The 49,824-nt window shown below is 58.7% G+C and carries 55 protein-coding genes, 1 tRNA gene and 2 pseudogenes (1 of these 58 cut by a window edge); 28 read left to right on the forward strand and 30 right to left on the reverse strand.

Annotated features, from left to right (window positions below; translation table 11 throughout):
- Both AK821_RS04600 and AK821_RS04605 read left to right on the forward strand, forming a co-directional pair.
- Positions 1-331: the end of a hypothetical protein gene (locus AK821_RS04600; protein WP_064388468.1), read on the forward strand. The gene continues 917 nt to the left of window position 1, outside the view; 331 of the gene's 1,248 nt are visible here — the last part of the coding sequence; its start codon lies beyond the left edge, outside the window; its stop codon occupies positions 329-331.
- 17 nt (positions 332-348) lie between these two features.
- Positions 349-774, forward strand: a complete 426-nt coding sequence (locus tag AK821_RS04605) for a hypothetical protein (RefSeq protein WP_064388470.1) — start codon at positions 349-351, stop codon at positions 772-774.
- A 42-nt stretch (positions 775-816) separates the two neighbouring features.
- Here AK821_RS04605 and AK821_RS04610 read toward each other — a convergent pair whose 3' ends face one another.
- Entirely contained in the window at positions 817-1,194 is a 378-nt protein-coding gene (locus tag AK821_RS04610; RefSeq protein WP_064388472.1) for a hypothetical protein, read from the reverse strand.
- A 93-nt stretch (positions 1,195-1,287) separates the two neighbouring features.
- The gene (locus AK821_RS04615) at positions 1,288-2,760 is read right to left on the reverse strand and encodes a tyrosine-type recombinase/integrase (protein WP_064388473.1); all 1,473 of its coding nucleotides are present in this window, start codon (positions 2,758-2,760) and stop codon (positions 1,288-1,290) included.
- A gap of 40 nt (positions 2,761-2,800) precedes the next feature.
- On the opposite strand from AK821_RS04615, the pseudogene AK821_RS29310 reads away from it, so the two are divergent.
- Positions 2,801-2,995: pseudogene (locus AK821_RS29310) on the forward strand (L-aspartate oxidase); the annotation flags it as partial.
- Here AK821_RS29310 and AK821_RS04620 read toward each other — a convergent pair.
- On the reverse strand, positions 2,964-3,416 hold the full coding sequence (locus AK821_RS04620; protein WP_064388474.1) for a protein YgfX: 453 nt from the start codon (positions 3,414-3,416) through the stop codon (positions 2,964-2,966). The pseudogene AK821_RS29310 and the gene AK821_RS04620 sit on opposite strands and share 32 nt — an antisense overlap.
- On the reverse strand, positions 3,400-3,654 hold the full coding sequence (locus tag AK821_RS04625; RefSeq protein ID WP_007911418.1) for an FAD assembly factor SdhE: 255 nt from the start codon (positions 3,652-3,654) through the stop codon (positions 3,400-3,402). The genes AK821_RS04620 and AK821_RS04625 overlap by 17 nt, the downstream gene beginning before the upstream one ends.
- 150 nt (positions 3,655-3,804) lie before the next feature.
- Between AK821_RS04625 and ygfZ the strand changes: the two genes are divergently transcribed.
- Positions 3,805-4,746: a CAF17-like 4Fe-4S cluster assembly/insertion protein YgfZ gene (gene ygfZ, locus AK821_RS04630; protein WP_064388476.1), complete on the forward strand. Its 942-nt coding sequence runs from the start codon at positions 3,805-3,807 to the stop codon at positions 4,744-4,746.
- Positions 4,747-4,781: 35 nt separating this feature from the next.
- Entirely contained in the window at positions 4,782-5,603 is an 822-nt protein-coding gene (locus tag AK821_RS04635; protein ID WP_064388478.1) for an HDOD domain-containing protein, read from the forward strand.
- Between the two features lie 107 nt (positions 5,604-5,710).
- Here the strand turns inward: AK821_RS04635 and AK821_RS04640 are convergent, their stop codons facing one another.
- A complete protein-coding gene (locus tag AK821_RS04640) occupies positions 5,711-7,096 on the reverse strand; it encodes a sensor histidine kinase (protein WP_064388479.1) in 1,386 nt (461 codons plus the stop codon).
- Positions 7,089-7,760, reverse strand: coding sequence for a response regulator (locus AK821_RS04645; protein ID WP_007898613.1), 672 nt, complete (start codon positions 7,758-7,760; stop codon positions 7,089-7,091). Before AK821_RS04645 ends, AK821_RS04640 begins: the two co-directional genes overlap by 8 nt.
- Positions 7,761-7,996: 236 nt before the next feature.
- Between AK821_RS04645 and AK821_RS04650 the strand changes: the two genes are divergently transcribed.
- From AK821_RS04650 to AK821_RS04670, 5 genes are read left to right on the forward strand one after another with little or no spacing between them, the layout of a single operon-like run.
- Positions 7,997-9,289, forward strand: coding sequence for an OprD family porin (locus AK821_RS04650; RefSeq protein ID WP_064388481.1), 1,293 nt, complete (start codon positions 7,997-7,999; stop codon positions 9,287-9,289).
- A gap of 53 nt (positions 9,290-9,342) precedes the next feature.
- A complete protein-coding gene (locus AK821_RS04655) occupies positions 9,343-10,320 on the forward strand; it encodes a Bug family tripartite tricarboxylate transporter substrate binding protein (protein WP_034153137.1) in 978 nt (325 codons plus the stop codon).
- Positions 10,321-10,376: 56 nt separating this feature from the next.
- A complete protein-coding gene (locus AK821_RS04660) occupies positions 10,377-10,835 on the forward strand; it encodes a tripartite tricarboxylate transporter TctB family protein (RefSeq protein WP_064388483.1) in 459 nt (152 codons plus the stop codon).
- A gap of 1 nt (position 10,836) precedes the next feature.
- Positions 10,837-12,351, forward strand: coding sequence for a tripartite tricarboxylate transporter permease (locus AK821_RS04665; protein ID WP_064388484.1), 1,515 nt, complete (start codon positions 10,837-10,839; stop codon positions 12,349-12,351).
- Positions 12,344-13,378 carry an AbrB family transcriptional regulator gene (locus tag AK821_RS04670; protein ID WP_064388486.1) on the forward strand — a complete coding sequence of 345 codons (1,035 nt, stop codon included), beginning with the start codon at positions 12,344-12,346 and terminating at the stop codon, positions 13,376-13,378. The genes AK821_RS04665 and AK821_RS04670 overlap by 8 nt, the downstream gene beginning before the upstream one ends.
- An 85-nt stretch (positions 13,379-13,463) precedes the next feature.
- Here the strand turns inward: AK821_RS04670 and ung are convergent, their stop codons facing one another.
- A complete protein-coding gene (ung, locus tag AK821_RS04675) occupies positions 13,464-14,156 on the reverse strand; it encodes a uracil-DNA glycosylase (protein WP_064119805.1) in 693 nt (230 codons plus the stop codon).
- Between the two features lie 132 nt (positions 14,157-14,288).
- Between ung and AK821_RS04680 the strand changes: the two genes are divergently transcribed.
- Complete coding sequence (locus AK821_RS04680) at positions 14,289-15,401, forward strand: enoyl-CoA hydratase/isomerase family protein (protein WP_064388488.1); 1,113 nt, start codon at positions 14,289-14,291, stop codon at positions 15,399-15,401.
- Positions 15,402-15,455: 54 nt separating this feature from the next.
- Here AK821_RS04680 and AK821_RS04685 read toward each other — a convergent pair whose 3' ends face one another.
- Positions 15,456-15,863 carry a hypothetical protein gene (locus AK821_RS04685; RefSeq protein WP_064388490.1) on the reverse strand — a complete coding sequence of 136 codons (408 nt, stop codon included), beginning with the start codon at positions 15,861-15,863 and terminating at the stop codon, positions 15,456-15,458.
- A 181-nt stretch (positions 15,864-16,044) separates the two neighbouring features.
- Positions 16,045-16,296 carry a hypothetical protein gene (locus tag AK821_RS04690; protein WP_064388492.1) on the reverse strand — a complete coding sequence of 84 codons (252 nt, stop codon included), beginning with the start codon at positions 16,294-16,296 and terminating at the stop codon, positions 16,045-16,047.
- A 326-nt stretch (positions 16,297-16,622) separates the two neighbouring features.
- Here AK821_RS04690 and AK821_RS04695 point away from each other — a divergent pair, with 326 nt between their 5' ends.
- From AK821_RS04695 to AK821_RS04720, 6 genes and pseudogenes are all read left to right on the forward strand, one after another.
- Entirely contained in the window at positions 16,623-18,110 is a 1,488-nt protein-coding gene (locus AK821_RS04695; protein ID WP_064388493.1) for a sensor domain-containing diguanylate cyclase, read from the forward strand.
- Positions 18,103-18,333, forward strand: coding sequence for a cysteine-rich CWC family protein (locus AK821_RS04700; protein ID WP_064388494.1), 231 nt, complete (start codon positions 18,103-18,105; stop codon positions 18,331-18,333). Before AK821_RS04695 ends, AK821_RS04700 begins: the two co-directional genes overlap by 8 nt.
- Before the next feature lie 33 nt (positions 18,334-18,366).
- Positions 18,367-19,059, forward strand: a complete 693-nt coding sequence (locus tag AK821_RS04705) for a pseudouridine synthase (protein WP_064388495.1) — start codon at positions 18,367-18,369, stop codon at positions 19,057-19,059.
- A 316-nt stretch (positions 19,060-19,375) separates the two neighbouring features.
- Positions 19,376-20,259: pseudogene (locus tag AK821_RS04710) on the forward strand (alpha/beta fold hydrolase).
- A 158-nt stretch (positions 20,260-20,417) separates the two neighbouring features.
- A tRNA-Gly gene (locus tag AK821_RS04715) sits at positions 20,418-20,491 on the forward strand.
- 214 nt (positions 20,492-20,705) lie between these two features.
- On the forward strand, positions 20,706-21,110 hold the full coding sequence (locus tag AK821_RS04720; RefSeq protein WP_064388546.1) for a type II toxin-antitoxin system HicB family antitoxin: 405 nt from the start codon (positions 20,706-20,708) through the stop codon (positions 21,108-21,110).
- An 86-nt stretch (positions 21,111-21,196) separates the two neighbouring features.
- On the opposite strand, the gene AK821_RS04725 is transcribed toward AK821_RS04720, so the two are convergent.
- Positions 21,197-21,559: a DUF6124 family protein gene (locus AK821_RS04725; RefSeq protein ID WP_064388498.1), complete on the reverse strand. Its 363-nt coding sequence runs from the start codon at positions 21,557-21,559 to the stop codon at positions 21,197-21,199.
- Between the two features lie 572 nt (positions 21,560-22,131).
- Here AK821_RS04725 and AK821_RS04730 point away from each other — a divergent pair.
- Positions 22,132-22,860 carry a class I SAM-dependent methyltransferase gene (locus AK821_RS04730; protein WP_064388499.1) on the forward strand — a complete coding sequence of 243 codons (729 nt, stop codon included), beginning with the start codon at positions 22,132-22,134 and terminating at the stop codon, positions 22,858-22,860.
- Positions 22,861-23,083: 223 nt separating this feature from the next.
- On the opposite strand, the gene tam is transcribed toward AK821_RS04730, so the two are convergent.
- Positions 23,084-23,854, reverse strand: coding sequence for a trans-aconitate 2-methyltransferase (tam, locus tag AK821_RS04735; protein ID WP_064388501.1), 771 nt, complete (start codon positions 23,852-23,854; stop codon positions 23,084-23,086).
- 376 nt (positions 23,855-24,230) lie between these two features.
- Between tam and AK821_RS04740 the strand changes: the two genes are divergently transcribed.
- The 3 genes from AK821_RS04740 (at position 24,231) to AK821_RS04750 (ending at position 25,932) form a co-directional block, all read left to right on the forward strand.
- Positions 24,231-24,734: an inclusion body family protein gene (locus tag AK821_RS04740; RefSeq protein WP_016982769.1), complete on the forward strand. Its 504-nt coding sequence runs from the start codon at positions 24,231-24,233 to the stop codon at positions 24,732-24,734.
- 125 nt (positions 24,735-24,859) lie between these two features.
- Positions 24,860-25,399, forward strand: coding sequence for an AidA/PixA family protein (locus tag AK821_RS04745; RefSeq protein WP_064388503.1), 540 nt, complete (start codon positions 24,860-24,862; stop codon positions 25,397-25,399).
- 122 nt (positions 25,400-25,521) lie between these two features.
- Positions 25,522-25,932, forward strand: a complete 411-nt coding sequence (locus tag AK821_RS04750) for a low affinity iron permease family protein (protein WP_064388505.1) — start codon at positions 25,522-25,524, stop codon at positions 25,930-25,932.
- Between the two features lie 93 nt (positions 25,933-26,025).
- On the opposite strand, the gene AK821_RS04755 is transcribed toward AK821_RS04750, so the two are convergent.
- The 8 genes from AK821_RS04755 to AK821_RS04785 all read right to left on the reverse strand — a co-directional run bounded on the left by AK821_RS04755 (position 26,026) and on the right by AK821_RS04785 (position 31,853).
- The gene (locus AK821_RS04755) at positions 26,026-26,529 is read right to left on the reverse strand and encodes a DUF4142 domain-containing protein (RefSeq protein WP_064388507.1); all 504 of its coding nucleotides are present in this window, start codon (positions 26,527-26,529) and stop codon (positions 26,026-26,028) included.
- A 76-nt stretch (positions 26,530-26,605) separates the two neighbouring features.
- On the reverse strand, positions 26,606-26,761 hold the full coding sequence (locus AK821_RS29315; RefSeq protein WP_007911485.1) for a KGG domain-containing protein: 156 nt from the start codon (positions 26,759-26,761) through the stop codon (positions 26,606-26,608).
- Positions 26,762-26,877: 116 nt separating this feature from the next.
- On the reverse strand, positions 26,878-28,227 hold the full coding sequence (locus AK821_RS04760) for a sensor domain-containing protein (protein WP_064388508.1): 1,350 nt from the start codon (positions 28,225-28,227) through the stop codon (positions 26,878-26,880).
- 79 nt (positions 28,228-28,306) lie between these two features.
- Complete coding sequence (locus AK821_RS04765; RefSeq protein ID WP_064388510.1) at positions 28,307-28,945, reverse strand: LysE family translocator; 639 nt, start codon at positions 28,943-28,945, stop codon at positions 28,307-28,309.
- Positions 28,946-29,005: 60 nt separating this feature from the next.
- Positions 29,006-29,422 carry a fosfomycin resistance glutathione transferase gene (gene fos / locus AK821_RS04770; RefSeq protein WP_064388513.1) on the reverse strand — a complete coding sequence of 139 codons (417 nt, stop codon included), beginning with the start codon at positions 29,420-29,422 and terminating at the stop codon, positions 29,006-29,008.
- 4 nt (positions 29,423-29,426) lie between these two features.
- Complete coding sequence (locus AK821_RS04775; protein WP_064388515.1) at positions 29,427-30,155, reverse strand: hypothetical protein; 729 nt, start codon at positions 30,153-30,155, stop codon at positions 29,427-29,429.
- Between the two features lie 29 nt (positions 30,156-30,184).
- Positions 30,185-30,913, reverse strand: a complete 729-nt coding sequence (locus AK821_RS04780) for a hypothetical protein (protein ID WP_064388516.1) — start codon at positions 30,911-30,913, stop codon at positions 30,185-30,187.
- A 28-nt stretch (positions 30,914-30,941) separates the two neighbouring features.
- Positions 30,942-31,853, reverse strand: coding sequence for a LysR substrate-binding domain-containing protein (locus tag AK821_RS04785; RefSeq protein WP_177330938.1), 912 nt, complete (start codon positions 31,851-31,853; stop codon positions 30,942-30,944).
- A 77-nt stretch (positions 31,854-31,930) separates the two neighbouring features.
- Between AK821_RS04785 and AK821_RS04790 the strand changes: the two genes are divergently transcribed.
- Positions 31,931-32,419, forward strand: a complete 489-nt coding sequence (locus AK821_RS04790; protein WP_064388520.1) for a DMT family transporter — start codon at positions 31,931-31,933, stop codon at positions 32,417-32,419.
- 146 nt (positions 32,420-32,565) lie between these two features.
- On the opposite strand, the gene AK821_RS04795 is transcribed toward AK821_RS04790, so the two are convergent.
- From AK821_RS04795 to AK821_RS04810, 4 genes are all read right to left on the reverse strand, one after another.
- On the reverse strand, positions 32,566-33,897 hold the full coding sequence (locus AK821_RS04795; protein WP_064388522.1) for an MFS transporter: 1,332 nt from the start codon (positions 33,895-33,897) through the stop codon (positions 32,566-32,568).
- A 171-nt stretch (positions 33,898-34,068) separates the two neighbouring features.
- Entirely contained in the window at positions 34,069-34,995 is a 927-nt protein-coding gene (locus AK821_RS04800) for a hydroxymethylglutaryl-CoA lyase (RefSeq protein WP_064388524.1), read from the reverse strand.
- Positions 34,992-36,185 carry a CaiB/BaiF CoA transferase family protein gene (locus AK821_RS04805; protein WP_064388525.1) on the reverse strand — a complete coding sequence of 398 codons (1,194 nt, stop codon included), beginning with the start codon at positions 36,183-36,185 and terminating at the stop codon, positions 34,992-34,994. The genes AK821_RS04800 and AK821_RS04805 overlap by 4 nt, the downstream gene beginning before the upstream one ends.
- Positions 36,186-36,431: 246 nt before the next feature.
- Complete coding sequence (locus AK821_RS04810; protein WP_064388527.1) at positions 36,432-37,340, reverse strand: LysR family transcriptional regulator; 909 nt, start codon at positions 37,338-37,340, stop codon at positions 36,432-36,434.
- Between the two features lie 224 nt (positions 37,341-37,564).
- Between AK821_RS04810 and AK821_RS04815 the strand changes: the two genes are divergently transcribed.
- Positions 37,565-38,809: an aminotransferase class I/II-fold pyridoxal phosphate-dependent enzyme gene (locus AK821_RS04815; protein ID WP_064388529.1), complete on the forward strand. Its 1,245-nt coding sequence runs from the start codon at positions 37,565-37,567 to the stop codon at positions 38,807-38,809.
- A gap of 15 nt (positions 38,810-38,824) precedes the next feature.
- Positions 38,825-39,991 (forward strand): MFS transporter, encoded by a 1,167-nt coding sequence (locus tag AK821_RS04820; RefSeq protein WP_064388530.1) that lies wholly within the window; start codon positions 38,825-38,827, stop codon positions 39,989-39,991.
- On the opposite strand, the gene yiaY is transcribed toward AK821_RS04820, so the two are convergent.
- A complete protein-coding gene (gene yiaY, locus AK821_RS04825; RefSeq protein ID WP_064388532.1) occupies positions 39,988-41,136 on the reverse strand; it encodes an L-threonine dehydrogenase in 1,149 nt (382 codons plus the stop codon). The genes AK821_RS04820 and yiaY overlap by 4 nt on opposite strands.
- A 156-nt stretch (positions 41,137-41,292) precedes the next feature.
- On the opposite strand from yiaY, the gene AK821_RS04830 reads away from it, so the two are divergent.
- Positions 41,293-42,312 (forward strand): DUF4917 family protein, encoded by a 1,020-nt coding sequence (locus tag AK821_RS04830; protein ID WP_064388533.1) that lies wholly within the window; start codon positions 41,293-41,295, stop codon positions 42,310-42,312.
- 102 nt (positions 42,313-42,414) lie between these two features.
- Here AK821_RS04830 and AK821_RS04835 read toward each other — a convergent pair whose 3' ends face one another.
- Positions 42,415-42,957: a helix-turn-helix domain-containing protein gene (locus AK821_RS04835; RefSeq protein ID WP_008076856.1), complete on the reverse strand. Its 543-nt coding sequence runs from the start codon at positions 42,955-42,957 to the stop codon at positions 42,415-42,417.
- A gap of 106 nt (positions 42,958-43,063) precedes the next feature.
- On the opposite strand from AK821_RS04835, the gene AK821_RS04840 reads away from it, so the two are divergent.
- Together AK821_RS04840 and AK821_RS04845 are read left to right on the forward strand one after the other, a co-directional pair.
- Positions 43,064-43,846: an aldolase gene (locus tag AK821_RS04840; RefSeq protein WP_064388534.1), complete on the forward strand. Its 783-nt coding sequence runs from the start codon at positions 43,064-43,066 to the stop codon at positions 43,844-43,846.
- Between the two features lie 23 nt (positions 43,847-43,869).
- Positions 43,870-44,751: a dihydrodipicolinate synthase family protein gene (locus AK821_RS04845; protein ID WP_064388536.1), complete on the forward strand. Its 882-nt coding sequence runs from the start codon at positions 43,870-43,872 to the stop codon at positions 44,749-44,751.
- A gap of 129 nt (positions 44,752-44,880) precedes the next feature.
- Here the strand turns inward: AK821_RS04845 and AK821_RS04850 are convergent, their stop codons facing one another.
- From AK821_RS04850 to AK821_RS04860, 3 genes are all read right to left on the reverse strand, one after another.
- A complete protein-coding gene (locus AK821_RS04850) occupies positions 44,881-45,225 on the reverse strand; it encodes a YegP family protein (RefSeq protein ID WP_064388537.1) in 345 nt (114 codons plus the stop codon).
- A gap of 192 nt (positions 45,226-45,417) precedes the next feature.
- On the reverse strand, positions 45,418-45,723 hold the full coding sequence (locus tag AK821_RS04855; protein WP_007916314.1) for a ribbon-helix-helix domain-containing protein: 306 nt from the start codon (positions 45,721-45,723) through the stop codon (positions 45,418-45,420).
- 13 nt (positions 45,724-45,736) lie between these two features.
- Positions 45,737-46,318 (reverse strand): DJ-1/PfpI family protein, encoded by a 582-nt coding sequence (locus AK821_RS04860; RefSeq protein WP_064388539.1) that lies wholly within the window; start codon positions 46,316-46,318, stop codon positions 45,737-45,739.
- A gap of 271 nt (positions 46,319-46,589) precedes the next feature.
- Between AK821_RS04860 and AK821_RS04865 the strand changes: the two genes are divergently transcribed.
- Entirely contained in the window at positions 46,590-47,480 is an 891-nt protein-coding gene (locus AK821_RS04865) for a DMT family transporter (protein WP_064388541.1), read from the forward strand.
- 95 nt (positions 47,481-47,575) lie between these two features.
- Here the strand turns inward: AK821_RS04865 and AK821_RS04870 are convergent, their stop codons facing one another.
- Positions 47,576-48,793: a class I SAM-dependent methyltransferase gene (locus AK821_RS04870; protein WP_064388542.1), complete on the reverse strand. Its 1,218-nt coding sequence runs from the start codon at positions 48,791-48,793 to the stop codon at positions 47,576-47,578.
- A 323-nt stretch (positions 48,794-49,116) separates the two neighbouring features.
- Complete coding sequence (locus AK821_RS04875) at positions 49,117-49,734, reverse strand: TPM domain-containing protein (RefSeq protein ID WP_064388544.1); 618 nt, start codon at positions 49,732-49,734, stop codon at positions 49,117-49,119.
- Positions 49,735-49,824: the final 90 nt, after the last annotated feature.

Consider the following 49,824-nt stretch of genomic DNA (forward strand, 5'->3'; position numbering starts at 1 on the left):
GCACACTCACACAATCACAAGACTACTCCCCGATAGATTCGGAGAATATCTAAACAAGCACTATTTTAAAGATTTCAACGCTACTGAAGAAACTGACTTCATAAGTAGAAACACAGTCAGCCATGGCAAAAACCTGACCTCTTCATTTACAAGAAAAGCGTCACTAATAGGCTTTCTGATTCTGGATCAAATCCATCAGTACACTCACCTATCCAATACCTTCGAACTCAGAATTCAAGAAAATGAGGAAGCAGCAAAAAAAATCTCGAGTGACTCTGGACAGGACTCCCGAGGCAAATCTTCGCAGACAAATCGCCCGGACAAATTTTAGTATACAGGACGCTTTAAATGTTTGGCTTCTTAAAGAAAAAACCCACCCCCCAAAATCAGCAAATCAGGGAAACACTTTCACGCACAGCTACTATTCTTGAATTTAATCTCATGCTGTGCAGATCCGTATCAAGTTATAAAGCCAAACTCAGCAGCGACTTTGTAAGAGGCTATTTTATAGGTTTTCTTGACGCTTCCTTACAGTATTCGAATGCACCATTAAGAGACGATGAGGAGTTTTTCATTTGCATGCTGTACGGACATGAAGCCTTGCTAAGAAAAGACATAGGCTCCACCGATGAGTACACTCGCGCCTCAATGCAACTACAAGGAGTAGAAGGATTCGATAAAGGACAAGCGGCAGGCGGACGAGATTATTTTGATTTTATGAACAATCAAATCAAATCACCCACCACTCTACTTCAAATATTTCGAGACCAATAAAGACTTGCGACCTCGACCCACTCAAGGTCTTGGTCGCAGGCATCAGAAAAATATCTTGTATAGCCCAAACAGGCCTAAAGCCACAAACACGTAAAACACCAATTGAACTCCCTTCTTAGTGACACTCTTATTTATCACCCACAACTCATCGAGAAAACAATCTCTGAATTTACGCTCATCAATATCCATCGACAGGCCATATTGAGGAAGTAAGTCAACGGCATGAAAATATTTGATCTGTGCGAGCCGTGATAAATTACTATTGCTGTCGTCTATTTTTAGCTCATCATCGCAAAACATTTTCCAAGCCATAGTTCTTGCGGCTTTTTCACCATTTGAATCTATCGAAAGCAGCTGTAGCTCACGTTTTCTAAGCTCTTGAGCTACCTTTTCACCGCCATAAAGTTCGAGATTTCTCATTCCATTAAGACCTAATTGTATAATTTCTATTTGCCCATAAGATCAGTCATAACCGACCGACCATGAAGCGTGCCCCGGTGCCCCAAGATCGGCTCAGTAATTAACACAAGGAATGTTAAAAATTTCACCCCTGAAACGCAAAGCTACTTTCAAAGCCTCAGCTAATCGAGTCACTTCGACCGTACTTCCAGCGCCATACAGGTCATAACTGATAGATCCCGAAGCATGCCCCAAGATTGACTCAGCGGTCCCCACAGGGATCTCAGCAGCCTTCAATGCACCGGCCAGAGAGTGACGCAAAGAATGGAAGGTCTGGGTCCGATCAGCGTTCAAACTTAGGACATCCCTAAGGGCCCCATTAAGCACGTTCGAGAACTGACCAGCCCCTAACGTGAACAGTCGGGAATCAGCTTTATCGACAAACGCACGGAACGCTTGAAGGTCGAACCCATAGGCACAGTCAGTCAGCGGTATGACACGCAAAGCGTTCCTGGTCTTGGCTGTCTTGCCGTCGTTCCTATTGATGTCGATGACCCACACTCCCCCAACCGGCTTTACGTCATCCTTGGTCAACTGTCTGAGTTCCTCGATACGGGTCCCGGTGATGACCCCAAGGGACAACGCCCAACGCTGCCATGCGTCCACTGGTAGTGAGTTAGCGTGAGTCATCAGGGCCTTTACCTGATCTTGAGAGAGCGCCTCACGGGAGCTGTCAGCGCCTTTAGTTGGCTTCAGGCCCTTATCGAAACTCTTGTCGAGATAGCCATTGTTCACAGCCCAAGCCATGACCGTTGATAGCCGGGTCAGCAGCTTCTTAACTGTCGAAGGCTTACGGTCCTCAAGAAGCTTGTCCCTGAGGCTCTTCATGTCCTCCCGTGTGTGGTTCTTCATGTCCAGCTCGCCAAGGACCGCGCCGATAGCTTCACACGATGACTTCACGTCGCGCATGGTGCTGGCCTGAATGCTGTCTTTGCGTTCCTCCATGTAGAGCGCAGAGAGAGACTTAAAGGTCAGCCCCGGAGAAGCGTTTACAGATGAAGGCAAGGAGAAGGCCAAAGACTTGCCACAAGGTTCTTCGTTGAGGTCCTTTACGATTTCGACCAGCTTCCCTGACTTCCCCCGCATACGCTCCTGAGAGGCCTCAAGAATCTCAAGCGCCTTACTCACTGCTCGTTGCTGGTTGACGCTCAGGGGCAGCTTTGCGGAGGCCTTGCGAAGCGCCAAGTGATGCTCATCGTTGATCATCTCGTAAGCGACCAGCGAGCTATCACCGTGTGCCATCGTCAGGTTGTACTCAGCGAACTCAATCAAGCGCTCACGGAGTTCGTCCCATGACGCCTCAGGGTTGTCCAAGTGGTAAGCCTTGAGAGTCGAGAGGATGTCGTCGGAGATGGTCATTGCGGTGGCCTTGTCGGTAGTCCTGAGTGACAGCGTGAAGAAGCCCTTGACGGTTCCTTGAGGGCGAAGGCGAAGGTAATAGCGACCAGACCGGCGATAGTGGTACGGCTTGGCGAGCGCAGTTTGTAACAGGTTTGTCCCACTTTGGGAGCGGTGGTTGACGGTCATCGGCTGAACCCCCTGTATCCATTGGGTTTAGCCTCATAGGGACGAGTTCTACAGCAACTATAAAGTCAGCCGCGACCTGATCGAGTTGCGCAACCTCGCTCAGGTCGCCGAACTGATGATCTGCTCAGCCATGGAACGCAAGGAAAGTCGCGGCCTGCATTACACCCTCGACTACCCGGACATGTTGCCCGAGGCGCTCGACACTATTCTGGTGCCGCCCACCTACGTCGGCTGAACTTGAGCCGCACGCGCAGGCGTCGATGCACATCGGCGACCTGCGAATCTCGCGGTACGCAGATCGACCTGACCCGCCATTCCCCGCGCAAACGAAAGCGCAACACCACAATCAACGGCAGCGCCAGGCTGTCCGGCCTCAATTGCACGGTTTGCCAGCCATTGGCTTGATTCCACAGTTGCCAGCCATCGGCATCGCGGCGCAATCCGCAAAAAGCCATTCGGTGAGTCAGCAAAATCTGCCGTGGCAACGTCCAAAACCCATGAAGCAGACAGGCAAAAGCCCCGAGCAGGCTGGCCCAGAGTGGAATCGAAAGCAGAAACAAAGCACCCAGTGCGAACGCCTGGGCCAGCAGATACGCCGCCAGCAACTGCCCAGAGGCATGCCAGCGGCATTCGAACGTATTACTTGGGCTGGACACGGTCCAGAATCATGCGAACCATGCGCTGCAACTCCGGGTCTTCAGACTCGCTGCGCTCCATGAACCAGCCGAACATGTCCTGATCCTCGCACGTCAGCAGACGGACATACAGATCGCGATCCACCTGGTTCAACGTCGCGTAAACCTCCTGCACGAACGGCACCAGCAACACGTCAAGTTCAAGCATGCCGCGACGGCTGTGCCAAAACAGGCGATTCAGTTCAACTTGTTCGACCATGGAGCCCTCCTCAAATTTGCCGGCAAGTATACAGCCCCGGCGCAGGTCGCACAGTCGGCTTTGGTCGGGCACCACCGATCCTTTATCAACTACCCATTTCAACCATGCACCCTTATGATGTGCCCCAGTCTATTTACCCTGCGATGACCCATGGCCGATTCTGCTTTTTTCTGCACCCTGTCTCATGAAGGCGTTCTTGCGGTTCGCGGCTCGGATGCCGGGAAATTCCTGCAAGGCCAGTTGACCTGCAACCTCAATTATCTGAGTGACACAAAGGCCAGCCTTGGCGCGCGCTGCACGCAGAAAGGCCGGATGCAGTCGAGTTTCCGCATTCTGCTCGAAGGTGACGGCGTGGTGCTGGCGATGGCCAGCGAGTTGCTGGAACCACAATTGGCGGACCTGAAAAAATACGCAGTCTTCTCCAAATCGAAACTGACCGACGAAAGTGCTGCCTGGATGCGCTTTGGTCTGGTGCAAGGCGATGCCGCCCTGAGCTGCCTCGGCCTGGATTTGCCGGTCGATACCGACAGCGTCGTGCGCCATGAAGGTCTGATCGCCATTCGTGTCTCGCCAGATCGCGCCGAACTCTGGGTGCCTGCCGATCAGGCAGACGCCATCAAATCCAGACTCGCCGTAACACTGCCGGAAGGCGAACTGAACCAATGGCTGCTGGGCCAGATCCGCGCCGGTATCGGTCAGGTCATGCCGAGCACCCGCGAACTGTTCATCCCACAGATGCTCAACCTGCAAGCCGTTGGCGGCGTGAGCTTCAAGAAAGGCTGCTACACCGGCCAGGAAATCGTCGCGCGCATGCAGTACCTGGGCAAACTCAAGCGTCGTTTGTATCGCTTGAGCCTCGACACGGCTGATTTGCCGGAGCCCGGCACACCATTGTTCGCGCCGAGCCACAACAGCTCGATCGGCGAAGTGGTCCTGGCCGCCAACGCCGGTCAAAACATTGAACTCCTGGCGGTGCTGCAGGCCGAAGCTGCCGAATCGGGCGATCTGCACGTGGGTTCCCTCGAAGGCCCGGCGCTGCACTTGCTCGACCTGCCTTACGCACTGGATCGCGACCGCGAAATCCAGCGCTGATCGCAGCATTTGTTGCAACACCCTAGAGAGTCCAAATGAGCGAACTGGCGGAAAAAGTCCAACAGGATTTGGTTGAGGCCATCGATAACGATGACCTGGTTCTGCCCACGTTGCCGGAAGTGGCCCTGCAGATTCGCAAGGCCGCTGAAGACCCGGAAATCAGCGTCAGCGACCTGAGCAAAGTGATCGGCCGGGACACGGCGTTATCGGCGCGCCTGATCAAAGTGGTCAACAGCCCGCTGCTGCGCGCCGCCCAGGAAGTTACCGACCTGCACACGGCCATCACCCGGCTGGGCATCAACTACAGCAGCAACCTGGCGATCGGTCTGGTGATGGAGCAGATTTTCCACGCCCGCTCCGAAGTGGTCGAACAGAAGATGCGCGAAGTCTGGCGCAAGAGCCTGGAAATTGCCGGGGTCAGTTATGCGCTGTGCCGCCGCTACACGCAGCTCAAACCCGATCAGGCAGCACTCGGCGGGCTGGTGCACCAGATCGGCGTGTTGCCGATTCTGACCTACGCAGAAGATCACTATGAGCTGCTGTCAGACCCGGTCAGCCTCAACCATGTGATCGATCACATTCATCCGTTGCTGGGCGACAAGCTCCTGCGCGTCTGGGAGTTTCCGGAACGTCTGGTGGAATTGCCGGGGCGCTATCAGGACTTCAAGCGCGACTCGACGGCCATTGATTACGTCGATCTGGTGCAGGTGGCGAGCCTGTATTGCCACAAGGACACTGATCATCCGTTTGCGCGGATCGATCCAATGACAGTTCCGGCGTTCCGCAAGCTTGGGATCGATCAGGAGAACAAAGCGCTGTGTGAAGATCTGGAAGAGTCGCGGACGATGTTTTACTGATTCGAGACCTTATTGTGGCCATCGCGAGCAGGCTCACTCCTACAGGAGAACGTGTTCCAGTGTAGGAGTGAGCCTGCTCGCGATGAGGCCAACAAAAACACTGCAAGTCACCCGGCAATAAAACTGACCCGCACCTTCAACCCCGCCTGCTCGCCATCATGCAGACTGATCTGCGCCAGATGCGCCCGGCAAATCTCACCGACAATCGCCAATCCCAGCCCCGAACCCGCGACCTGCTGATTACGCCGGTAGAACCGTTCGAACACCCGATCGCGCTCTTCCAGCGGAATCCCCGGCCCGTCATCTTCGACCTCAAGCACCGCCGGCGCCGTCACGCGTAAAATCACATTGCCGCCCGGTGGCGTGTGCGCCAGCGCGTTGTCCACCAGATTGCTCAGCAACTCGTTCAGCAACGTCGGCTCACCGCGCAGCCAGACGGGTTCGTCCGCCTCCAGCGCCAGCGCCACCCCGCGCTTGTGCGCCAACGGCGCCATGGCCATGCCCAATTCTCGGGCCAACTGACTCAGATCGAGCAACTGCGCGCCACCCTCGGCGATCGCCCGGGCGCCGTTTTCGACTCGCGCCAGCGACAGCAACTGATTGGCCAGATGGGTCAGGCGATCAGTGCTTTGTGCCGAAGACTCCAGCGTCGAGCGCCAGACTTCGGCATCGTTGGAGCGCAGGCCCAACTCAAGCCGCGCCTTCAGCGCTGCCAAAGGCGTACGCAACTCATGGGCCGCATCGGCAATGAACTGCGCCTGCCGTTCGAACTGCCCGCGCAAGCGCTCGGTGAAATGATTGAGTCCACGGACCAACGGCCACAGCTCATGCTGCACTTCAACCAATGGCAGCGGCCGCAAGTCGTCGGGCTGACGCTCTTCCACCGCTGTACGCAAGCGCTCCAACGGGCGCAAAGCCGCACTGACCGCGAACCACACCAACAGCAACGCACCGATCGCCAACATACCCAATCGCAGCAAGGTATCGGCCGCCAGACTGCGCGCCATGCTTACCCGAGCCTCATCGGTTTCGGCGACGCGGATTTCCGCCATGCCGTTCATGTTCGGTTCGGTCACCGCCTTGAGCAGGCTGACCACACGCACGTTTTGCCCTTTGTAGGTGGCGTTGTAGAAGCGCGCCAACGCGGGATAACTGTCCGTGCGCGGCGTCCCCGGCGGCGGGCCGGGCAGGTTTTCGTAGCCGGAAATCAGCTTCTGATGGATGTCATTGACCTGATAGTAAATCCGCCCGGCGCTGTCGTAAGCGAAGGTGTCGAGTGCGACGTAAGGCACATCGGCACTCAATGTGCCGTCACGTTGCGACAGACCTGCAGCGATGGTCCGCGCCGAGGCCAGCAACGTGCGGTCATACGCAGTGTCGGCGGCTTCGCGACCATTCCAGTAAGCACTCAAACCACTGGCGAGCATCAACACCACCAGCAATAACGCGAGGTTCCACAGCAAGCGCCAGCGCAGGCTGCTGGGCTTATGCATCGCGGCTTTCCAGCAGGTAACCGAGGCCGCGGAAGGTCACGATCGCCACTGGTTGACCGTCGAGTTTCTTGCGCAAGCGATGCACGTAGATTTCGATGGCGTCGGGACTGGCCTCTTCGTCGAGGCCAAACACCTGCGCGGCCAATTGTTCCTTGCTCATCACCCGTCCTGGCCGGGCGATCAGCGCTTCCAGCACCGCTTGCTCGCGTGAGGTCAACGTCAGTAATTCTTCGCCGAGGGTGAAGCGTCGGGTATCGAGGTCATAGGCGAGTACGCCACAGCGCTGCTGACGCTCGCCGCCGAGCACGCTGCGACGCAACAGGGCTTTGACCCGCGCTTCCAGTTCCGTCAGTTCGAATGGTTTGGCGAGGTAATCATCGGCACCGAGATTGAGACCATGGACGCGATCCTTCACATCACTGCGCGCGGTGAGCATCAGCACCGGCAGATTTTTTCCTCGAGCGCGCAACCGCGCCAGCACTTCAAAACCGTCCATGCGCGGCAGGCCGACATCGAGAATCGCCACGGCGTATTCCTCGCTGCTCAAGGCCAGGTCGGCGGCTACGCCATCGTGCAACACATCCACGGTCAGACCGGTGCTCTTGAGCGCCTGGGCGACGCTTTCGGCCAGTTGCAGATGGTCTTCGACGAGCAGAACACGCATGGATTTTTACCTCGTTCAGGGATGGCCGACGCCACGCTTTGCCGCGGAGTTTACAGCCGCAACCGCCGCTGTGAAGCCCGAAAACCGTGAAAGTCAGCTGAAAGGTTAGTGAAAGGTTAGCCGGTTAGAGTCGGCCCACGGACAGTCCCGACTGCCGTCGCTGCTGCCACACAGCGCTACGAAAAACGCCACGAAGCGTTTTCGACCAATAAGAACAATAAACGGAGTACACCCGCATGCTGTCCATGCAGCCTCAGGCTTCCACGCCTGTCCGCCCTTCCCGTTTCAGCCACACCGCCCTCGCCAGTGCCGCCGCCCTTGCCGGTTTTTCACCGCTGAGTTTTGCCGACTTCATTGAAGACAGCAGCGCCACCTTCGAAACCCGCAACATGTATTTCAACCGCGACTTTCGCGATGGCACCAGCGCGCAGCAATCCAAGCGTGACGAATGGGCCCAGGGTTTCATGCTCAATCTGCAATCGGGTTACACCGACGGCACCGTGGGGTTCGGTGTCGATGCGTTGGGCATGCTCGGCGTCAAGCTTGATTCGAGTCCGGACCGCACCGGCACCGGCCTGCTGCCAACCCACGACGACGGGCGCGCGGCGGATGAGTACTCCAAAGTCGGCCTGACCGGCAAAGTGAAAATATCTGCCACAGAACTTAAAATAGGCAGCCTGATTCCTGAACTGCCGATCCTCAAACCCAACGACGGGCGCATCCTGCCGCGGACCTTTGAAGGCGGTTTGCTGACCTCCAAAGAGATCAAGAACCTGACCTTCACCGGTGGTCGACTGGAGAAAGCCAAGGATCGCGACAGCACCGATTTCGAGGACATCGCCCTCAACAACAAGAACAGCCGTTTCGCTGGCACCGCCGCCGGCAAGCACTTCGATTTTGGCGGCGTCGACTACAAGTTCACCGACAAGATCACCGGCAGTTACCACTTCGCCCAACTCGACGAAGTCTACAACCAGCACTTCTTCGGCCTGGTCGCCTCGCGGCCGATGGGCCCGGGCACGTTTGCCACCGATCTGCGTTTTGCCGTCAGCGATGACCAAGGCGCAGCCCGTGGCGGCGAGATCGACAACCGCTCGCTCAACGGTCTGGTCAGCTACGCGCTGAGCGGGCACAAGTTCAGCGCCGGTTATCAGCACATGTCTGGCGACAGCGCTTTCCCTTACGTCGATGGCAGCGACCCGTATCTGGTCAACTTCGTGCAGATTAACGACTTCGCCGGCGCCGAAGAACGCTCCTGGCAGGCTCGCTACGACTTCGACTTCGCCAAACTCGGCATTCCAGGCCTGAGCTTCATGAGTCGTTACCTGAGCGGTGACAACATCAAGCTCAAGAACGGTGAAGAAGGCAAAGAGTGGGAACGCAACACCGAGATCAAATATGTAGTACAAAGCGGCGCCTTGAAGGATGTCGCCGTGCGTTTGCGTAATGCCACTTACCGCTCCAATTACTCGGCTCGCGATGCAGACGAAGTGCGTTTGCTGGTGAGCTACAGCGTTGCCCTTTGGTAAATGCCCGTAAGTGAAAAACACGTCGAATAACAACAATGCCCGTGGAGAATCGAATGAACCTGTCACTGCGTAAAGTTGCACTGGCCGCCAGTTGCATCCTGTTTGCCGGCCAACTGATGGCTGAACCGAAACGTCCGGAATGTATCGCCCCGGCGTCCCCCGGCGGTGGTTTCGACCTGACCTGCAAACTGGTGCAGAGCGCACTGGTCAACCAGAAGCTGCTGAGCAAACCGATGCGCGTCACCTACATGCCCGGCGGTGTCGGCGCGGTAGCCTACAACGCCGTGGTCGCGCAGCGCCCTGCCGATGCCGGCACGCTGGTCGCATGGTCGAGCGGTTCGTTGCTGAACCTGGCCCAAGGCAAGTTCGGTCGCTTCGATGAAACCAACGTGCGCTGGCTGGCGGCGGTCGGCACCAGCTACGGCGCCATCGCGGTGAAAAGCGATTCGCCCTACAAGACCCTCGACGATCTCGTTCAAGCGCTGAAGAAAGATCCAAGCTCGGTGGTGATCGGTTCCGGCGGCACCGTCGGCAGCCAGGACTGGATGCAAACCGCACTGATCGCCAAGGCTGCCGGGATCAACCCGCGTGACCTGCGTTACGTCGCCCTCGAAGGCGGCGGCGAAATCGCCACCGCCCTGCTCGGTGGCCACATCCAGGTCGGCAGTACCGACATCTCCGACTCCATGCCGCACATCCAGAGCGGTGACATGCGTCTGCTCGCGGTGTTCGCCGACAAGCGTCTCGACGAGCCGGAAATGAAAGACATTCCGACCGCTCGCGAGCAAGGCTACGACATCGTCTGGCCGGTGGTTCGCGGTTTCTACCTCGGGCCAAAAGTCAGCGATGAAGACTACGCCTGGTGGAAAGACTCGTTCGACAAACTGCTGGCCTCCGATGAGTTCGCCAAGCTGCGCGATCAGCGTGAACTGTTCCCGTTCGCCATGACCGGCCCGGAACTGGACACCTACGTGAAGAAGCAGGTCGCGGACTACAAAGTGCTGGCCAAAGAGTTCGGCCTGATCCAGTGATCGTCTCTGTCTAGCGGCTGCGTTCCCGGTTACGGGGACGCGGCACAGGAGCTCCCATGCTTATTCAACGCATTTTCGCCTCCGTGCTGTTGCTGGTTTGCGCCGGTCTGGCACTGATGGCGTGGCCGTACCAAGCGGCTTTTTCCTACGAACCGGTGGGCCCGCGCGCCTTCCCTCTGCTGATGCTCGGCCTGATGGGCGCGGCGCTGCTGTACATGGTGTTCCGCCCGGCGCCGATCAAACACAGTGAAGACGAGCCGCCACTGGATCGCGAAACCCTGACCAAGATTGCTATCTGCGTCGCACTGCTGCTGGTGTTCGCCGGCCTCTTCGAACCGCTGGGTTTCATCCTCAGCAGCATCCTCATCGGCATTCCGATGGCGCGTCTGTATGGCGGTCGCTGGATGCCGAGCATCGTGGTGACCACGCTGATGGCCATTGGTCTGTACCTGCTGTTCGACCGCGTGATGGAAGTCCCGCTGCCCCTTGGCCTGCTCGACGTGCTGGAGAACTGATATGGATACCCTCGGTTATTTGGGTCAAGGCTTCGGCGTCGCGCTGAGCCCGTACAACCTGGTCACGGCTCTGACCGGCACGCTGATCGGCACCGTCGTCGGCCTGCTCCCGGGCCTCGGCCCGATCAATGGCGTGGCGTTGTTGATCCCGATCGCATTCGCTCTCGGCCTGCCGCCGGAATCGGCGTTGATTCTGCTCGCGGCGGTGTATCTGGGCTGCGAATACGGCGGTCGGATCAGCTCGATCCTGCTGAACATTCCGGGCGAAGCATCGACCGTGATGACCACCCTCGACGGTTACCCGATGGCCCGTAAAGGTATGGCCGGTGTGGCGCTGTCGCTGTCGGCGTGGAGTTCTTTCATCGGCGCGTTTATCGCCACCTGCGGCATGGTGCTGTTCGCCCCGCTGCTGGCGAAATGGGCGATTGCTTTCGGGCCGGCGGAATACTTCGTGCTGATGGTGTTTGCGATTGTCTGCCTCGGCGGCATGGCCGGGGATCGACCGTTGAAGACGTTTATCGCGGCGTTGATCGGCCTGTTCCTGTCGAGCGTCGGCATTGACGCCAACAGCGGCGTTTACCGCTTTACCGGCGACAACATCCACCTGACTGATGGCATTCAATTCGTTGTGCTGGTGCTCGGTCTGTTCTCGGTCAGTGAGATTCTGTTGCTGCTGGAGAAAACCCATCGCGGCCAGGAAGCGGTGAAAGCTACCGGGCGGATGATGTTCAACTTCAAGGAAGCGTCTTCGGTGTTCGTGGTGAACATCCGTTGCGGCCTGCTCGGATTCATCATGGGCGTCTTGCCGGGTGCCGGCGCGACGCTGGCCAGCGCCGTGGCTTACATGACCGAAAAACGCATCGCCGGTGCCAGCGGCAAATTCGGTCAGGGTGATGCCCGTGGCCTCGCCGCTCCGGAAACGGCCATCGGTGCTTCGGCCTGTGGTGCGTTGGTGCCAATGCTGACGCTGGGCGTGCCAGGTTCGGGCACCACGGCGGTGATGATCGGCGCGCTGTCGCTGTACAACATCACCCCGGGCCCGCTGCTGTTCCAGCAACAACCGGACATCGTCTGGGGCCTGATCGCGTCGTTGTTCATCGCCAACATCATGCTGGTGATCCTCAACATTCCGATGATCCGCATCTTCACCCGCATCCTCGCCGTGCCGAACTGGGCGCTGGTGCCAGTGATTGCGATCATCACCGGGATCGGCGTTTACGCGGTACACGCGACCACGTTCGACCTGTTCCTGATGGTCGGTATCGGCATCTTCGGTTACATCCTGCGCAAGCTCGACTTCCCGTTGTCGCCGGTATTGCTGGGCTTCATCCTCGGCGGTCTGATGGAGCAGAACCTGCGTCGTGCGCTGTCGATTTCCAACGGTGCGCTGGAAATCCTCTGGTCTAGCCCGATCACCTTCGGTGTCTGGGTGCTGACCGCGTTGATGCTGGCCTTCCCGCTGATTCGCATCTGGCGCAAACGTTCGGTCGCGCGTCGCGCCATTGCCGATGTTTGATCGCGACTCACTGAAATCCTGGTGGGGAACCCCGCTGGTCGGTCTGCTCGGCGGTTACCTCGCCAGCCAGATCGGCTGGCCTCTGCCGTGGATGGTCGGCTCATTGCTGGCGATCATCCTCGTGCGCTGCCTGACCCCATGGCAACTCACCGAAATCCCTGGCGGCCGCAAGTGCGGCCAGTGGATTGTCGGCATCGGCATTGGCCTGCACTTCACCCCGCTGGTGATGGAGCAGGTGCTCAGTCATTTCGGTTTGATCTTCTTCGGTGCGCTGGTCACCAGTGTGTCGGCGGTGGTCGGCGTGTGGTTGATGCGTCGTACCGGCGAGGATCGCGCCACGGCGTTTTTCTCGAGCATGCCCGGCGGTTCCGGCGAGATGGTCAACCTCGGTGCGCGCAATGGCGCGATGCTCAGCCACGTTGCGGCGGGGCAGAGTTTGCGAGTGCTGGTCGTGGTGTTGTGCGTGCCGGCGGCGTTCAAGTATCTGCTCGGCGATGGCAACCCGATTTCTCACGCAGGCAGCGTCGATTGGCGCTGGCTGGCAATTCTGTTTCCGGCGGGCGGTTTGCTCGCGTGGCTCTGGCAGCGTTTGCGCCAACCCAATCCGTGGCTGTTCGGGCCGTTGCTGGTGAGCGCGGCGGTGAGCATTGGCTGGGATTTGCACATCGGTTTACCCAATGGTGGCAGTCAGATTGGCCAGTGGCTGATTGGCAGCGGCTTGGGCTGTCACTTCAACCGGCAGTTCTTCCGCCGCGCGCCTTCCTTCATGGGGCGGACGTTGATTGGCACGGCGTTGACCATGTTGATCGCCACGCTGGCGGCGTTGGGGTTGAGTGCGCTGACCCATCTGGATCTGCGCTCGCTGACGCTGGGCATGATGCCCGGCGGAATTGCCGAGATGAGTCTGACGGCGGAGACCCTGCAACTGTCGGTGCCGCTGGTGACAGCGATGCAGGTGATGCGGCTGCTGTTTGTGCTGTTTCTGGCGGAGCCGTTGTTCAAATACTGGAATCGCAATCCCGAATAAAACCGAGTTGCCCCCATCGCGAGCAGGCTCACTCCCACCGGGGAACGCATTCCAACTGTAGGAGTGAGCCTGCTCGCGATGCTTTTCAAATCGGCGGCAAACGCCACTCGATCGGCGTCTCGCCATTCTGCTCAAGAAACTTGTTAGTGCGGCCAAAGTGTCCGCAACCCAAAAACCCGCGATATGCCGACAACGGCGACGGATGCACCGACGTCAGCACCAGATGCTTGGTCGCGTCGATCAGCTTCTGTTTGCTCTGCGCATGCGCGCCCCAGAGCATGAACACCAGATGCGGCTGGCGCTCGCTGACCAGTTCAATGATCCGGTCAGTAAAGAACTGCCAGCCCTTGTCCTTGTGCGCATTGGCGTTGGCGCGCTCGACGGTCATGGTGGTGTTGATCATCAACACGCCCTGATCGGCCCAGCTCTGCAGGTAGCCGTGATTGGGAATGTCGATGTTCAGATCGCGCTTCAACTCTTTATAGATGTTGACCAGCGACGGCGGCGCCGGCACACCCGGCTGCACCGAGAAGCACAAACCGTGGGCCTGACCCGGGCCGTGATACGGGTCCTGGCCGAGGATCACCACTTTCACCTTATCCAGCGGCGTCGAATTCAGTGCGTTGAAAATCATCGGCCCCGGCGGATAGATTTCCTTGCCGGCCGCCCGCTCCTGCTGCAGAAACTGGCGCAACTCTGCCATGTAAGGCTGGTCGAACTCAGCACGCAGTGCCTCCTTCCAGCTCGGTTCGAGTTTGATACGGTCGTCAGCAGTCATGGTCATACCCGGCAAAAACAATGGGGCGAACCCTAGGAAAGCCGGCCACGCTTGTCAATTGATCTGACGCAGATCCGGCACTTTCCCCCACAGCGATCATACTGATCGTTCAAATTCCCGATCGAGGTCACGATGAATCTGCACTTCGAAGAACTCACCGGCACCGACGGCGCCCGCATCGGTATCGCCAGCCTGGACGCTGAAAAGTCGCTGAACGCGTTGTCTTTGCCAATGATCAACGCCCTCAGCGACAAGTTGAACGCCTGGGCCAAGGATCCGCAAATCGTCTGCGTGCTGCTGCGCGGTAATGGCGCCAAAGCGTTCTGCGCTGGCGGCGAGGTGCGCAGCCTGGTGGAAGCCTGTCGCGCTCACCCCGGCGAAGTACCACCGCTGGCCGCGCAGTTTTTCAGCGCGGAATATCGCCTGGATTACAGCCTGCACACCTATCCGAAACCGCTGATCTGCTGGGGTCACGGTTATGTGCTCGGCGGCGGCATGGGCCTGTTGCAAGGCGCCAGTACGCGGATTGTTACGCCGAGCAGTCGTTTGGCGATGCCGGAAATCACCATTGGTCTGTATCCCGACGTCGGCGCCAGTTGGTTTCTCGCACGGCTGCCGGGCAAGCTCGGATTATTCCTCGGCCTCACCGGTGCGCACATGAATGGTCGGGATGCGATCGATCTGGATCTGGCCGACCGCTTACTGCTCGACGAACAACAGCCGCAATTGATCGAAGGCCTGCTGCAGCTCAATTGGCAGGAACAGACGGACATGCAGCTCAACAGCCTGCTCAAGGCTTTGCAGCAGGAAGCCGTGGCGCAAATGCCCGAAGCGCAGTGGCTGCCGCGTCGCCAGCAGATTGATGAGTTGCTGGATGTCAGTGACGTCACCTGTGCGTGGAAAGCCATCAGCCTGCAACGCGACAGCAGCGACCCGCTGATCGCCCGCGCGGCGAAAACCATGAGCGAAGGCTCGCCGCTGACTGCGCACCTGGTCTGGGAACAGATCATCCGTGCCCGGCACATGTCGCTGGCCGAAGTCTTTCAGATGGAATACACCCTGAGCCTCAATTGCTGCCGGCACCCGGAGTTCAGCGAAGGGGTTCGCGCGCGATTGATCGACAAGGATCAGAAGCCGCACTGGCATTGGCCGGATATCAACCATGTGCCGGAAGCGGTGGTTGAGGCGCACTTTCACAAGGTCTGGGAGGGGCGGCATCCGTTGGCGGATTTGACGCAGTATTGAAATCCGGGCACAAAAAAAGCGGCGCTTTATGCGCCGCTTTCTGTTGGCAGGTGATTACCAGCGGTTGCCACGTCCATTGTGGTCACCGCGTCCACTGTGTCGGTCATAGTTGCCACGACCGCGGTGATCGTTATCCCAACCGCCACGACGGTGGCCATCCCAGCGGCCGCGATCATTGCCGTGCCAGCGACGGCTTTCGTAGTGACGCGGGGCCGGTTGATAGTAACGCGGCGCCGATTGGTAATAGCGCGGTTGCTGGTAATACCGCGGAGCTGGTTGGTAATAGCGTGGCTGCGCGTAATACCTGCTGCCACCGTTGTAATACGTGCCACCCGTGTTGTAGTAGGCCGGTGCAGGTGATGTGTAGACCTCTGAGCTGTAATACGAGTCCGCGTAGGAGTACGGGACGCAACCGGCAACGGAAAACATCAACGCAGCAAGCAGAAGAATTCGTCTATACATGGCGGCCTCCTGGACCGCGGGTTGGCCACACCAGCGACGCTGGCAGGCGACAGTCAATTAATCGGTGACTGTCGAAAAATCAGACAGCGTTTTCGGCATCTGGTGCGTTCCTGCAACAAGTTGAAACAAGTGATCTATGAAACCTTGTTCATCCGCAAAAACACCGTCATTCAGCCGCTGATTAGTGGTGCCCACTGTGATATCCGCCGCCGTGATAACCCCGTCCGTAACCGCCGCGATAACCGTAGCCACCGTAGTAATAGCGGGGGCCGCTGTAGTAACGCGGGCCGTAATAACCACCGTAGTAATTGGGCGAGTAATAGCCGGGATAGTAGTAGGTGGCGGGGTAAGCATCGTAAGGGCCGGCGTAGTAATAACAACCGGACAAACCGAAAACCAGAACCGCGCCGAGCAACATCTTCTGAACACGCATGGCGGCCTCCTGAAAGACCCACGGCCGCAACGCAACAGAGCAGCCGACACACGTTTGACTGGGGCGGATCGATCAAGTGCCCAGTCCGCGATGGCTTCAGATCAGCGGTGTCCGCGCCATCGCAAAACCTTGTAGGAGTGAGCCTGCTCGCGATGACGGTGTATCAGCCACATCTTCACTGAATGTCACACTGCAATCGCGCGCAGGCTCACTCCTACAAGATTGGCTTTGCGCCAGGAACGACCATTCGCGCCGCACATGGAGCAGTTATTTCCCCGTGGTGCCATTAGAATGCTTGCCATCGGGCCACTGCCAACGGAACTGCCATGCCGCATCGATCTGCGCTGTACTCCCAACGTTCGCTGGTATTGACACTGATCGCCCTGCTCGGCGCCGGGTTTCTCGCCACGTCTTTGCTGAGCTACTACGCCTCCCGCGCCTCGATCCGCGACAACATCGTCAACACCGAACTGCCGTTGACGTCCGATACGGTCTACTCGGAAATCCAGAAAGACCTCGTCCGGCCAATCCTGATTTCCTCGATGATGTCCCGCGATACCTTCATGCGCGACTGGGTGGTCAACGGCGAGCAGAATCCCGAGCAAATGACCCGCTACCTCGACGAGGTCATGACCCATTACGGCGCCTACACCGCATTCTTCGTCTCCAACACCAGCCACACCTACTACCACGCCAAAGGCGTGCTCAAGCAGGTCAAGGTCGATGAACCGCGCGATGCCTGGTACTTCCGCGTGCGTGACATGAAGGATCCGTACGAGATCAACGTCGACCCGGATCTGGCCAACAAGGACAACCTGACCTTCTTCATCAACTACAAGGTTTACGACTACCACAACCGCTTCATCGGCGCGGCCGGGGTCGGTCTGACCGTGGACGCGGTGATCAAGCTGATCGACAAGTATCAACAGCGCTATCAACGCAGCGTGTACTTCGTCGACACCTTTGGCCGGTTGGTGCTGACCGGTGCCGAAGGCGGCCCGCAAGGTGCGCGCATCGGCCAGAGCCTCGGCGAACTTGAAAGCATGAAAAGCCTGGTCAGCCAGTTGCCCAAACCTCACAGCGGCAGCTACGAGTATTCCGCCCAGGGTCAGGGGCATTTTCTCAACGTGCGGTTTATCCCGGAGCTGAACTGGTACCTGTTTGTTGATAAACGCGAAGACGGCGCACTGAGTGAAATCAAACACTCGCTGTATTTGAATCTGCTGATCTGCCTGTTGGTGACATTGATCGTGTTGGCGCTGCTCAACCGCGTGATCAAGCGCTATCAAAGCAAAATTCAGGCTCAAGCCACCCTCGACAGCCTCACCGAACTGCCGAATCGTCGCGGCTTCGACATTCTCGCCGCACAGGCTCTGCACGAAGCGCAACGCGAAACCAAACCGCTCACGGCGTTGCTGCTAGACCTCGATCATTTCAAAGCGTTGAACGACACCTACGGGCACATGGCCGGTGATCAGGTGTTGATCGGTTTCGCTCGCGATCTGCAAAGCTGCCTGCGCCATGCCGACATTGTCTGTCGCTGGGGCGGAGAGGAATTCATCGTTTTGCTGAAGGACACCGACGGCGACACCGGTCAGAAAATTGCCGAGAAGATCCGCCAACACGTCGAACAACACGAATATACCTACGACGGCCACCGACTCCATCTGACCGTGAGCATCGGCGCCACCGCCCTGCAACGCGATGACACCTTGCACAGCCTGCTGTCGCGGGCCGATCATGCGATGTACCGAGCCAAACAAACCGGCCGCAATCGCACCTGCGTGGAAATGCCTCACTCGACTTATGCCTGATTCTGACGTTAAACCCGACCTTTGCCCGGCCTGCGGCGCCCGTAACGACTGCAGCCTGGCCGACCCGCGCACCGCCGACCGCGAATGCTGGTGCTATGGCGTGAGCATCGATCCGGCCGTGCTTGAAGCGCTGCCGCCAGAACTGCGCAACCAATCCTGCCTGTGCCCACGTTGCGCGCAGGTCGAGGCGCAACTGCAAGCGGCCAAGCGCTCGTTCCCGTAAGATGCGCGGCCCTTCATTCACCGAACTCTGAACATGCGCGTCGACCGTTTTCTCAGCAACCTGCCCCGCTACAATCGTCAGCAGGTTCGCCTGTTGCTGGTGGAAAAGCGCGTGCGGATTGACGGAAAAATCGTCAGCGATCCGCACAGCGAGGTGCTGGATTTCAGTCGCGTCGAAGTCGATGACGAAGTCCTGCAAAGCGGCAAACCGGCACGCTACTTCATGCTGCACAAACCGCCGGGTTGCGTCAGCGCCACCCGTGATCCGCAACACCCGACGGTGCTCGACCTGATCGATGAACCGGACAAGGACGACCTGCACATCGCCGGACGCCTGGACTTCAACACCACCGGTCTGATGCTGATCACCAACGACGGCGCGTGGTCGCGCCGCCTGACCCAGCCGCAGACCAAATTGCCGAAGGTCTATTACGTCGAGACCGAGCAGGAGATTGGCGCGCAATATGCGAGCACCTTTGCCGAGGGGATTTACTTCGCCTTCGAGGATCTGACCACGCAACCGGCGCAACTGGAGCTGCTCGGCCCACGCTCGGCGCGGCTCAGCATCGTTGAAGGCCGCTACCATCAGGTGAAGCGCATGTTTGGTTTCTTCAACAACAAAGTCCTGCGTCTGCACCGTGAATCCATGGGTCCGCTGCTGCTCGATAACGCGCTAAAACCGGGCGAGTACCGCGCTTTGCGCACCGAAGAGATCCATTTGTTCTAAGCCGGCGACCGCTCAGCAGAAGTTGTCGAACAATTTACCAACGGCACTTGCGCGATGCCGACTCCCCTGCTTGAATCAGGACGTCGGCCAGATTGTGACCGATGAGTCACAACATACTTCTAAGAAACTTTTTGCCGGTCGTAAGCCTCAGGGCTTCGCCTCAGCCGGCAGACTGCCCGCCAATAACAATACCCGTCGACCTGCCGTAACGGATCGACATGGGCCAAGCAAATTCCAGGCGTATGCCTACCTGTCACAAAGCTCGTGCAATGTCTATTTGCGCGCATACCCGCTTGCTTGCCAGGAGTCTTATGACATGAGGCCAGAAATCGCTGTGCTGGATATACAGGGTCAGTATCGGGTTTACACGGAGTTCTATCGCGCAGACGCCGCAGAAAAGACCATCATCCTGGTCAACGGCTCGATGGCCACGACTGCGTCGTTTGCACAGACTGTGAAAAACCGGCCCCCCCAATCCACCGGGTCTGCCACGACCAGCCCTACGCGGGCCGGACAAAAGCCCACAACCGCCACGAGAAACCTCTGACGAAGGACGTCGAAGGGCAGATTCTGCTCGAGCTGATCGACCACTTCGCCGCCGAACACGTGCTGTCGTTCTCCTGGGGCGGCGCCGCGACCCTGGTCGCCCTCGCCCACCAGCCACGGCGCATCGAACGGGCGGTGATCAGCTCGTTCTCGCCAGTGATCAACGCGCACATGCTCGACTACCTCGAACGCGGCGTCGACTACCTCGGCCAGCGCGACGGCGACCGCGTCGGCCATCTGGTCAACAGCACCATCGGCAAACACCTGCCATCACTGTTCAAACGCTTCAATTATCGCCACGTCAGCAGCCTCGCCGAGCACGAATACGGGCAGATGCACTTCCACATCAGCGACGTACTGCACAGCGATCGGCAGTGCTATCTGAACGCAGCGAAAAAAATCAACGTGCCGGTGCTGTTTCTAAACGGCGAATGGGACGAATACACCGCTGCCGAAGACGCACGCCTGTTCGGCAACCACGTGGCGCAGAGCACGTTCACCACGCTGCAAGCCACCGGGCATTTTCTCGATATGGAGCACAAGGCCGCTTGCCGCGATAGCCAGAACGCCCTGCTCGGCTTTCTGAAACCGGCGCAGCAGACCAGCCGAACGCGTTACTCGTTTGTTCAGGATCAACATGCATTCGCCATTTGAAAAAGTGTCATCGCGCGCGAGACTGCGGGGTTGGGATTTTGCTTTTCTCACTGCAGTGCTCGCCCGCGATTGATCGTTTTCAGTGATTCAAAGCGTTCATGAGTAAAAGAAAAACTTCAAATCCGTGGCCGAGTCTGGTACAAAGTCAGCCGCTCTGAGCGGGTATAGTTTAATGGTAGAACAGTAGCTTCCCAAGCTTCCGACGAGGGTTCGATTCCCTCTACCCGCTCCACTCGAATATTGGTCTCACGTTGTGATTTTGACGGGGGATGCAGGATAGAAAAACCGGCCCATAGGGCCGGTTTTTTTGTGGCTGGGATTTGAGGTTTGCCAATTGGGTGCAGAACCATTCAGAAACACACCGTTGATTGCAGATACGCCATCTCCCCTTACCCTTTGATCTCTCTAACGATAAGAAGCGCTGCGTGCTCAAGGGGATTATCCAGATGCTCTATCCAATCGCAATCTCTGCCAGTGACGGTGAGTGTGCCTGGGGTGTTGAGGTGCCGGATCTGCCAGGATGTTTTTCTGCCGGAGATGATCAAGAGGATGCCATTGAGATGGCAAAAGCGGCCATAGAGGCCCACATCGAAATTCTGGCGGAAAGTGGTGCAGCCATTCCGGTCGCTGGGAAACCTGGAACTCACTTCTCCAATCCGAAATACGCAGGCTGCGTTTGGGCGTTGGTGGACGCGGATGTCGGTCGGTGCCTCGGGAGTCCGCAAGAAGTGAGTATTACGCTGCCGGGCTACCTGCTTGAGCGCATTGATCTTCACGTTCACCATCATCCGGAGGAGAAGAATCGTTCGGCGTTTTTGACTTCGGCGGCGTTGCGGATGTTGGCGCCTTGAATCGTGAATGTCTGTAGCCGCAATTACAAAAAACCGGCCTTTAGAGCCGGTTTTTTTGTGTCTGCTACACCTCGACGATTTTGTGATTACCCCGCTGGCACGACCTTATCCAGTGCCTGATTCACCGCCAATTCTCCCAACATGACGACCTGCGCGATGCCGAGTGCAGTCTTGCGGTGTGAGGTGTCGAGCAACGCGGCGAAGTTGTTGAGCATGGTGGTGGCCGAGCCGAGGGTTTCGCTGGCGTTGGCCAGCAGAGACTCGGTGTCGTAGGTAGGGTTGGCGAGGTACATCGGTTCGGGTTCGTGGGTGGAACCCATGATTCTGGCCGTAGGGCTGAGATAGTGGTCGAGGGCGCGTTCGGCGGCTTCGTGGAATTTCTTTGAGTTGGGTGATTCGTAGGGGGATGCCGGATCGGTTTCCGGCGGATTGGGCGTAACTTTGAACATTGGATTGAGACCTTTTAGTAAGGCCGCAACCGATCTCGCTACTAAACGGATGGGTGGCAGCTGTGCGCAAGTTAGTAGACCGGACCCCAATCCAAATCCGGCGCACCCGAGGGCGCCATGCGCACAGCCACCATCAGGTGCAAGCATTCGCCTGACTGAGTGGTACTCATGCAGCTATTTAGATTGAGGATGCCGGGCTACTAAACCCGATCACTGGAAATCAGTGACGCGAACCAAGTTACCGACCGCCCCTAAAGCGCACAAGCCGGCGGAGTCTGGCTTAGCGGTAGGCAACGGCGCAAGGATTTGTAGGCTTCAGGACGTAACACTGCACGCCTTTAAACACTTCGCCCGGAAGATGTTTACGCGGCGATAAAACATAGCGTTTTCCCCGACATTACAGACCCACAACACTCCACCGGTTTTCACCTCTCGCCCAACCGACTAGCATTTCCCCATCGACCACCACCCTCCCCCTGCGCGGCCATCGACGAATACGCGCCATCACTTTCGAGGGATTCCAATCGCGGCCACGTTGCCGCTGACGATCGAACTCAAAAGAGCACTTCACCATGACGCAAAACATTTACGACGATCCCGAATTCTTTCAAGGCTACAGCCAGATGAACCGCTCCATCGGCGGCCTCGACGCGGCGCCGGAGTGGCCTGCGCTCAAGACGTTGCTGCCATCCATGCACGGTTTGAATGTGGTGGATCTGGGCTGCGGTTATGGCTGGTTCAGTCGTTGGGCCATCGAGAATGGCGCGGGGAGTGTGTTGGCGCTGGATGTTTCGGAGAAAATGCTGGAGCGCGCGCGGGAGTCTACAACGGAGTCGAACATTCGTTATGAGCGCGGCGATCTGGAACAGCTTGACCTCCCCGCCTGCAGTTTTGATCTGGCTTACAGCTCACTGGCGCTGCACTACATCAAGGATCTGCCGGGGCTGTTTGCGCACCTGTACGCGGCGCTGAAACCGGGTTCGTATTTTGTGTTTTCCATTGAGCATCCGATCTTCATGGCGCCGCGTAATCCGGGTTGGTTGATTGACGCTGAAGGTAACAAGCGTTGGCCACTGGATAGCTATCAGTTGGAGGGTGAGCGCGTTACGAACTGGCTGGCTGAGGGCGTGATCAAGCAGCATCGTACGGTTGGGACATTGCTCAATTCGCTGATCGATGCGGGGTTCACGATTCGACATGTCAATGAATGGGGGCCGAGCGATGCTGAAATCGCGGCGCAACCGGCGCTGGCGGAAGAGCGGGAACGGCCGATGATGATGTTGGTGGCGGTGCAGCGCTGAGCTTAAAGCCCCTCACCCTAGCCCTCTCCCAGAGGGAGAGGGGACTGACCGAGTTGCCCTCCTGAGCTACGCCGACGTGCAAAATCGAGGCGAACTCAGGTTTGGAAACAACACAACTCGGCTCCCTCTCCCTAGGGAGAGGGCTGGGCGGGCGGCGTTCCGATGAGGGGCCCGTCCGAAAGCGCACCCGAAATTCCCAGCCGAACAACACGTCCGACTCTTTTCAACGTGTCGCAACGATAAACAGCCTGGGAAATGGCAACAGCACCGAACCATCCGCCAACGCCGGATAAGCCTTCCCGACCTCCGCCAGATACTTCTCCAGGTACTGCGCCTTTTCCGCCTCGGTCAGCGGATTCAAAAACGGAATCAACCCACTCCCCTTGAACCACTCCACCACCCCCGCCGCCCCGCCAGACAGCTGATGGTGATAGGTGGTGCGCCACACATCGACCCGAGCGCAGTGTGGCCGCAGCATCGAGAAATAATCACTGGCACTCGCCATGTCGGTACGTTGCCCCGCAGCGCCGCTGAGCTTGCTCGCCCACGGACCATTCGCAGCGACTTCACGCATTAAACGGTGTGAGGATTCATTAAGGTTATCCGGCATCTGGATCGCCAGACTGCCACCCGCCGACAACTTGCTGGCCAGCGCCGGCAACAACGTCGCGTGATCCGGCACCCACTGCAATACGGCATTAGCGAAGATCACATCAAACGGCCCTGAATCGGCCCATTTATCAATCTCCGCCACCTCGAATTGCAACTCTGGCAAGCGCTTGCGTGCGGCATCGATCATGTCCGCCGAGCTGTCCAGCCCGCTGACTTTCGCCCTGGGAAAACGCTGCACCAGTAACTCCGTCGAGTTACCGGGACCACAACCGATATCGACCACTGTTCGCGCTTCAGGCGTGGGAATCGCCGCCAGCAGATCGCGGGCCGGGCGGGTGCGTTCATCTTCGAAAGCGACGTATTGTTTGGCGGACCAACTCATTGCGTTCTCCTGTCGGGACATTTCAGCGGTTCGTCACGATACAGGGTGCGCAGCGAGCAGTTCCACAGCGGCTCGATTTCAAACGGTGTCAGACCGGCCTGCCTGCTTATAGCCAATAGGTCGGACCTTCTGGATTCGGCGACCGTCCGTCGAGCCGGACAAAAGCGATTTTGACAGCTAAAAAATCGTACCTATAGTCAAGGAGCGGCAATCGGAAGGAACCCGAATCAGTCGATTTCGTGCAAGGAGCACGGCCTGTTCATTTCTCGTGATCAGTGGGTTCCCCCAGTAGTGTGCTGGCAAAAGCCATACGGCAAGCAAGCATCGTCGTGACTGGATTGCAGTCCGACGTTCACTATGAAAAAGGAGCATCACCATGTCTCGAGTGACGGATATTCTGGTTTCCATCGACACCGAAACCATTCTGAAAAAGTATCCAAACATCAGCAAGGATCCGAAGAACCCCACGCTGATCGATTGGAAACATGTGTACATGGTCACCAATCAGGACAACGTCGTCAGTGGCCAGGCCGGTGGCGAACTGGACCTCAAGGCTCAGGTCGGCGATCTGATTCGCTGGCGCGAAACCAGCCTGTCGCAGAGCTTCGAACAGGCGGTGATTTTCTACAAATTCATCCCCAACGCCGGGGAGAACCTGATCTCGCCCCCCTCCCCGCGCAAGGCCACAGCATGCGTAGCTGTGCCCAATACAAGCAATCCATCCGTGCCAAGCTGCCAGAAAGTCGACAACCACTATTGGTCATCCGAAACCCTGGACTGTGGTCGCGTGACGTATCACTTCCACTTCCTGATCGTCGATCGCAACTGCCAGATCATCGGCTGCTGCTCGTGGGATCCGTTCATCTCCATTCACAACTGATGACGCTCCGAGCCCCTTGGAGACAGGGGGCCCGACCGATCCGTCGCCGCCCCGGCCGGAACAGGATGTCTTGCCTTGACCGAAGCGGCTGTCGTTTCCTGCCAACATCATGAAAGGAAGCCATGATGACTAGCGAACCGATTCCGTCACCATCATCCGGCGTTACCAGCTCACACAATGTGCTGCTGATCGTCGACGCTGAATCAGTATTGGCGCGTTATCCGAACCCAAGCCTGGACGCCGCCGCACCGACGAGCATTACCGATGGGCTGATCTTTTTCGCCATAGGTAATGACTCGAAAGATATAGTCATAAATGACAGCAAAGTGACAATCCCCGTTGAGATTGACCGCGACCTGCACTTCCGCGGACGCTCCGTCAGCCTGATCGCCGAACACAGTGTGGTTGTGTACCGGATGACAGTGGCAGACAACGGCGTGCTTTCCGAACCTGACTTGCAAATTCATACCGACCTGACCGTGCCCGCGCCCAACCCGGACGACCCGACAACGCCGGGCAGTCGAAAAGCTGACGATCATTATTGGACCTGCACGCCGAAGAAACCTGGCGATGTGCAATGCGAACTGAGTTTCATGCTGGTCAATCAGCAGTGCGAGGTGGTGGGTTACTTCCACTGGAACGTCGACGTCGAACTCGAGGCTTAGAGTACTGATACTGAAACCGGTCGGGAGGCCGGTTTTTCAGAGACATTTCACACATCAGTAGAATTTTCCCAATCCCGCCAATGTCTGAATTTCAAGCACTCCCCCCAATAAGGAACACCGCTATGAAATTCGCAAAAATCTCCCAGAAGCTCGCGATGGTGGCCGGTAGTCCCAAGACCTTCATGGGCGCATTGATCCTGATCGGGTTGTGGGGACTGAGCGGGCCGGTCTTTGATTACAACGACACTTGGCAACTGATCATCAACACTTCGACCACCATCATCACGTTCCTGATGGTGTTCCTGATTCAGAACACGCAGAACCGCGACACCGACATCCTCCACTTGAAGATCGATGAGTTACTGCTGGTGACGAAAGAGGCGCAGAACGCGATGCTTGGGTTGGAGGCGCTGGATTTGAAGCAGTTGGAGGCGTTGCGCAGGCACTACCGCTCGTTGGGCGAGGGTGAGGTTTTTAATCTTGAGGGGTTGGGTGAGAAGAGCAAGTCCAAGCAGGATTTGAATGAGTGCTGATGGTTAGATAAAAAAGCAAAAGATCGCAGCCTTCGGCAGCTCCTACAAAGTTTGGTGTAGGAGCTGCCGAAGGCTGCGATCTTTTGCTATTGATTAGCGGCTAGCCTGCAGCGCGCGAGCCTTCTCCAGATGGCTTTGCAATTTCGGCAAGGTCTCGTCGGCAAACGCCTTGATCTCCGGCACGTCGGTGGTCTGCGCTTGCTGCTGAATCTGCTCGATGGCCTCTTCAGTGGCTTTGACCTGACTAGCGGCGTAAGCCTGATCGAAGGATGCGCCCTCGGTCACTGGCGGCATCAATTCTTTTGCCTTGCCGGCCAGTTCTTCACGCGGTGCGACGGGCAGGTCGAGCTTCTTGGCGATCTTCGCCAGATGCTGGTTGGCCGTCGTGCGGTCGTTGATGACGACGATGGTGTAGTCCTTGACCTCTTTCGATTCGGCCTTGCCATGGGCCAGGCGACTGGCCTCGATGTCGGCCATGCCTTTGGCCGAGGCATCGTTGATGAAATCGGCGGGCGACTGGGCAAAAGCGCTGCTGGCACACAGGCCCAACAGCGATGCAAAACTGATGTTGCGTATACGGGTGGCCATCCGGCTCATGGTCGCGCCCTCCTTACTTGCGAAATTCAAGCGGGAGCTTACGCCCCCGCCTCTCAATCAAAACTACCTTCACCGACTACTTCGACTTCTGAGCGGGCTTGCGGCCCATGTCTGGTTTTGGCTCTTTGTCGACGGTCGTTGTGGTGGTTTTCCCACCTTTGCGACCTGCTTCAGAGGCCTTCGTTCGATCGTTGGCGAAGTTTCCCGAGTTCGAGTTTCTTGAATTAGGCATGATTCTCTACCTCTTGGTAATGATCGTGGCGAGCAGGTGCCCGCCTAGATTGAGAATTTCCCGGGCCGCAAAGGTTTAGAAAAGTTGCAGTCGCCGCGACGAACGGCGCCGCCGGATCAGCTACTGAGCGCGTGATGGTTCAAGCGTTTAGCGGCGTACATTGCCTGATCGGCATGGCGGAACAGTTGCTGCTCCTCCCTGCCGTGCTCTGGATAGCGGGCAACGCCGATGCTCGGTTCGATATGCAGGTTGTGGCCATCGAGGCGCATCGGTTGTACCAGCACCTGTCGGATTTTTTCCGCCACGCTGTCGGCATCTTCCGAAACCTGCACGCTGTGCAGCAGCACGACAAATTCATCGCCGCCAATTCGGGCCACCGTGTCAGTTTCCCGCACGCAGCCCTTGAGGCGATTGGCCACGGTTTGCAGGAGCATGTCGCCGACCGCGTGACCGAAGGTATCGTTAACCTGTTTGAAGCGATCCAGGTCGACGTACAGCAACGCCATGTGCCCAGCTTGCGCTCGAGCCCTCGCCAATGCGGCCTTCATGCGCTCTCGCAGCAGTTCGCGATTGGGCAATTGGGTCAGTTGATCGTATTGCGCCATCCGCCGCAGCCGCGCATGCAGTTGTTGACGCTCGATGGCCGTGGCGACCTGGGCGCAAACGTATTGCAGCAGTTCCTTGTCTTGCTCGGTGTAGCGCTCGCCGCCGGGCAGGCTTTTGACGATCAAGGCGCCGATGGTGCCGTTTTTCGAATTCAACGGCACGCCGAGCCAGCAGGGCGCGTTCTGCCCCGCCACCAACTCGGCGAAATCGGCTGGGGAATCTGTACTGTCCGGCGTAAGAAGAATCGGCTGACCGCTTCGGATAACTTCCGCGCACAAGCGCCCAGTGATGGTTCCCGGTTGCTCGGGCTGCAATTCGTGATCGTCGACGTGATAAGGGAAATTCAGTTGTGCGCAATGCTCGTCGTACAGCGCCACGGAGAAATTCATCGCCGGCAGCCATTCGCCGATGATCAGATGAATACGCTTGAACAGCGCCAGCAGATCTTCCGCCGCATGGGCCGCTTCGGAAATCGCGTATAACGCTGCCTGGCGCGATTCGGCCTGCTTGCGCTCGGTGATGTCGCGCGCCACGGCGATGCGCAGTTGATCGACTTCCGACCAGCGCGCCGACCAGAGGATGTGCACGACGCTGCCGTCCTTGCGCAGGTAACGGTTTTCAAAGTTGAGTTTGGGTTCGCCACCCATGATTTCGTTGGCGGCAGCCAGAGTACGCTGACGATCCGCCGGGTGTACCAGCTCGATCATTTGCCGGCCGATCAACTCTTCAGGCGAATAGCCGAAAACACGCTCACAAGCGGCGCTGACAAAAACGAAGCGCCCCTGCTTGTCGACCGCGCAAACGGCGTCCAGCAAGAGGTCTATAAAACTCGCCAACGGCGCGGAATTTCGGCTTTCCATGGTTCAGCGTGGGTGTCCGGGCAATGCAGCACTGATCAACCATCCCTGACCTCTTGATTGCGCATCCCTGCACACACCTTCAAGCCTTGTTCGGCATCAGCCCAGGCAGCGCATGCATTAGTGCGTTGATGGCGAAACCGATGAACATCACCCCGCACAGCCGGGTGATCAGCAGCTCATGACGTTGATACATCGTGCGCACCCGCTGCGCGCCGACCACACCAATGAGGATAGCGTAGGCCAGCAAGCCACCGAGGAAACTCAGGGCAATCAACATCGGCAGCATCGACCAGTTGAGCAGTTCGGCGCGGCTCGATAGCAGCGCGGTGAACGTGGCGACCGCCACCGGATAGGCCTTGGGATTGGTCAAACCAAACAGAATGCCGTGCCAGAACGGCTTGCGCGCCGCGCCCTGTGGTTCATCGCCGTTGCGCCGCTGGGCCCGCACCGCGCGCCAGCCGAGCCAGAACAGGTACAAACCGCTGAGCACACCGAGCACATCAAATGCAGTGCTGCCGATTTCCCGGGCGCCGACAATCGCAATCAGCGCCGTGCTGCACCAGACCACATCGCCGAGCAGATGCCCGCAAAGAAACCCCGCCCCCGCCCGCCGCCCGTGGGCTGCGCCGATGCCGAATACCGCCAGCACACCCGGCCCGGGCGTAATACCGTAAATGAAACCCGAGGCCAGCACGGCCATTAGCAACGATGGAGTCATGGAAAACCTGCAAGCGCCCGATCACGTGGCCGCCAGTCTATAACAGACAAATGTGTCTGATCATGACTCGTCGTAAAAACGCATGCCGGCGTACGGTTTTTGCCGGCACGCCGCCAGTCGCGAAACCAGATCGCCGACATGCACTTCGAGTTTGTGTCCATCGGGATCAAGAAAATAGAACGACGCACCTTCGCTGCGGTTATCCCGCCATTCCTGCACGTTCGCCATTTTTAGCTTTGCTACGAACGTTGAGAAATCCGCTGCATCAAGGCTGAACGCGTAATGGGTGTAATCACCGCACGCCTCGGCTTTGCGCAGCGGATCTTGCGACAGACACAACCACAGCCCTGGCAGCGCCAAGTAGGCACCGGCGTCCCACGTCGCTTCGACACGCAACTGCAGCACATCACGGTAGAAGGCGAGGCTGCGATCCAAGTCGCTGACCGCGAGGGTCAAGTGATTGAGGCCGGTGAGCATCGGGTCAGTAACCTCTGAGGTCTTCGGGGACGGTGTATTGTTCGCCGTCGTAGGTCAGGGTGACGCGAGTTTTCTTCATCTCGATAGTTTTCGAGATGCACTTCTTGTCCGACAGGAAGGATTTGTAAATTGAACCACTCGAGCTGACGATCAGATCGGCGAATCCATGGTGGCTCGTCGGGCCGATATCGATAGTTCTGCGGATTTGCGTGTCCTCGGTTCCACATTCATCCGTCCCTTCGCCGAACTCCTTGCGAATCACCAAGCCTTCCAGCACAGGGCGCAATTTGTTGCCCTCCCGCACATACAACGCCAAATCGGTTTTTGCGTAAGGATTGGCTCTGGAGCCATGACTGGCGAATTTTGAACGCAAACCGAATGCACGGACATCTGCAGCCAATCGGTAACGGGCCGTATCGATTGTCAGATCGTCGAAACTGATGGCATCGGAATTGTAGGCACCCGGCTTGGCATAGGTAGCGAGACTCTTGCCGCTTGTCGAACTGACGAGCGCCAGTTCCAGATCGAACGTCCCCATCTCATCGTCGCCCGAATCCGAGAGAAATGAAGATTTCGCCGCAATCGACTGGTCGTTGTACGCCGGCCACGCTTTGCAGCGCGAAAGGGAATGGCCGTCGAACTTCTTCACTTCGCAAACAGGCTGGGCTTGAGCGGTCATAGTCAAAAGACCCATTGCGATAAAAGAGCCCAGCAAGGTGATACGCGAGATCATTGTTCTTCCTTGAGTAAAAGACATCGGTCTTAGTGGCCTTTGAAATCTTCAGGCACTACGTAGTTTTTGCCGTCATAACGAAGTGTCGTCAAGACCGGTTTCTGCGCGACAGTATTGGATACACACGCCGCGTCCTCTCCCTTGCCTGTGGTTGAGCTACTGATCGTTTTGATAATCAGGTCGGCATAGCCATGGGTGCTGGTCTTGGCCAACGCCACGGTTCGCGTCGTCTCGTAGCGCTCCCCTGCACAATCGCCATCCCACTCCCCGCCGTATTGATAAACCACCAGTCGATCCATTACCGGACGCAATGCGTTGCCGTCTTTCACATAGAGCGACAACCAGGTTTCATCCAGAGGATTCACACGGGAAGAGCCTTTGAATCGAACCCGAACGCCAAAGGCCTGCAATTGCGGCGCGAGCTTATAGCGGGCGGTATCAAATTTCAGTTCATCAAGCGCGATGGCATCCACAGAGAATGCGGAGGGCTGATAAAAGCTCGCTAACGGCTGCGAGTCTGCGCTCGTCACCAAGGACAAATGCAGGTCGTAAAGCCCCACCGTCCCTGACGCGCCATATACCGGATCGGGTGAAAAATTGGCGGCGGCGGTGAGCGTCAGTCCGGGATACGCCGGCCAGTCCTTACAGACGGAAAAATCCACCTCATGCGCCGTGGGTGCCGGCGTGCAATCGGCCAATGCCTGCCCTGCCAGCAACCAACCGCACAATGCCGCACAACCGATCCAGCCAGACTTCATTGTCACTTACCGCTCCTTGATTATTTTTTCAGCCGCGCACTATCCCCTCCTCAATCGTCCGATTCAACCAGTTCAACGCCTGATCCCCACCCCGCCGCTTATGCCACGCCAGTACAAACGTAAACGGCGCAATCTCGAACGGTGGCGGCACCACGATCAGTTCACGCTGATCAATCTCGCGGACGCTGCGTGAGGACACCGTCAGAATCAGATCCGTGCCACTGATGAACTGCGGCGCGACACTCCAGTGCGGCAGGCTGATCGCGACGCGGCGGCGCTCACGCAGAGACGTCAAGGCACGCTCGATTTCCGGCGTGCCGCTGCCGCGCATTTCCAGCAATACGTGCGGCCGCGACAGGTAGCTCGGCAAATCCAGCACACCGTTGGCCGGCAGCGTCTGGCGATCCAGCAGGCAGACGTAGCGCTCTTCAAACAGCACCGAGTTGCGCAGTTCGTTGGGCATTTCCGGGAAGACGCCGGCGGCAACGTCGATATCACCATTGAGCACGCCTTCGAGCATGCCTTCACGACTGGCATGGCTGATTTGCAGGTCGATCCCCGGTGCCTCCCGGCGCAGAGTGCGGATCAAGCCCGGAAGAATGATCGCCGCACCGTAATCCGACATCGCCACACGAAACGTCCGACGCGTACTCGCCGGATCGAAGGTGTTCGGCGCCAGCAGCGATTGCACCTGAGCCAGCGCTTCGGTCAACGGCGCGACCAATTCCAGCGCCCGCGCCGTCGGCACCAGCGTCGCGCCTGCGCGCACCAACAACGGATCGCCGAGCAGATCGCGCAACCGCGCCAGCGCATGGCTGACCGCCGGTTGACTGAGGTGCAGACGCTCGGCGGCGCGGGTGACGTGTTGCTCGCTGAGCAAGGCGTCGAGGATCACCAGCAGGTTGAGGTCGATACGGCGCAGATCATTCATCTGGTGCATGTTCTGGATGACGAAACGGAATTTAAATCTGCGCGACGAATACTCTAGAGTCCAGCAAAACCTTGTGGAGCTTGATCATGAGTACGTTGCAGTGGACCGGATTGTTGGCGCTGGCCGCGTTTGCCGGGGCAGTAGTGCCGTTTCAAAGTGCGATCAACAGCAATCTTGCGCGCGGGCTGGGGCATCCGTTGTGGGCAACGCTGGCGTCGTTGCTGGTGAGTGTTTTGGTGTTGTTGCCCGTGATTTTGGCGTTGCGTTTGCCCTTGCCGTCTATGGCGTTTATCAGCAAGGCGCCGTTGTGGATGTGGGCGGGTGGCGCATTTGGCGTGTGTTTTGTAGCGCTGGCGGTGGTGCTGCTGCCAAAGCTCGGGGCTTCGGGGTTTGTTGCGCTGGCGTTGGCCGGGCAAGTGATTGCCTCGATGGCGCTGGATCACTTGGGCTTGTTTGGACTGGTGGAGAAACAGCTGACGGTGTCGCGGGTGTTGGGTGCGGTGTTGTTGATTGCGGGAGTGGTGTTGATTCAGTTTGGCGGGGTGTTTGAGAGGAATGCAATGGCTGCTGGATGATCGTTTTAATCGATGATTTTCAGCGTCTGGAAGTCAGTCTTCGCGAGCAGGCTCGCTCCCACAGGTGCCGAATTCCAACTGGAGGAATGCGATCAACTGTGGGAGCGAGCTTGCTCGCGAAGGCGTCATTGCAGGCGCCGCCGATCTCAGAACCTGTCGAGCGTGCGCAGTTTCTGCGGCAGTCCCCACAACAGCAACGCCGCCGCAATCAGTGCCGCCACGCCAATCACGTAAAGCGCCGGCGTGGTGCTGCCGGTCAGATCCTTGATCCGCCCGACCATCACCGGGCTGACGATCCCGCCGAATTGCCCCAGCGTGTTGATCACCGCAATCCCGCCCGCCGCGCCAGCGCCAGCACCGGCAAGCAACTTCGGTGGCAGGGTCCAGAAGCTCGGAATCGAAGCGATGATCCCGGCGCCCAGCAAGCCCAGGGCGACGATCAGGAACGTGGTGTGGCTGGCGAAAATCCCGGCACTGAAAAAGCCGATCGCGCCGACGATGACCAGCCCGGCGACAAACTTGCGCCGTTCACCGGTCGCGTCCGACAAGCGCCCGATCACCACCATGCTGATCGCCCCGCAAATGTACGGAATGGCCGTCAGCAGGCCGATCATCACCGGGCTCTCGGTGCCGGCGCTGCGGATCAATTGCGGCGCCCAGAAATTCAAACCGTAGGACGCCACCTGGATCAGGAAGTAGATCAGGCCCAAGGTCAGGAAACCGGGAATCTTCAACGCCGCGAGCAGCGAGCCGCCGCTCTTGTGCGGTTCATGCTGGGCGATGCGGCTGGACAGCAGTTTCTTCTCGTCAGCCGTCAGCCAGTGCGCATCCTCGATGCGATCCTTAAGCAGCATCAGCACCAGAAAACCGAGACCGATGCACGGCACGCCGCCGAGCAGAAACAACCAGTGCCAGCCGCGCATTTGCAGCACGCCGTCGAGGTGTTCCAGTACCAGACCGGAGAACGGCGCGCCGACCAGCCCGGCAAACGCTGAGGCGAGAAACAGCATCGAGGTGATGCGGCCACGGAAGTGCTGCGGAAACCACAGCGTCAGGTAATACAGCACGCCCGGGGCAAAACCGGCTTCCATCGCACCGATCACAAAGCGCAGCGCGTAGAACTGCCATTCACTTGTCACGAAGACCATCAGTGCCGTCGCCACGCCCCAGGACATCATGATTCGGGCGATCCAGCGGCGCGCGCCGACCTTGTACAGCATCATGTTGCTGGGCACCTCGAACAGCACATAACCGACCACGAACAGCCCGGCGCCGAGACCGTAAGCGGTATCGCTCAGGCTCAGGTCGGCTTGCAGCTGGAACTTGGCGAAGCTGATGTTGATGCGATCGAAAAAGGCGAACAGGTAACAGACCATGATCAGCGGCATCAGGCGCCAGGCGACTTTGCTGACCAGGGCTTTTTCGGCATCGTGATCGACGGACGAGCTTGCGCCCGCCTCCATTACATTGAGGCTCATAGCTTTTCTCCAGGCGGACTGCCGGTGGGCGTCCGATTGTTGTTGTTGTCTGGTTTGGTTTTTAACTGTAGGAGTGAGCCTGCTCGCGATAGCGGTGTATCAATCACCGCAAATGTTGCCTGACACACCGCTATCGAGAGCAGGCTCACTCCTACAGGGGGATTGGTGTTGTCAGGTGGGGATTGGGTGCAGGTCGCAGTTGCGCCCGGCCTTGGCCAGTTGACCGGGGACTTCGTGGCCAAGCAAAGCCGGCAGACCTCGCGAGAGTTGCAACAACAGCGGCAAATCAATGCCGGTGTGGATGCCGATCTCATCGCACAGATTCACCAGGTCTTCCGTGCAGATATTGCCCGACGCCCCCGGCGCAAACGGGCAACCACCGAGGCCACCAAGCGCCGCATCGAAACGCCGCGCCCCCGCCTCATAAGCCGCCAGCACATTGCACAAGCCCAGACCGCGGGTGTTGTGAAAATGCAGGGTCAGATCCGCCGGCGAAACCCGCTGCAACACCCGCCGCACCAACCGATCGACCTGTCGCGGATTGGCCATGCCGGTGGTGTCGGCGAGGGTGATGCCCTGAATGCCGAGCTCCTGATAAGCGTCGAGGATTTGCAGCACGCGATCCTCGTCAATCTGACCTTCGAACGGGCAACCGAACGTCGTCGCAATGCTGCCATTGAGGCGCACGCCGGAGCCGCTGGCGAACGCGACAATCTCTGCAAACGCCGCCAACGAGTCTTCACAGCGCATGCGCATATTGGCCATGTTGTGCGTCTGGCTGGCGGACATCACCAGATTCAGCTCATCGGCACCGGCCTCCAGTGCGCGCTGCGCGCCTTTGAGATTGGGGATCAGCGCGACGTAAATCACCTGCGGTTGACGCTGAATCCCCTTGAACACCTGCTCGCCATCACGCAGCGCCGGAATGGCTTTCGGCGACACAAACGAACCGGCCTCGATGCGACTGAAACCCGCCAGCGACAGTTGATCGATCAGCGCGATTTTGTCGACGGTTTCCACCCACGTCGGTTCGATCTGCAAGCCGTCGCGGGGCGAGACTTCCTGGACGATCAAGGTTTGCGAATAGTCCGTGATCATTGCACCACCCCTTGGCTTTTCAGGCGTTCGATGTCGAGTTCAGTCAGGCCGAGGCCGGTGAGAATGCCGTCGGTGTGCTGGCCGAGTGTCGGCCCCGACCAGTTCACGCCGCCGGGGGTCTCCGAGAGTTTCGGGACGATGCCGGGCATCTTCACGGTTGCGCCGCCGGGCAGTTGCGCGTTGAGCAACATGTCCCGCGCCTGATAGTGCGGATCGGTAACGATGTCGGCCACCGAATAGATCCGGCCTGCGGGCACTTCTGCGCCTTCGAGCGCCGCGAGGACGGCGTCGATCGGCAGGCTGCTGGTCCAGTGGGTGATGGCGGCGTCGAGCACACCGCTTTTGGCGGCGCGACCATCGTTATGGGCAAATTCTTCGGCATAAGCCAGGTCATCACGGCCAATGGTGTGCATCAGACGTTTGTAGATCGGGTCGCTGTTGCCGGCGATCACCACGTAAGCGCCATCAGCCGTGAGGTAAGTATTGGACGGTGCGATGCCCGGCAAAGCGCCGCCGCTGCGCTCACGGACATGGCCGAGCATGTCGTATTCCGGCACCAGGCTTTCCATGACGTTGAACACGCTTTCGGCCAGCGACACGTCGACGATCTGCCCGCCGCCCTGCCCGGTCTTGACCCGTAGCAGCGAGATCAGCGCGCCGATCACCGCGTGCAGCGAGGCCAGCGAATCGCCGAGGCTGACACCGACCCGCGCCGGGGGCGAACCGGGGGTGCCAGTGGTGTAGCGAATGCCGCCCATCGCTTCGCCAATCGCGCCAAAGCCGGGGCGGTCGCGGTACGGGCCGGTCTGGCCATAACCGGAAATGCGCACGAGGGTGAGATTGGGATTCAGCGCGTGGAGCACGTCCCAGCCCAGGCCCAGTTTCTCCAGCGCGCCGGGGCGCAGGTTTTCGATGATCACGTCGGCATCGCTGGCCAGTTGTTTGACCAGTTCGATGCCTTCCGCGGATTTCAGGTTGAGCGCCAGGGATTTCTTGTTGCGTGATTGCAGGTACCACCACAGCGACGTGCCTTCGTGCAGCTTGCGCCATTTGCGCAGCGGGTCGCCCTGACCCATGGCTTCGATCTTGATCACCTCGGCGCCGAACTCGGCGAGCATGCGCGCGGCAAATGGCGCGGCGATCAGGGTGCCGATCTCGATCACTTTGATCGCACTCAAGGGGGCAGTCATCGCGGGGTACCTCTTGTTCTTGGAATATGCGGCCAAGGCTAGAGGAACGATGACTGGGCAATCCAGCCGTCTCTCGGCAAAGGGCGTTCGCGAAATGCGAACGCTCAGGGGTGAATTCCAATCAGTCCTCCAGAGCAGGCTCGCTCCCACAGGGATTGGTGGCGGCTGCAGATTCTGTGTTCAACACCCATCCACTGTGGGAGCGAGCCGGCTCGCGAAGAGGCCAGCCCATTCAGCGGAAATTTATCAGCCCTGCCCGCGCAAATGCTCAAACAACAACCGACTCACCGGCGACAACCGCGCCTCATCCCGCACCACCACAATTAACGCGCGATCCGACCACTCATCCGTCAACGGCACCGCGTGCAACCCCAGCGCCTGACCAAACAGCTCATAGGCGCGCTGCGGCAAAATGCCAATGCCCATGTTGGCCTGAACCATCCGGCACACCGCATCGAACCCCGGCACGTGAATACGAATTCGCAGGACTTTACCGGCCTGGCGCGCGGCCGCGTGGGTGCGCATGTTGATCGAACTGGCCGCGTGCAAACCGACGTAATCGCTGTCCAGAGTTTCGCTGAAGGCAACGAATTCACGCGCGGCCAACGGATGCTCCGGCAGCATCACCACCACCAGTTTGTCCTGGCGGTACAACACGCTGTGCAGACCTTTGGTGTCGCTGTCGTTGGAACAGATACCGAGATCCGCCACGCCATCGAGTACACCCTGAATCACCCCGGCGCTGGGCCGTTCCTCAAGGTCGGTCTTGACCTGCGGATGCTGCGCGGAGAAGTCGCGCAGGTCTTCGGGAAGAAACTGAATGATCGCCGAGAGGTTCGCCAGCATGCGCACGTAACCGCGCACACCGTGACTGTGTTCGCCGAGCTCAAGGCCCATTTTCTCGACGTTGAACAGCATTTGCCGCGCATGGTGCAGCAGTGTTTCCCCGGCCGGGGTCAGCGTCATGCCCTTGGCCTGGCGCACGAACAAACTGATCCCGAGCGCCTCTTCCAACTCCATCAGCCGTTTGCTCGCCGCCGACACGGCGATGGCTTCCCGCGAGGCGGCACGGGTCAGCGTGCCCTCTTCGTGCACGGCGACAAACAGTTGCAGGGTGATCAGGTCGAGGCGGCGGATCAGGCTTTTTTGCAACATGGAAGGCTCAATGACTGGGGTTGGTCAGTATCGGCAGGATAGCCCGATTTTCGCCCACGTCAGACAGGTGATTGCTCGATAGATTTTGTGGTTTCGCCCTACAAACAAAACTCTGTCGCCTTTCAGGATTCGCAGAAACAGCTGATTTTTGCCGGATTTTTCGTTCTGTAAAGTCTGGCAACACACACAAATTGCAACACCCCATGGATCGCTACGCTCAAGGAATGTCGCCTGTGAATCTTCCGTTGCATACGCCCAATCTGTATTCAAATTTCCGCAAAATCATCGCCCTGGCCGACTACGATTGGGAGATCGCCGAACAGAGCAAGGTCGCCGGTCTCAATGTTGCAGTGCAGAGTCCCAACCACCTGCTTGATCAGTACGGACGTGAATTCCATCACTTCTGTACGACCTCATACCTTGGGCTCGATCATCACCCAGCCCTGCTCGAAGGCGCCATCACCGCCCTGCGCGAAACCGGCAGCCTGCGCGTCGCCAACTCGAAGAACCGCTGCAAACTGGCGATTCTCGAGCAATACGAGAACGAATTGTCGCAACTGTTCGATGCGGTCTGCCTGAGCACCTTGTCTTGCAGCGCGGCCAGCGCCGGGATCCTGCCCTTGCTGGCGAGCGGCATCTTCACTGAAGGCCAGCCGCCAGTGATGGTGTTTGACCGTCACGCGCATTATTCGATGAATCATCTGAAGGCCGCGTGCGCCGACGAAACCCGCGTGGTGACTGCGCCGCACAACGACATGGATTTTCTCGAGAGCGCCTGCCAGCAACACGGCCGCGTGGCTTACGTCGCCGATGGCGCGTACAGCATGGGCGGCGTCACCAACATGGAAGGCCTGTTGTATTTAAAGGATCGCTATGGGCTGTTTCTTTATCTTGATGACTCCCATGCGTTGTCCGCTGTCGGTCAGCAGGGCGCCGGCCTCGTTCGACCAAGGGTAGCGGCGCTGGAGGAGGACTGCGTGATCGTCGCGTCACTGGCCAAGTCGTTTGGCGCCAGCGGCGGGTTGGTGATGTTGGGCAACGAGCGACAGAAGACGCTGATTCAGCGCTACGGCGGGCCAAGCAATTGGTCGCAAAGTCTCAACTGCGCGGCGATCGGTGCCGGCAGAGCGTCGATCCGCCTGCATCGCAGCGCCGAGTTCGCCACGCTGCAAAGCAATCTTCAGGCTAATATCCGCCTCTTTGACAGCCTGATCTGCACCGATCAATGCCACAGCAACATGGCCATTCGGTTGATCACATGCGCACAGGCTAACGTGGCCAATCTTATTGCCAGTGAATTGGCCGAACAGGGATTTTTCACCAGCGCGGTATTTTTCCCGGTGGTCGCACAAGGCAAGGCCGCCATCCGTATTACGCTGCGCGCGGACATGCAGCCGGCGCTGATCCGGCGCTTCTGTGAAGTGATCACCGGTCTGTTGCGTACCCACCGTTGCGATCTCGACGACTGAAAACAGGGACGAGTCATGAACGCCAGCATCACCCTCCTGATCACCTGCAGCACGGTTTTTCTCGCTCAGTTGGGCATGAGTATCTATTTGCCGGCATTGCCGCAGATCGCCCTTTATCTGCGGGCAGAACCTGCGCAGGTGTCGTGGGGGTTGTCGCTGTACCTGATCGGCATGGCGCTGCCGATGTTGCTCTGGGGCAGTCTGGCCCAGCGCATCGGACGCAAACCGGTGTTGTTGGCAGCGTTGGTCATTTACGGCTTGGCCAATCTGGCGTTGCCGCGAGGTTCGACGCTTGAAGCGTTTTTGCTGCTGCGTCTGATGCAAGGCGTCGGTGCCAGCGGCATTTCGGTGATGGCGCGGGTGCTGATCCGTGACAGCTTTCGCGGCGATCTGCTGGCCAAGGCGTTGTCGTGGGTTTCGATTTCGTTCGTGGTGGCCTTGGGCATCGGCCAATACGCGGGCTCGCTGATCGAGGCGACGGCGGGCTGGCAAGCGATTTTTTACTGGCTCGGCGCAACGAGCCTGTTGATGGCGCTGATGGTGTCGCGAGTCGCTTTCCCCCCGATGGCTGATGAACCGGCCAGCGCCTCATCGTGGTCGGCTTATCGGCAGATTCTGTTGCACCGGGCGTTTCTTCTGCCGGCGCTGGCCGGTGGCTTGGGCTACGGTGTGATCATCGCTTTCAACACGGCGGCGCCCCTGATCTTGCAGGGCCCGTTCGCGTGGTCGTCGGTGGATTACGGACTGCTCGGCTGGCCAATCAGCGCGGCCTATTTTCTCGGGGCGCTGGCGGTCAATCACTTTGTGCTGCGCACCGGCCAAGCGTGGTTGATGACCGTCGGCGCAGGGTTGGTATTGGCGGGTAGCAGCGTGATGTTGCTGGGCAGTCTGGCGGCCAGTTCCATCGCGTTACTGTTTTGGTTGCCGTATTGCGTGGCGGTGTTCGGCCAATCATTGAACTACCCGATCAGCCTGTCGCGCGCCAACGATGGCGCGCCGATTGCCGGGGCGTATGCAATGGCGCTGAGCGGGTTCATTCATCAATTGATGGCGGCGATCATCGGCGCGCTGGCCAGTCTGATCGCCAGCCCACACGCTTGGCCCCTGTCGCTGCTGTGCACGTTGCTGGCCGTCGGCGCGATGTTCTGTGTACGGATGGCGCCGATCGGCGCCAAGCGTTAGAAGGCGTTGCGGAAGATTTCCTCGATCTGGCGCTGATCCGCCGCCCGAGGATTGGTCAGACCGCAGGCGTCCTTCAGGGCATTGCTGGCGAGTAACGGGATGTCGCTGAGCTTGGCGCCGAGTTCACGTAAGCCACCGGGAATCTCAACGTCTTTGGCCAGACAGCGGATCGCGCTGATGGCCGCTTGCGCGCCCTCTTCGGCGCTAAAACCCCGAATGTCGGCGCCCATCGCGTGGGCAACGTCGTTCAGCCGCTCGGCACAGACCAGCGCATTGAACGTCTGCACATGGGGCAGCAGCACGGCGTTACAGACGCCATGGGGCAAGTCATAGAAACCGCCCAACTGATGCGCCATCGCATGCACATAACCGAGGGAGGCATTGTTGAACGCCATGCCTGCGAGAAATTGCGCGTACGCCATGTTCTCCCGTGCGGCGCGGTCGCTGCCGTCGCGCACGGCCAGACGCAGGTTGTTGCTGATCAGGGTCATGGCCTTGAGCGCGCAGGCGTCGGTGATCGGATTGGCGGCGGTCGAGACGTAGGCTTCGATGGCGTGAGTCAGCGCATCCATGCCCGTGGCGGCGGTCAGGGCTTCAGGCATGGCGACCATCAGTTCCGGGTCGTTGACCGACAGCAGTGGCGTGACGTTGCGGTCGACGATGGCCATTTTCACGTGGCGCGATTCGTCGGTGATGATGCAGAAACGGGTCATCTCGCTGGCGGTGCCGGCGGTGGTGTTGATGGCGATCAGCGGCAGTTGCGGTTTGCTCGATTGATCAACGCCTTCGTAATCGCCAATCTGTCCGCCATTGGTCGCACACAGGGCAATGCCTTTGGCGCAGTCGTGGGGTGAACCGCCGCCAAGGGACACGACGAAGTCGCAGCGGCTTTCCTTGAGCAAACCCAGGCCGGACTCGACGTTGGCGATGCTTGGATTCGGTTTGGCGCCGTCGAAGATCACCGAATCGATGTCCTGCATCGCCAGTTTCTCGGCGACCATGGTTGCCACGCCGGCCTTGGCCAACCCGGTGTCGGTGACGATCAGCGCCTTGCGAAAACCATAGTTGCGGATCGCAACCATGGCTTCGTCGAGGCAACCATTGCCCATGATGTTTACCGCCGGAATGAAAAAGGTACTGGTCATGCGCGCGTCTCCTGACTGGGGCCGAATCGACTGCTCCGGTTCGGCGGATAGACACAGCATCGACCGATCGGTCACGAGCGATGTTGATCTGGCTCAATGCCCGCTCGTGATAAAGTCGCCGCCCATCAGCCCCTTTGTTTTGAGACCGCCTACGCAATGACCGATTTTCTGGATGTCGACGCCAGCCTTGAAGACTGGAACACCCTGCGCGCCGCGACCGACTTCAACGGCTTGTTGGTGGGCAATGGTGCCAGCCGTGCGGTGTGGGACGACTTCGGCTACGACTCGCTGTTCGAAAACGCCCGCACCGTGGAAGAAAAACCGCTCAGCCCGTCGGAACTGGCGGTGTTCGACGCCATGCAGACGCGCAGCTTCGAGCAGGTGCTCGGCGCTCTGAAAACCACCAGTCGGGTCAACAAGGCCCTGGCCGTCAGTTCGGCGGCGCCGCGCAATCGCTACTACGCGATCAAGGAAGCGCTGATCAACACCGTGCACGCGGTGCACATTCCGTGGCGGCTGGTGAAAGCCTCGACGCTGGCGACGCTGAATGAAGAACTGGCGCGCTACCGCACGGTGTTCACCACCAATTACGACTTGCTCAACTACTGGGCGCTGCAACACAACAGCGACGCCATCGACGACCTGTTCAACGGCGCCAATGCGAGTTTTGATCTGAGCGAAACTGCCACCGACAAACCGCGTTTGCTTTATCTGCACGGTGGTCTGCATCTGGTGCGCAATCAGGACGGCACCGCGCGCAAACTGACCTCAACCGAAGGCACGTTGCTCGGTAGCTTCGCGATCAACAATACGATCAAGACGCTGGATGACGTGCCGCTGTTCGTCACCGAAGGGCCGAGTGCGGACAAGCTCAAGACCATTCGCAGTTCGGATTATCTGTCGTTCTGTTATGAGCAATTGCTCGAGCATGGCGGCAGTCTGTGCATCTTTGGCCATGCGTTGGGCGAGCAGGATGCGCACATCGTGCGGGCGCTGCGATTGGCGAAACCTGCGACGGTGGCGATCTCGATTTACCCGCGCAGTGCTGCGTTTGTTCAGCATCAGAAGCGGCATTACGCGAAGGTGTTTGAGGGGACGGGGGTTGCGTTGCGGTTTTTTGATGCGAAGACGCATGCGCTTGGCAGTCCGAAGTTATCGGTGCCGGTCGAGGTTTGATGCAGGCCTGACTGACGCCTTCGCGAGCAGGCTCACTCCTACAGGGGATCGCATTTCAACTGTAGGAGTGAGCCTGCTCGCGATAGCTTTAGCCCAATCAACTCATTCTTCGGCGCTGTGCACCACCACCAGCAACTGCGCTTGCACCTCACCCACAGACCTGATCCGGTGCGGTTTCTGCGCATTGAAGTGCAGCGCATCGCCGCGCTGCAGCAGCACCTTCTCGTTCATGAAATCCACTTCCACTTGCCCTTCATGAACGAACAAAAACTCCTCGCCCAGATGCTCCTTGAAGGTCTTGTCGCTGAACTCGCTCGGCGGATAGATGATGAACGGCAGCAGATTGCGCTCGCTGACCTGATGGGCCAGCACCGCATAACCCGGGCTCTGATCATTCGCCGCCAGTGACTGGCGCTCATGGCTGCGCACCAGGCTGTAGCTGTCGAGGCTGACGTTGTCTTCGGAAAACAATTCCTCGACCTTAACGTTCAGCGCCTTCGCCAGTTTCAACGCAGCAGCAATCGACGGGGTGTTCAGCCCGCGCTCGACTTTCGACAGATAACTCTTGGTCATGCCGGATTTTTCGGCCAATGCCTCAAGGGTTACGCCAAGTTTTTTTCTCAACAATTTCAAACGGATAGACATGCGCGGCGATTATTCCAGCAAGGAAGCGACAATTCGTGCTTGCCAATGACACTTTGTGTCATATAGCCTCTTTAGTGTCATTTGCAATCACCCAAAGGACACAGACATGGCCAAGACATTAGCACTACCCAAAGACCAACTGGTCAAGCAAGCGCTTATCCAGATGCAAAAAAGCCTGGCGGATAATACGTGGACAGACCGGCAAAAGCTGGCTCTGACCTGCCGGATTCTGTTCGAGAACGGTCACGACTCCGGTCTGGCCGGGCAAATCACCGCTCGCGGCCCGCAGCCCGGCACCTATTACACTCAGCAATTGGGCCTGGGTTTCGACGAAATCACTGCGAGCAACCTGCTGCTGGTCAACGAGGATCTCGAAGTGCTCGAAGGTCACGGCATGGCCAACCCGGCCAACCGTTTCCACAGCTGGGTGTACCGCGCTCGGCCGGATGTGAACTGCATCATCCATACGCACCCGACACACGTTGCCGCGCTGTCGATGCTCGAAGTGCCGCTGCAGATTTCCCACATGGACTTGTGCCCGCTGTACGACGACTGCGCGTTTCTCGAAGGCTGGCCGGGGGTGCCGGTGGGTAACGAAGAAGGCGAACTGATTGCCGGCGCGTTGGGCGACAAACGCGCGATTGTGCTTTCGCATCACGGTCAATTGTCGACCGGCACGACGATCGAAGAGGCGTGTGTCATCGCCCAACTGATCGAACGCGCGGCCAAGCTGCAACTGCTGGCGATGGCCGCCGGCACGATCAAACCGATCATCCCCGAGCTGGGCCGCGAGGCTCATGACTGGATTGCCAAGCCGAAACGCCACGCCGCTGCCTTCAATTACTACGCCCGGCAGAACCTGCGCCAACACGCCGATTGCCTGAACTGAACACCCATTACGGAGACAACCTCATGTCCAATATTCACGGCATCATCGGCTACACCATCACCCCGTTCGGCGCCAACGGCGAAGGACTGGATCTGCCCGCCTTGGGTCAATCGATCGATCGCCTGATCGACAGCGGCGTCCACGCCATCGCGCCATTGGGCAGCACCGGCGAAGGCGCTTACCTGAGCGACGCGGAGTGGGATCAGGTCGCCGAATTCAGTATCAAGCATGTGGCCAAACGTGTGCCGACCATCGTCAGCGTTTCCGACCTGACCACCGCCAAAGCCGTACGCCGCGCGCGTTTCGCCGAAGCCCATGGCGCCGATGTGGTGATGGTGCTGCCGGCTTCGTACTGGAAACTCACCGAGGCGGAAATCCTCGCCCACTACCGCGCCATCGGCGAGAGCATCGGCGTGCCGATCATGCTCTACAACAACCCGGCCACCAGCGGCACGGACATGTCGGTGGATTTGATTCTGCGCATCGTCAACGCCGTGGAAAACGTGACCATGGTCAAGGAGAGCACTGGCGATATTCAACGCATGCACAAGCTGCAATTGCTCGGCGAAGGTCAGGTGCCGTTCTACAACGGCTGCAATCCGCTGGCGCTGGAGGCGTTTGCCGCCGGGGCGAAAGGCTGGTGCACGGCGGCGCCGAACCTGATCCCGCAGTTGAATCTGGATCTTTATGACGCGGCCATGGCCGGCGATCTGGATCGGGCGCGGGATCTGTTCTATCGCCAGTTGCCGCTGCTGGATTTCATTCTCAAGGGTGGCTTGCCGGCGACGATCAAGGCTGGCATGCGGCAGACCGGGCTGGAGGTTGGCGATCCACGCTTGCCGGTATTCCCGCTGAGTGAAGCAGGCCAGACTCAATTGCAGACGATCCTGAAGACCCTGCGCTGATCTCACTGGCACCGCAAAAACCACTGTAGGAGTGAGCCTGCTCGCGATAGCGGTGGGGCAGTTGAGCATGTGTCGACTGGCCCACCGCTATCGCGAGCAGGCTCACTCCTACAGGGGGATGTGGTGAGTTCAGAGGACAGGCAAGGTCTTGTCCTTGATCACTTTGCTCGGCCCGTTCGTCTTCACACTGGCAATGCCCTTGTCGCACGCCGACTCCGAGGAATACGCCTCGCTGCTGCCGATGATCTGATGATTGGCCGCTTTCAGATTGAAGTACGGATGGCCGTCCTTCGTCGATTTCTTCTCGTAGCGCTCATCCAGCGGGCTATTGGTTTGCACCGCAGCGATGCCGCCGTCGGCCGCTGCGCGAGTGGTGTACAGCTCGCTGGTCAAAATGGTTTCGGCATTCGCTGCTTTCAACACGAACCTGAACTGGCCGTTGCTGCTTTTACTGATTTCGTACCATCCGGACATGCTCGTTTCTCCTTGGCAATTGAGAGATTTCGCGCTTCAGAGTAAAGACCAGTCCTGGATTTCTGTCGCCTGTACCGGCCCTATCGCTGGCAAGCCAGCTCCCACAGGGGTCTCCTGTGTGCTCACTACCTGAGCCTCACCGCTAAACCTGTGGGAGCTGGCTTGCCAGCGATGGGGTCAACCCGGTCTCGACTATTTCACCACCGCCCGCACCACCGATAACTCCGGCGCACTCACCCGCCGCTGACTCAGATAGCGCATACAACTCACCCGCAGGAACGAGGCAAAATTCACCACCTCGCCGCGATAATCCATCACCTCTTCATACAGCTTGGCGATCAATTGATTGGTGGTCATGCCGTCGACTTCGGCGATTTCGCTGAGGATGTCCCAGAACTGATTTTCCAGGCGTAGCGTCGTCACCACGCCGCAGATGCGCAGCGAGCGCGAGCGTGATTCGTAGAGAATCGGGTCAGCCTTGACGTAGAGCTCGCACATCGGCGGTTCCTCGTTACAGGGTGATTTTGGTGCCGAGCAAACCGAGGAAACCGGCCAGCCAGTGCGGATGCGCCGGCCATGCCGGGGCAGTGGCCAGATTGCCTTGAACGTGGCCTGCCGTCACCGGGATATCGATGTACGTACCGCCCGCCAGTCGCACTTCCGGGGCGCAGGCCGGATAGGCGCTGCATTCGCGACCTTCCAGAACGCCCGCGGCTGCCAACAGTTGCGCGCCGTGGCAGACCGCGGCAATCGGTTTGCCGGCCTTGTCGAAGGCGCGCACCAGGTCGAGGACTTTTTCGTTGAGGCGCAGGTATTCCGGGGCACGGCCGCCGGGGATCAGCAGCGCGTCGTAATCGGCCTCGCCGACCTTGGCGAAATCGAAATTGAGGGCGAACAGGTGACCGGGTTTCTCGCTGTAGGTCTGGTCGCCTTCGAAGTCATGGATCGCGGTGCGCACGGTCTGGCCGGCGGCCTTGTCCGGGCACACGGCATGGACGGTGTGACCAACCATTTGCAGGGCCTGGAACGGCACCATCACTTCGTAATCTTCGACGTAATCGCCGACCAGCATCAGGATCTTTTTCGCGGCCATGGGGAGGACTCCTCTGGGGGAATGCTTGGGAGTGTTCAAGGTAGACCTTATCCAGCGGCTCGGGTAACAACCGGCTACTACTGAGTTGGCGCCATCGCGAGCAGGCTCACTCCTACAGGGGGAACGCATTTCAAATGCAGGAGTGAGCCTGCTCGCGATGACGCCGGCAAACTGTACGCCTAAGTCTGTGCCCAGCTGTAACAGCCCGAACCACCCGGTTTATGGCTTTATAAAGGTCATTCCCTGCCACCTTCAATTCTGGTCCACCATCATGTCCTCGCGCGAAAACACCGGCATGGCCCTCGGCCTGCTCGGCGTGGTGATTTTCAGCCTCACCCTGCCCTTCACCCGCATCGTGGTGCAGGAACTGCATCCATTGCTCAACGGTTTGGGTCGCGCATTGTTTGCAGCGATCCCGGCGGCGTTGCTGTTGCTGTGGCGTCGCGAGAAATGGCCGACGTGGCGGCAGGTCAAAGGCCTGAGCCTGGTGATCGCCGGAGTGATTCTCGGTTTCCCGGTGTTGTCGGCGTGGGCCATGCAAACCTTGCCGGCGTCCCACGGGGCGCTGGTCAACGGCTTGCAACCGCTGTGCGTGGCGCTATACGCCGCGTGGTTGTCCCATGAGCGGCCGTCGAAAGCCTTCTGGGCCTGCGCGGCGTTGGGCAGTGCGTTGGTGCTCGGTTATGCGCTGTACACCGGGGCCGGCAGTATTCAGGCGGGCGATCTGCTGATGCTCGGCGCGATTGCGGTCGGTGGGCTGGGTTACGCCGAAGGTGGCCGGTTGGCCAAGGAGATGGGTGGCTGGCAGGTAATCTGCTGGGCGCTGGTGCTGTCGACACCACTGTTGATCGGGCCGGTGCTGTATCTGGCGCTGCAACATCAAGGCGCGGTGTCGGCCAAGACCTGGTGGGCTTTTGGTTATGTGGCGCTGTTCTCGCAGTTTCTCGGTTTTTTCGCGTGGTACGCCGGACTGGCCATGGGCGGGATTTCCCGGGTCAGTCAGGTGCAGCTGTTGCAGATCTTCTTCACCATCGCGTTTTCGGCGTTGTTCTTTGGTGAGCATGTCGAGCCGATTACCTGGGTGTTTGCCTGCGGGGTGATTGCGACCGTCATGCTCGGCCGCAAGACCGCGGTGCGCCCGGCCCGCATCGCCACCACATAAGCTGTAGGAGCTGCGGCACGCTGCGATCTTTTGATTTTGCCCTTAAAAACAAGATCAAAAAATCGCAGCGTGCCGCAGCTCTTACACGGATCGGATCAGGCCAGGAAGCCGTCGGCGCGCAATAGCGTTTCCAGGCAGTGCTCGCTGATGTTGTAGAAGTCTTTCAACTCCTGAATCTTCACCAACAGCTGAGCCGGATCCACCGGCTCGGCGCGTTTCACCGCCAGAATCATCTTGTTCTTGTTGGTGTGGTCCAGCGAAATGAACTCGAAAACCTTGGTTTCGTAACCGCAGGCTTCCAGAAACAGCGCACGCAAGCTGTCGGTGACCATTTCCGCTTGCTGGCCCAAGTGCAAACCGTATTGCAGCATCGGTTTGAGCAGCGCCGGGCTCTGGATCTGCAGGCGGATCTGCTTGTGGCAGCACGGCGAGCACATGATGATCGACGCACCCGAGCGAATACCGGTGTGGATCGCGTAGTCGGTGGCGATGTCGCAGGCATGCAGGGCGATCATCACGTCCAGTTCGCTCGGCGCCACGCTGCGCACGTCACCGCACTTGAACACCAGCCCCGGATGCTCGAGCTTTGCTGCCGCTGCGTTGCACAGGTTGACCATTTCCTCACGCAACTCGACGCCGGTGACTTCACCTTCGGCCTGCAAGGTATTGCGCAGGTAATCGTGAATCGCAAACGTCAGGTAACCCTTGCCCGAACCGAAATCGGCCACGCGCACCGGTTTGTCCAGCGCCAGCGGCGACGAGGTCAGGGCATGGCTGAACACTTCGATGAACTTGTTGATCTGCTTCCACTTGCGCGACATCGCGGGGATCAGCTCGTGCTGCGCGTTGGTCACGCCCAGGTCCCTGAGGAATGGTCGGCTCAGTTCAAGAAAACGGTTTTTCTCACGGTTATGCTCGGCGGACGGTGCTTCGCGCAATTGCTGAGGTTTGCTCTTGAACAGCGAAGATTTGCCCTTTTTGCTGTATTCCAGCTGAGCTTCGTCAGTGACCGCGAGTAAATGCGCATTTTTGAACGAGGTCGGCAGCAGCGCCGCAATCGTCGCCACGCCTTCGCTCAACGGCAGATTCTTGGTGATATCGCGAGTCTTGTAACGATAGACAAAGGACAGATTCGGCTGCGCCTTGACCGTCACCGCTTTGATGATGACCCGCTGCAGATCCGCTTCTTCACCGACGTACTTGGCCAGCACCAATTTGATGAAGCCGTTCTGTTCGAGGCTGGTTTGCAGCAGCTCGATGAACTGGGCGTGGTGATCGGGCGCAGGCTGGGTGGCAGGGGCGGTAACGGACATGAAAAAGCGGCCTCGGACGGGCGAAATCGGGAATGGCGGGTATTTTAGGGGGGATGGGGGTTGGGGACACGCTCTTATTTACCCAACGGTTGTCAGAAGCACCCTCACCCTAGCCCTCTCCCAGAGGTAGAGGGGACTGACCGAGGTGTTTTCACGAGTTACGCCGACCTGAAATACCGAGTCGAACTCGGGTATTAAAAGCATCAAATCAAACGATCATCTGTTGATCCATAATCGACTCGGTCTTTCAGGTCGATGTCGAGCGCAAGACACCTCGGTCGGCCCCCTCTCCCTCCGGGAGAGGGCTGGGGTGAGGGTTTGTCTTACCCCAGCACAATCAACCGATTCGGCAACTCATTCCGAACCTGCGTCACCGGCACATGCACCTTCAGCAATTCCCCACACGCCTCAATACACGTCACAAACCCTTCCAGCGTGCGCCCCTGCCGCACCTGCTCAGTAAACGCCGCCACAATCGCATCCCAACTCTTGTTATCCAGCCGTTTGGAAATCCCCTCATCCACCAGAATCTCCACATACCGCTCCGCCTCACAGACAAAAATCAGCATGCCGGTACTGCCCACCGTGTGATGCAGGTTCTGCTCGAGGAACTGCCGGCGTGCCAGGTTCGACGCGCGCCAATGCCGCACGCGACGCGGGATTAGATGGGTAGTGATTTTCGGCAAACGAAACAGCAGGCACAGCACGATAAACGCGCCCCACTGCACCAGCAGCAAGCTGTGCATGGTCAACCACCCGGTCAGGTAGTGCACGACGCCGGGCACCACCAGCGCGAAAAGGCTCGCCCACAACAGCGGGATGTAAGCGTAGTCATCAGCGCGGGCGGCGAGTACCGTCACCAGTTCGGCGTCGGTGTCGCGCTCGACCCGGGCGATCGCCTCGGCGACTTTGCGTTGTTCGTGTTCAGTCAGTAATGCCATGTTGAAAAGTGCCTGCTCATTATTCTTTTAATGTCACCAGCCGCCGGATGAACCCCCCCCCACCGCCCCCCCCCCCCGCCACTGTCAGTT

Origin of the sequence: Pseudomonas sp. RIT-PI-r (genome assembly GCF_001297015.1) — a bacterium.
Taxonomy (GTDB): domain Bacteria; phylum Pseudomonadota; class Gammaproteobacteria; order Pseudomonadales; family Pseudomonadaceae; genus Aquipseudomonas.

Excerpts from the sequence above, each read along its gene's own strand:
- AK821_RS04605 (WP_064388470.1), top strand. The coding sequence starts at position 349 with ATGTTTGGCTTCTTAAAGAAAAAACCCACCCCCCAAAATCAGCAAATC.
- AK821_RS04610 (WP_064388472.1), bottom strand. The coding sequence starts at position 1,194 with ATGAGAAATCTCGAACTTTATGGCGGTGAAAAGGTAGCTCAAGAGCTT.
- AK821_RS04615 (WP_064388473.1), bottom strand. The coding sequence starts at position 2,760 with ATGACCGTCAACCACCGCTCCCAAAGTGGGACAAACCTGTTACAAACT.
- AK821_RS04625 (WP_007911418.1), bottom strand. The coding sequence starts at position 3,654 with ATGGTCGAACAAGTTGAACTGAATCGCCTGTTTTGGCACAGCCGTCGC.
- ygfZ (WP_064388476.1), top strand. The coding sequence starts at position 3,805 with ATGGCCGATTCTGCTTTTTTCTGCACCCTGTCTCATGAAGGCGTTCTT.
- AK821_RS04635 (WP_064388478.1), top strand. The coding sequence starts at position 4,782 with ATGAGCGAACTGGCGGAAAAAGTCCAACAGGATTTGGTTGAGGCCATC.
- AK821_RS04640 (WP_064388479.1), bottom strand. The coding sequence starts at position 7,096 with ATGCATAAGCCCAGCAGCCTGCGCTGGCGCTTGCTGTGGAACCTCGCG.
- AK821_RS04645 (WP_007898613.1), bottom strand. The coding sequence starts at position 7,760 with ATGCGTGTTCTGCTCGTCGAAGACCATCTGCAACTGGCCGAAAGCGTC.
- AK821_RS04650 (WP_064388481.1), top strand. The coding sequence starts at position 7,997 with ATGCTGTCCATGCAGCCTCAGGCTTCCACGCCTGTCCGCCCTTCCCGT.
- AK821_RS04655 (WP_034153137.1), top strand. The coding sequence starts at position 9,343 with ATGAACCTGTCACTGCGTAAAGTTGCACTGGCCGCCAGTTGCATCCTG.
- AK821_RS04660 (WP_064388483.1), top strand. The coding sequence starts at position 10,377 with ATGCTTATTCAACGCATTTTCGCCTCCGTGCTGTTGCTGGTTTGCGCC.
- AK821_RS04665 (WP_064388484.1), top strand. The coding sequence starts at position 10,837 with ATGGATACCCTCGGTTATTTGGGTCAAGGCTTCGGCGTCGCGCTGAGC.
- AK821_RS04670 (WP_064388486.1), top strand. The coding sequence starts at position 12,344 with ATGTTTGATCGCGACTCACTGAAATCCTGGTGGGGAACCCCGCTGGTC.
- ung (WP_064119805.1), bottom strand. The coding sequence starts at position 14,156 with ATGACTGCTGACGACCGTATCAAACTCGAACCGAGCTGGAAGGAGGCA.
- AK821_RS04680 (WP_064388488.1), top strand. The coding sequence starts at position 14,289 with ATGAATCTGCACTTCGAAGAACTCACCGGCACCGACGGCGCCCGCATC.
- AK821_RS04685 (WP_064388490.1), bottom strand. The coding sequence starts at position 15,863 with ATGTATAGACGAATTCTTCTGCTTGCTGCGTTGATGTTTTCCGTTGCC.
- AK821_RS04690 (WP_064388492.1), bottom strand. The coding sequence starts at position 16,296 with ATGCGTGTTCAGAAGATGTTGCTCGGCGCGGTTCTGGTTTTCGGTTTG.
- AK821_RS04695 (WP_064388493.1), top strand. The coding sequence starts at position 16,623 with ATGCCGCATCGATCTGCGCTGTACTCCCAACGTTCGCTGGTATTGACA.
- AK821_RS04700 (WP_064388494.1), top strand. The coding sequence starts at position 18,103 with ATGCCTGATTCTGACGTTAAACCCGACCTTTGCCCGGCCTGCGGCGCC.
- AK821_RS04705 (WP_064388495.1), top strand. The coding sequence starts at position 18,367 with ATGCGCGTCGACCGTTTTCTCAGCAACCTGCCCCGCTACAATCGTCAG.
- AK821_RS04720 (WP_064388546.1), top strand. The coding sequence starts at position 20,706 with ATGCTCTATCCAATCGCAATCTCTGCCAGTGACGGTGAGTGTGCCTGG.
- AK821_RS04725 (WP_064388498.1), bottom strand. The coding sequence starts at position 21,559 with ATGTTCAAAGTTACGCCCAATCCGCCGGAAACCGATCCGGCATCCCCC.
- AK821_RS04730 (WP_064388499.1), top strand. The coding sequence starts at position 22,132 with ATGACGCAAAACATTTACGACGATCCCGAATTCTTTCAAGGCTACAGC.
- tam (WP_064388501.1), bottom strand. The coding sequence starts at position 23,854 with ATGAGTTGGTCCGCCAAACAATACGTCGCTTTCGAAGATGAACGCACC.
- AK821_RS04740 (WP_016982769.1), top strand. The coding sequence starts at position 24,231 with ATGTCTCGAGTGACGGATATTCTGGTTTCCATCGACACCGAAACCATT.
- AK821_RS04745 (WP_064388503.1), top strand. The coding sequence starts at position 24,860 with ATGACTAGCGAACCGATTCCGTCACCATCATCCGGCGTTACCAGCTCA.
- AK821_RS04750 (WP_064388505.1), top strand. The coding sequence starts at position 25,522 with ATGAAATTCGCAAAAATCTCCCAGAAGCTCGCGATGGTGGCCGGTAGT.
- AK821_RS04755 (WP_064388507.1), bottom strand. The coding sequence starts at position 26,529 with ATGAGCCGGATGGCCACCCGTATACGCAACATCAGTTTTGCATCGCTG.
- AK821_RS29315 (WP_007911485.1), bottom strand. The coding sequence starts at position 26,761 with ATGCCTAATTCAAGAAACTCGAACTCGGGAAACTTCGCCAACGATCGA.
- AK821_RS04760 (WP_064388508.1), bottom strand. The coding sequence starts at position 28,227 with ATGGAAAGCCGAAATTCCGCGCCGTTGGCGAGTTTTATAGACCTCTTG.
- AK821_RS04765 (WP_064388510.1), bottom strand. The coding sequence starts at position 28,945 with ATGACTCCATCGTTGCTAATGGCCGTGCTGGCCTCGGGTTTCATTTAC.
- fos (WP_064388513.1), bottom strand. The coding sequence starts at position 29,422 with ATGCTCACCGGCCTCAATCACTTGACCCTCGCGGTCAGCGACTTGGAT.
- AK821_RS04775 (WP_064388515.1), bottom strand. The coding sequence starts at position 30,155 with ATGATCTCGCGTATCACCTTGCTGGGCTCTTTTATCGCAATGGGTCTT.
- AK821_RS04780 (WP_064388516.1), bottom strand. The coding sequence starts at position 30,913 with ATGAAGTCTGGCTGGATCGGTTGTGCGGCATTGTGCGGTTGGTTGCTG.
- AK821_RS04785 (WP_177330938.1), bottom strand. The coding sequence starts at position 31,853 with ATGCACCAGATGAATGATCTGCGCCGTATCGACCTCAACCTGCTGGTG.
- AK821_RS04790 (WP_064388520.1), top strand. The coding sequence starts at position 31,931 with ATGAGTACGTTGCAGTGGACCGGATTGTTGGCGCTGGCCGCGTTTGCC.
- AK821_RS04795 (WP_064388522.1), bottom strand. The coding sequence starts at position 33,897 with ATGAGCCTCAATGTAATGGAGGCGGGCGCAAGCTCGTCCGTCGATCAC.
- AK821_RS04800 (WP_064388524.1), bottom strand. The coding sequence starts at position 34,995 with ATGATCACGGACTATTCGCAAACCTTGATCGTCCAGGAAGTCTCGCCC.
- AK821_RS04805 (WP_064388525.1), bottom strand. The coding sequence starts at position 36,185 with ATGACTGCCCCCTTGAGTGCGATCAAAGTGATCGAGATCGGCACCCTG.
- AK821_RS04810 (WP_064388527.1), bottom strand. The coding sequence starts at position 37,340 with ATGTTGCAAAAAAGCCTGATCCGCCGCCTCGACCTGATCACCCTGCAA.
- AK821_RS04815 (WP_064388529.1), top strand. The coding sequence starts at position 37,565 with ATGTCGCCTGTGAATCTTCCGTTGCATACGCCCAATCTGTATTCAAAT.
- AK821_RS04820 (WP_064388530.1), top strand. The coding sequence starts at position 38,825 with ATGAACGCCAGCATCACCCTCCTGATCACCTGCAGCACGGTTTTTCTC.
- yiaY (WP_064388532.1), bottom strand. The coding sequence starts at position 41,136 with ATGACCAGTACCTTTTTCATTCCGGCGGTAAACATCATGGGCAATGGT.
- AK821_RS04830 (WP_064388533.1), top strand. The coding sequence starts at position 41,293 with ATGACCGATTTTCTGGATGTCGACGCCAGCCTTGAAGACTGGAACACC.
- AK821_RS04835 (WP_008076856.1), bottom strand. The coding sequence starts at position 42,957 with ATGTCTATCCGTTTGAAATTGTTGAGAAAAAAACTTGGCGTAACCCTT.
- AK821_RS04840 (WP_064388534.1), top strand. The coding sequence starts at position 43,064 with ATGGCCAAGACATTAGCACTACCCAAAGACCAACTGGTCAAGCAAGCG.
- AK821_RS04845 (WP_064388536.1), top strand. The coding sequence starts at position 43,870 with ATGTCCAATATTCACGGCATCATCGGCTACACCATCACCCCGTTCGGC.
- AK821_RS04850 (WP_064388537.1), bottom strand. The coding sequence starts at position 45,225 with ATGTCCGGATGGTACGAAATCAGTAAAAGCAGCAACGGCCAGTTCAGG.
- AK821_RS04855 (WP_007916314.1), bottom strand. The coding sequence starts at position 45,723 with ATGTGCGAGCTCTACGTCAAGGCTGACCCGATTCTCTACGAATCACGC.
- AK821_RS04860 (WP_064388539.1), bottom strand. The coding sequence starts at position 46,318 with ATGGCCGCGAAAAAGATCCTGATGCTGGTCGGCGATTACGTCGAAGAT.
- AK821_RS04865 (WP_064388541.1), top strand. The coding sequence starts at position 46,590 with ATGTCCTCGCGCGAAAACACCGGCATGGCCCTCGGCCTGCTCGGCGTG.
- AK821_RS04870 (WP_064388542.1), bottom strand. The coding sequence starts at position 48,793 with ATGTCCGTTACCGCCCCTGCCACCCAGCCTGCGCCCGATCACCACGCC.
- AK821_RS04875 (WP_064388544.1), bottom strand. The coding sequence starts at position 49,734 with ATGGCATTACTGACTGAACACGAACAACGCAAAGTCGCCGAGGCGATC.